The following is a 57,671-nucleotide window of genomic DNA, read 5'->3' as shown; positions in this document are numbered from 1 at the left end:
TACCGCCTCCCCAAATGGCACTATGTAGAGTGTCTGCAATTAAGAATGCATTCTGTTTTGATACAATGCGAGGAGCGCAGTTTACAGCTTGCTCAGTTGGTATGCCTTGTGAAGGCTCTATGTGCTGTGATTGAGCTGCTGCGAGTAAATCAGTGTCAGCAGAGAGCTCATCAGCGTCACAGGCGAGTTGTGGGCGCGCTTGAAATAATACATTTCCTGCCGAATCTTGTATTTCATTTATAAAGTAAGGTGTTATCAAATGGCCGCCGTTGGCAAATGTACTCATGCCTCGAGCTAATTCAAGCGGCGTGATTGCTGCACTTCCTAAGGCGAGTGATTCACTACGATTGATGTCATCATCTTGGAAACCAAATTTCAGTAGGTGATCAGCCGTGCGATGCAGTCCTACTCCACGCAATAAACGAACAGAAATAACGTTCTTTGACTGTGCAAGAGCGCGGCGTATACGAATAGGGCCATTATAAACTGCGGGGCTATTTTTAGGTCGCCAAGCGACTCCTAAGCTTTTGTCCCATTGGTTTATTGGTGCATCGTTAAGGATCGAGGCTAATGTATAGCCATTTTCTAAAGCCGCCGAATAAATAAATGGCTTAATGTTTGAGCCCACTTGGCGCTTAGCTTGCACTGCTCGGTTATACTGGCTTTGCTCAAAACTATAACCACCTACAATCGCTTTAATGCGACCGTCATTAGGGTCAAGAGATACAAGCGCACTGGCGGCTTCAGGAAGTTGACTTAGAATATAGCTGGCATCATCGTTTTTACGTAGCCAAATTTGATCGCCTGCAGTTAAGATATCAGAGGCGGTTTTTGGTGCATAACTTTGACGATAACGAGTTATAAATTTACGTGCCCACTTTAAATTACCCCAAGTAAGCGTAGCCTGCTCGCCATTTTTGAGTAATACCTCTGCGGTTTTCTCATTGACAGCTATTACGACAGCAGCTAATAAAGGGCCAATCTCATTGAGTGGCTTTAATTTTTCAAGAATTTCATTACGATTTAGGGGGGACTGGGTTTCATTGTCCCAAAGCTGCATGTCAGCACCGCGATATCCGTGACGCATGTCGTACGCATGTAAGTTATCAACAAGCGCTTTTTGTGCTGCGGCCTGTACGTCAGATTCTACACTGGTAAATACTTTAAAGCCGGTGTTGTAAGCACGTTCGTAGCCATAACGAGCCACCATTTCTGCACGTACCATTTCAGAAATGTAAGGGGCGTATAAATCTATTTCAGCACCATGAAAGCGTGCAGTAATTGGTTGGCTAGCTGTTTCATTAAATGTTTCTTGCGTGATAAAGCCTTCATCAAGCATTCGGCCTAACACAACATTACGGCGTGCTTTAGCGCGTTCAGGATTACGAATAGGGTTTAATGCAGAAGGAGCTTTAGGCAAACCTGCAATCATTGCCATTTGGGCTAAGTTTAATTCGTTAAGCGGTTTACCATAATAAACTTGTGCGGCTGCACCAATACCAAAAGCACGATTACCCAGTTCAATTTTATTTAAATACAGCTCGAGAATTTCATCTTTAGTGAGTAAGTTTTCTATGTGCAGCGCAATAAAGATCTCTTTTACTTTACGAATATACGCTTTTTCCCGTGTTAAAAAAAAGTTTCTAGCTAGCTGCATGGTAATGGTGCTTGCACCTTGTTTCTTTTCTCCGGTAGAAATTAAAACAATTGCAGAGCGAACAATACCGATTGGGTCTATACCTATATGTTCATAGAATCGGGAATCTTCAGTCGCTAAAAGAGCATCTATAAGCGGTTGAGGAATTTCATCTATACTTGCTGGTATACGGCGTTTTTCGCCAAATTGATTGATAAGTAATCCGTCGCGGGAAAAGACCTGCATAGGAGTTTGTAACTGCACGTCTTTTAAAACTTGCACGCTAGGGATATCAGATTTAACATAGTAATAAAGGCTTACTAAAGTAATTAGCCCCAAAAAGATGCAAATGATAATAAATTGTAAAGTTCGCTTGAATAAAATCACTTATATTTTCCCTAAATGGACTCCCAATTAGAATCGTAGGCTGATAGTATATATTGATTAAAAAATGAATAATATTTTTTCATATAAAAATTATAACTTGTTTATTCTTAAAACAAAGGCCAAGTTGCTCACATGTTAAGCCAATTACTCAATAAATCATCATCGATGATGATAGGGATAGATATCGGTTCGCATGCTATTAAAGCTGTGTTACTGAATGAAACGGAAACTGGCTATCGCCTTGAGGCCTTAGCAATTGAGCCTATGCCTAAAGGCACAATGTCCGAACGAAACATTCAAGATATTGAAGCTATTGGCAATATTATCACTAAATTGAAACGTAAATTACCTAAATCAGCAAAGTCTGCTGCAGTTGCTGTCTCTGGCCAAACAGTAATAACCAAAGTTATATTTATGGATGTGACGCTTTCAGATGCAGAGCTTGAGTCACAAATTGAAATTGAAGCCGATAGCCTAATTCCTTACCCACTTGATGAAGTAAGTCTAGATTTTGAAAAGCTAGGAACAAATGAAGCTGATCCGACAAAAATGAATGTGTTGCTTTCGGCTGCGCGAACAGAAAGTGTTGAAGCTCGAGTCGGGGCGTTAGAAAGCGCAGGCTTAACAGCTAAGGTGGTTGATGTAGAAAGCTATGCACTTAGCCGCGCTATGGATGTGTACTATCAACAACTTCCTAGTGATGCCTTTAATAAATGTGTTGCCATGATAGATATTGGTGCAGTGCTCATGCTGGTTAGTGTTGTTCTTGGTGGTGAAACCATTTATACCCGAGATCAAGTGTTCGGTGGAGATCAATACACCAATAGCATTGTGTCGTACTATAATAAAGGTTTTGATGAAGCTGAGATTGGCAAAACAACAGGGGATTTACCTCCCAATTATACCTTTGAAGTATTAGCGCCTTTTCAAACGTCTTTATTACAGCAGGTTCGTCGTGCAGTGCAAATGTTTTTAACCACAAGCGGTAAAGAGCACATAGACTACATTATACTAACTGGCGGAACCGCAATGATTGATGGTTTAGACAGGCTATTAGTTGAAGAGCTTGGTATTCATACTATAGTAGCTCAGCCATTTGAAAATATGGATGTTTCACCAAGAGTTGATCGAAATGTGATGCAGCGTCACCGTACTCAATTCGCGATTGCAACCGGATTGGCATTAAGGAGCTTTTCATCATGCCACATATAAATCTCCTGCCATGGCGTGAGCAACAGCGTAAACAATCGCAAAATAAGTTTGCGACCATTTTATTTTTAGTCGTGTTAGTTAGTTTTTTGAGCATGTACATGCTAAGCGCTTATTATGGCGGCTTACGTGACGGACAGAATATAAAAAATAACTTTTTAAACGCTGAAATTGCCCAGTTGGATATGAAAATTCGAGAAATACGCGAGCTTGATAGAAAGAAAGAAAGCTTACAGCAGCGTATGAGACTCATTGAAGACTTACAAAGTAGCCGTAACTTAGGCACGCAGATAATGGATGAAGTTGCTAAAATTGTACCCGGTGGTGTTTATTTAACTAAGTTAGAACGCCGCGGTAGTGCGATTCAAGTGATTGGACGAAGTGAGTCAAATAACCGATTATCGAGTATGCTTAGGCAGGTTCAAAACTCATACCTATTAGAAAAACCAAGCATGCAAGGTATTGTCGCAGGAGAAAGTTCATCACGTTTACTTAGCGACTTTAACATGGAGTTTTATGTTAAACCCTTTGATAAAATAGGCGAAAACAAATAATGAACCTAGATATTAAAGCGTTAACAGAGATCGATTGGAATGAGATAGAGCTTGAGAATATAGGTGACTGGCCTGTTGCAGTTAAGGTTATATGTGGCGCGTTTGTTGCGGCACTCGTATTATTTTTTAGCTACAGCCTTTTAGTTTCAGCTGAAATTGATAGTTACCATAATGCAGTCGCAAAAGAGGTTGAATTACGTAATACCTATCGTACTAAATATGCGATTGCCAGTAATCTTGATATTTATCGCAGCCAAATGACTGATATGGAAGATAAGTTTTCTCAACTTTTACGCCGCTTACCGACTTCTAATGAAACACCAGGCTTATTAGACGATTTAACGTATGTGGGTACCACGAGTGGCTTAACATTTTTAAAAATTGGTTGGCTGCCAGAGATCGAAAAAGAATTTTATACTGAGTTACCAATCAAGATTGAAGTAGTGGGAAGCTATCATGAATTTGGAGATTTTGTAGGAAAGGTGGCTCAGTTACCACGAATTGTAAGTTTGCATGATTTTTCGATAACAAGTACAAGTGCAGGAAAGCTTACATTTAGCGTGGTTGCAAAGACATACAGATATGAAGGTGATACTAAGAAAGGGGCGAAAAAATGAAAAAAATAGCCCTGACTTTACTGATTGCAGTTGCCTTAACGGGATGTAATGATGATACTGCTAAGCAGCAAGAATTTATCGATCAGGTAAAAGCCAGCACAACACCAAAAGTTGAAGAAATACCGCAATTAACAAAATTTGAGCACTTTGAGTACAATGCTGGGCAATTACGCAGTCCGTTTGTTGCACCGCAGCCTGAAATTATTCAAAATAACTTAGTGCAAATTAAAAACTGCCTTCACCCTGATCCTGACAGGACACGTGAACCTCTAGAGAAATACCCGCTTGATAACCTAGCGATGAAAGGTACTTTAGGTTCTCAAGGGGACATGTGGGCGCTCATTAAAGCTGCGGACGAAACTTTACACCGTGTTACTGTTGGCTATCATCTAGGCTTATATCATGGTGAAGTAAAAGATGTTCAAAACGATTATATTGAATTGTTAGAGTTAATACCCGATGGTTCTGGTTGTTGGAAAGAACGCCTAACTAAGCTTGAAATGTTAGAGGCGACGACTGATGACGCAAGTTAAAAATAATAAAGGTAAAATTATAATGCGTAAGGGAGTATCTTGGCGTAATAGGGTTCATCAAGCATTGCTTGTCGCTGTTACACTGCTAGTCACACACTCTGCTTTTGCAGAACCATTGCTTTATGATATTCGTTATAACCCGCTGCTCGAAGGAGAGACGGAGTTACAGCTAGTATTTGATGAAGAAATAAAGCAACAACCCAATATTCAAGTTTTTAACAGTCCTGCGCGTATCGAAATGCGATTCACTGACACTAGTGTAGAAAAAGAGCTAGAAGAAGTGGTCATTAACCAAGCGGGTATTGAAAAGGTTTCAAGCCAAGCTAAAGACGGCACGCTAACTGTTACTGTGCATATGGATAGCTTGAAAATTTACCAAACGAAAGTTAAGAATAATCTCGTGTCTTTGCATGTATCAGATAACATGCTCAAAAGTGTTAGCAGTGAAGATGAAAATGGTTTAGCACAGAATGTTAGTAATTATATTAACACTATCCAATCACTAGACTTTCGACGAGGTGAGAAAGGTGAAGCGCGCGTATTAGTTTTTTTACAAGATACGCAGGCAGCAGTTGATGTACATGAAAGTGGCGGTAAGATTATTGCTGAATTTCATCACACCGATATTCTAGATGAGTTGCTTTATGAGCTTGATGTGCTTGATTTTGGCACCGTTGTAAGTTCAATCGAAACTTTTAAAGAAGATAATAAAAGCCGTGTTGTTATCGAGCCAAATACAGCGTTTAAGTATACGTTTCAGCAAATCGAGAATGTATTTTCATTGACCGTTGAAAAAGATGCGTCTCAGCGCTCATTTTTAGATGGCGGTAAAGAGTATCTTGGCCGACCAATGACACTCAACTTCCAAGATATTTCTGTTAGGGCCGTGCTACAGATTATCGCAGGCTATAATGATTTTAATCTGGTAACGAGTGACTCAGTTACGGGCAATATTACCTTACGCCTCAATGGTGTGCCATGGGATCAAGCGCTTGATGTGGTTTTACGTGTAAAAGGGCTTGATAAGCGAATGGATGGTTCAATCTTAATGGTTGCACCGTCAGAAGAGTTGGCTGCAAGAGAAGCTAAAGATTTAAAAGCCAAGCAGCAAGTTGAAGACTTAGAGCCATTATATAGCGAATACATTCGTTTAAATTATGCTAAAGCTGAAAACTTTGCTGACTTATTAAAAACAGATACCAATAGCATCATTACGCCCAGAGGCAGTGTTTCAGTTGATCAACGTACAAACACTTTGCTTATAAAAGACACGGTAAAAAGTATTGAGAGCGTTCGTCGAATGGTCGAAACACTTGATATACCGGTTAGACAAGTCGTTATTGAGTCGCGTATGGTTACAGTGCGTGATAACGTTAAAGAAGACTTGGGTGTACGCTGGGGGTTCAGTGACCAACAAGGGACTGATGGTGTTTCAGGTACGCTGCAAGGTGCAAATACTATTTCTAATGGTACTATTCCAAGTATTTCTGATCGATTGAACGTTAACTTACCTATAACAGGTGCTGCCGGTAGTATAGGTATGCATGTGGCTAAGTTAGCAAATGGTACACTGCTTGATTTAGAATTGACTGCATTAGAAGAGGAAAATCGTGGTGAGATAATCGCAAGCCCACGTATTACCACAGCTAATCAGCAAAAAGCACGTATCGAGCAAGGTACAGAAATTCCTTACGTAGAGTCGGCGTCAAGTGGTGCAACAACCGTTACGTTTAAGAAGGCAGTACTAAGTCTTGAAGTAACGCCACACATAACGCCTGATAATAAAGTAATATTGGATTTAGTTATTACGCAAGATACGCGAGGTGATACCGTACAAACGCCAACTGGTTCAGCTGTTTCAATTGATACGCAAGAGATTCAAACTCAAGTGTTGGTTGAGAATGGTCAAACCGTGGTACTTGGTGGTATATTCCAGCAGCAAATTATAAACTCGGTGAAAAAAGTACCTTTACTTGGTGATATTCCATACTTAGGGACGCTATTTAAAAGTACGAGTGAGTTTAATGAAAAGAAAGAATTGTTAATTTTCGTTACCCCAAAAATTCAAATAGACTAAAACAAGTCGAGTTTCTTTAACATAACGAGCAATTTTTGACTTTAATTGCTCGTTAATTGTCTTTTTGTTCTATTTGACTTGAAATACCCAATCAATTACTGAGATAATCCCCTCCTTAATTTTGGGGCCAGGTCGTTAGGCGGGGTTTTATTTCAAATTTTAGAGTTCGTTTGTACTAAAAGATATGGCTGAAAAACGTAATATATTTCTAGTTGGCCCTATGGGGGCTGGCAAAAGCACAATTGGTCGCCACATTGCGGATCAATTACATCTTGAATTTGTCGATTCTGATCAAGAAATCGAACGCCGTACTGGTGCTGATATAGCATGGGTGTTTGATCTTGAGGGTGAAGAAGGCTTTCGACTTCGTGAAGAAGGCGTCATTGGCGACCTAACGGAAATGCAAGGTATTGTACTTGCAACCGGTGGTGGTTCAGTGATGAGTAAAGAAGTTCGAAACAAGCTTTCGGCTCGTGGTATCGTTGTGTACCTAGAGACACCAATCGAAAAGCAAGTTGCACGTACGCAGCGCGACAAGCGTCGCCCATTACTGCAAACAGAAGAAGCACCTCGTGACGTATTAGAGCGTCTAGCTGAAGAACGCGAGCCGCTATATAAAGAAGTTGCTGATTTTACTGTACGCACTGATGAGCAAAGCGCTAAGGTTGTTGCTAATCAAATCATTGAGAAATTAGATTTTTAAAAACCAATAATAAAGGATACTAGCGATGCTTGAATTAACTGTTAATTTAGACGAGCGTAGTTATCCTATATATATTGGCAAATCTGCACTTCATAACACAGACAGGTTACGTCAACACTTAGGTGATTGTCGTCCTATCTTCATCACTAATGACACCATTGCACCTTTGTATTTAAATGATGCAATGGCGTTATTAGCTGATTTAAATCCACTTCATTTTGTCATCCCTGACGGCGAACAGTTCAAGTCATTAGAATGGTTTGAAAAGATATCAGCATTTTTGCTGGAAAATAATTGTGGTCGAGATACCTGCTTAATTGCCCTTGGCGGTGGTGTAGTTGGTGATCTAACAGGCTTTGTTGCTGCCTGTTATCAACGCGGGATTCCTTTTATTCAAGTACCAACGACTTTGTTATCGCAAGTTGACTCGTCAGTTGGTGGCAAAACGGCCGTTAACCATCCTTTAGGTAAAAATATGATTGGGGCATTTTATCAGCCTCAAGCTGTATTTATTGATACGCAGTCGCTGCATACGTTACCTGAGCGAGAGTTTGCTGCTGGTATGGCAGAAGTGATTAAATATGGTCTTATCTACGATACAGAGCTATTTAGCTTTTTAGAAGATAACATTCCTCAGTTACAGGCTCTTGACGAAGAAACCCTTCAACATGTTATTTCACGTTGCTGTGAAATCAAGGCATTGATTGTTGCACAAGATGAAAAAGAAGCTGGCTTACGCGCGTTATTAAATTTAGGCCATACCTTCGCTCATGCTATAGAAGCACAAATGGGTTATGGCAAATGGTTACATGGTGAAGCCGTTGCAACGGGCATGGTATTGGCGGCTAAGTTAGCGCACACTCGTGGCGACTTGACTGCGACAGAAGTTGCAAGAGTAACATCTTTAATTACAGCGTATAATTTACCAAGTGAAATACCTGCTGATATGACTAGCGAGCATTTTTTGCATCACATGCGCAAAGATAAAAAGAATAAAAAAGGGACTATTCGTTTTATTCTGCCCACCGAGTTTGGCCGATGTGCACTCGTTGATAATGTCTCAGATCAACAGGTCCGTGATTTAATAGGGCGCTAATGCAGTCACAAATCTTACCAAGCCGATCGGCCTTGGTTGATCGCATTGCCATGCAGTTTGAGTATGGGCAAAACTTAATTACTCTTCTGGGGCCTTCAGGACTTGGCAAAAGTTATCTATTAGAAACATTTATTACTGATAAATACAGCGACTTTAATAAAGCGTTTGTACAAGTCAGTGCTCGTATGACTGACGCTCAGTTTATGAGTGAATTATTAGAGCAAAGCTTTCGTTCCCCGTTAATAGATCACACTTTATCGTTGAGTGATAATTTCTTTCAGTTAGCAAAAAGTCAAAACTGCGGACCTTGTTTGTGGGTACTAGATGGCGGCCGTCATATATCTGATGAAATGGCAGCTGACTTAGCAGTATTAGCCAAAAAAAGCCCAACCACGTTATATATTTTGATTGCATCCCAGCCTATAGGTCAGTTTAAGAATGCCGTTGAAATCCACCTAGAAGCATTGTCTATTGCTGAAAGTAAGCAATTAATGGGTTGGTACTTTAAAGATTTACCTTTAGATGAAGATCCTATTTTTCAGACATTTTTAAAAGAGTCTCATGGTAATCCAAGCCTTTTATTAGCATGGCAGCCAGAAGAGCACACTGCTGAGGTTAAAGTTGCCGATAAAGTATCTTGGCGATTACACTTAATCACTTTAATGCTGATTATAATGTTACTTATCATAGGTTTTTTGTATAAATCAGACATGACTAAATGGTGGCAAGATGTATATCAACAAGAAACGGTTGAGCAGGTACCAACAGCCATAGCGATTGATGATTTCAAACAGCAAAAAGTCACCATGGAGCCCATCGAGACTCCACCTCAGAAGCAAATAGTGCAAGAAAGCACCGATGAACCACCTGTGCTGCCAGCATTGAAGCAGGCTAATAAGCTAGAGAATGAAAATAATGTGGCCGCTATTCTTGGTAGCCTTGCTGCTGAGCCTAAAGTGCTTGAAGGTGATGCCACAGATCAAACACAGTTAGTTGAATCCAAGCCACAGGCGACAACAGAGAGTGTAACAGCAGATGCAATACAGTCATTACCTGTTGATAACGCGTGGTTCACTGAGCAAAATGATAATAATGTGGTTATTCAATTGCTGGCAGTGACTAAGCAGGCAATCGCTGAGCAGTTTGTTATTGAGCAGCAGTTGGGGGATTTTGCAAAGGTATATCAAACACGCAGAAATAATAAGTTATGGTGGGTTGTTACCTATGGTAATTACAACAGTTTAAATGCAGCACGAGATGTAACACCAACCTTACCTAAGGCCGTGCTTAACAATCAGCCATTTTATAAAAAAATCAGTAAAATAAAACAAGAAATCGCGTTACTAGATCAGTAAAAGCATACTGTTTAGTGTAAAATCGCGGCCATATCAGTTTGAAGTAAAGAGCCAATGCAAACAAAGACCAGAGCTTTCCTTAAATGGGCCGGCGGAAAATACAGCTTAGTTGAAGATATCAGCGCACGTTTAGATGTTGCGAGTAAGCATGCTGACACCTTAGTTGAACCGTTTGTAGGCGCTGGCTCAGTATTTTTAAATACGCATTTTAAGCATTATATTCTAAATGATATCAATGCTGATCTTATAAACCTTTACAACGAATTGAAAAATTCACCTGATGAATTTATCAGTGACGCCAAAAAATTGTTTGTAGATATAAATAATCACCCCGATGCTTATTACGATTACCGCGTGCAGTTTAATCAAAGTAATGATATTTATGAGCGCGCGATATTATTTTTATACATGAATCGGCATGGCTATAATGGCCTATGTCGCTACAATTTGAAGGGCATTTTTAATGTGCCGTTTGGCAAGTATAAACGCCCTTACTTTCCTGAAAAAGAAATGCACTTTTTTGCTAATAAAGCACAGCAAGCAACGTTTACCTGCTTAGGCTATGATGATGTATTTAAGCTTGTTCCAGACAATGCGGTAATTTACTGCGATCCACCGTATGTACCCTTAAGTAAAACAGCCTCATTTACCTCCTATGCAAAAGGAGGCTTTAACTTAGATGACCAAGCTAATTTAGCAAATCTTGCTGAACAAGCCGCTTTTGAAAATAGTACGCCAGTGCTTATTTCTAACCACGATACTGTATGGACGCGTAAAATTTATAGTCAGGCATCACTCGATAAGATTCAGGTTAAACGGACTATTAGCCCTAAGGGGGGTTCGCGCAATAAAGTAGATGAATTGATGGCTATGTACTTAAAACCCAAGCGACAACAGCGTAGATAGTTGCAATAAATATAAAAAAAAGTGTGATAGCGATGGCAATAATAGACGAGATTGAGTGTTGCTTGAAATCTGACTGGCGTTTACCTTCAGACTGAACACCAAAAAAAGCAGCAACTACACTTTGCAGTGCACTTAACAGACGAAACACTTGTTTAATGCCTAAAATCGCGGGCTAAGTGAACGGGCTTTTTGTGGTTCATCAGCACGGGTAAGCAGCTCAAGAAGATCCAAGTAATGAAACTGTGCACTGCGGCTATCGCCCGTTATCCAAGATACCCAACTTGATTCTTGTTCGGCATTCATACAATGAACTGCATTTTTTACCAAGTGCTCTGAGCTACATTGACAGTCTTTCGCTGCAATAAGTGTGTCATCACTGTTAGATAAAAAGCTTAAGGTACTGATAGTTAAAGCAGTCGCAGTTAAGATCCCGATTTTAAAAGCTTGCATTTTACTAATCCATTATGGTGTTACTAACCTAAGCATACATAATAATTGTTTAAATAACAAACTTAATTTAACCTTAATAAATATAAAAACTAGTATTATTATGAGGTTAAAGTAAAAATCATGTTTATAAAAAGTTGCTTATAAAATGATCTTTGCATAAATGCGGATAGAGTAAAGGCTTTATTCTCGTCAAGCCTAGGTTAACAGACCCTAATGTTGGGATATTATTTTGCCGTATTAGGGTTATTTGTTACATTAAGCGCCACTTATGCGCATTCTGAAACACATTAAGGATTACCAATGTTAGAAACAATGCAAAAATATCTTATTGCACCTTCTATTTTATCTGCTGACTTTGCACGTTTGGGTGACGATGTTGATAACGTCATTAATGCGGGGGCAGATATAGTCCATTTTGATGTGATGGATAATCACTATGTGCCAAACTTAACAATTGGGCCTATGGTATGTAAAGCGCTACGAGATTACGGTGTGACTGCACCGATTGATGTTCATTTGATGGTCAAGCCCGTTGATAGTTTGATTCCTCAGTTTGCAGAGGCTGGCGCATCAATTATTACTTTCCACCCAGAAGCCAGTGAACATATTGATCGTACCTTACAATTGATTAAAGATCATGGCTGCCAAGCAGGGCTGGTGTTTAACCCAGCGACAAGCTTGAGTTACTTAGAGCATGTTATTGATAAAATAGACGTAGTTTTACTGATGTCAGTAAACCCTGGCTTTGGTGGACAGAGCTTCATTCCTCATACTTTAGAGAAACTGCGTCAGGCTCGTAAAATTATCGATGATTCTGGACGCTCAATTCGCTTAGAAGTAGATGGTGGTATAAAGGTTGATAACATAGCTGAGGCTGCACAAGCAGGTGCCGATATGTTTGTTGCAGGGTCTGCCATTTTTAATCAGCCTGATTATAAAACCGTGATTGACCAAATGCGAGAGCAATTACAGGGTGTAAAATAATGAAGTACGAAGCGGCTTTATTTGATTTAGACGGCACTTTAGTCGACAGCGTGTATGATTTATACATAGCGATGAATTTGACGCTATCAGAGCTTGCGTATCCCATTGTTAGCCAGCGCTTAGTGGAGAGCTGGGTCGGTAATGGCATTGAAATGCTGGTTAAACGCGGTTTAAGCGGTGATATGCAAGTAAGTGACCTGTTAAATGAACAACTTGCGAGCAAGGCCATCGAGATTTTTAATGGGCATTACGCGCAACAAGTTGGTGAATACAGTGTATTGTATCAACATGTTGAAACCGCTCTTGCAGCCTTACGTAATACGCCAAAGGCACTAGTGACCAATAAAGCGCGTCGATTTACGGAAAAGTTACTTGATAAACTCTCCTTATCTGAACACTTTGATGTGATCGTATGTGGCGATGATATGGCTAAAAAGCCATCTGCTGAACCGCTTTTGTTTGCGTGTAAACAATTAAACGTGCCAGTTAGCCAAGCAATAATGATTGGTGATTCGAAAAGCGATATTTTAGCGGCGCAGGCTGCAAACATTGATGTAATTGCTCTTAGTTATGGCTATAACCAAGGTGAAAACCTGAGTGATTACAATCCACAGTACCTCTGTGATACATTCTTAGATATAATACCCGTTCTTACCCAAAGGTAAGTTCGTTTTTAATTTACGTGTTTTTAACCACAGTATTTTTTATTTTAGTAATATAAAGGAACATCATGAGTAAACCAGTAGTGTTAAGTGGCATTCAGCCAACCGGTGGTATGACAATAGGCAACTATGTTGGCGCTATCAACCAGTGGCTTAAGCTACAGGAAGACCACGAAAGTTACTTTATGTTGGTTGATTTGCACGCCATCACTATTCGCCAAGAGCCAGAAGTATTACGTTCACGAGTACTAGACGGTGTTGCTTTGTATGCTGCTTGCGGTATTGACCCAGAAAAAGCGGCTTTATTTGTTCAATCTCAAGTACCTGAGCATGCTCAGTTAGCATGGGTATTAAATTGCTACGCCCAAATGGGTGAGCTAAACCGCATGACACAATTTAAAGACAAGTCTTCTAAGCATGCCAACAATGTAAACGTGGGTCTATTTTCGTACCCAGTATTGCAAGCGGCTGATATTTTATTGTATCAAGCAGATCAAGTACCTGTGGGTGAAGACCAAAAGCAACATCTTGAGCTAACCCGAGACATTGCTAATCGTTTTAACAATTTATATGGCGATGTATTTAAAGTACCTCAACCGTATATCCCAGAGCTGGGTGCACGTGTAATGAGTCTGCAAGATCCACTCAAGAAAATGTCTAAATCTGATGACAATCCAAATGGTTATATCATGTTACTCGATGAACCAAAAAAGATTGAGAAAAAACTGAAAAAAGCAGTAACAGATTCAGATGAACAAGCGCGTATCTACTTTGATCGTACTGAAAAGCCAGGTGTATCTAACTTATTAACGCTAATGTCTGTTGCCACTAAGCGTTCAGTTGAAGAGCTTGTGCCAGAGTATGAAGACAAAATGTATGGTCATCTAAAAAAAGACACTGCAGATGCGGTCGTAAGTATGATTGAGCCAATTCAGGCTCGTTTTAAAGAGATTCGCGAAGACCAAACATTACTTAATAATATTATGAAGTCAGGCGCAGAGAAAGCCAGTGTTCGTGCTGAGAAGACGCTTAAATCGGTATACGATGCACTTGGATTTATTCCACGCGGGTAAGTTTGTTTAAATAAAAAATGCCGCTTATTAGCGGCATTTTTTATATAGCACATATCAGCATAATTGAGCCAAACATGAACAGGAGCGATACAGCAAGCTTGTCGGTTTTGTCCATCACTCAGCGCCTTTCACAGTAACATCTATTGCACCATCAACATTAACCAAAGCAACGTTGTAGCCTTTATTCTCAAGTAGCGTAAGTAAACTATCTTGGCCTGCAAGATGCGCGACTCCAACAAGTACAAACTCACTTTTGTTGTTATTAAACATCGCTTCTACCTTTGGTAGCCAGTCATTATTTCTGTCGGCAATAAGTTGTTTATAACTAGTTGGATCATTTTGCTGCATATCTTCAAGTGCCACTTTGTTTAGCGTGTCGGTATCACCTTGGCGCCATGCCGTTAAAAGTTCTTCAAACATGTCACCATAGTTATGAAGTTCGGATAAGTTACGTTTAATAAAGTCATTCTCATTACCTTGACCCATTGTTTTAAATAGCTCTAACTGAAACTCCATAGTCTCTAAGTAATTTTTTGTTTTGTTATCCTTAGTGGCTTTGTTTGTAAAGTAAGCATCAACTCCTTCTCCCATTAAGTTTTGTTTTTGTAGTTCCATCGACATCAAAACGATACTCACCATCGCAGGGCGAAAACCATCTAACTTGGCTAGATTAGCGCCAAATTCATTAAGCTTATTTTCAAGTGAAACTTTAACTTGGGGTTCTAGTTTCTGACTTAATGTTTCGTTATTTGTATATGATAGCGCGCCTAGCATCTGCATTTGAGCATTAGTATCTGCCGGGTCTGGTAATGGCGCTTCTAAAATGATCGTATCAGCTTGTTCATAAGCATGATTAAACTCAGCAGGTAGTGGCATTTCTGCTTGAGGTAAAATATGTACAGTACCGCCTATGAATAACGAGTCATTCCCTTTGCTTACTTGCCATACTGAACTTTGAGCATGTGCTGTATTTGCTACTAAGCTACAACCAAGTAAAACGCTGGCAGACATTAATTTTTTTGTAAAATTTTTCATGATGATTCCTTAATGTAATTTTTAAATTTATTGTTTTTAGTTAGATAAAACATTGCTGAAATAAGCAGTAATTGACGATGTTACTTTTGAAAGTTTTTTATCTATCTGCGAGTTTATTTTGTTCATAGAAGAGTCAAGCTCAGCTGATATTTTTCTATCTATTGAGGAAAGTAATGTTTGCGTATCAGCATTGCTTTTTAACAAATCAGCCGTATCTGCTTTATTAGTTTTATTCAGCTTTTTAATAATTGGTTTTGTCGTTTCTATATGCTCACCAACCATGCACTGCTCAAAGTTCATTTCAGTAGTATGGTTTTTTGTATCAGCTGCGATAACTGAAGTCGTTGTAAAAGCAGTTGCTAGTAGTAGAACTGGTAGTGCTTTTTTCATTGTGCTTTTCATAATTAAACCTTTTATATTTTTAATTGCAGCTAATTTAGAATCACAAATGATTGTTACTAAGCTGCTCGTTGATGACGGTTTAAAGAATATCGCTGAATTTATTAAGAGTCGCTTACCTAGTTATGAGCAATTAATAGATAAGGTTTTATGATTAGTTATTTGTTTAAATTTAATGGGTTATCTTTAAACCTTATATTGCCAATATAAGGTTTAAAATGCTTTTTCTACAAAATAATCTGTAGATGTGGTACGGTTTACAAAAATAAAAATACGTAAAGACTATGAATTATCAAATCGGACCTTGGCAATTTATTAGTAATCGCTGTGTGATTACTTCAAATGACTTAGAAAGGGAATTAGATCCACTTTTAGTTAAGTTACTACTGCATTTTATAGATAAGCCTCAGCAAATAGTTTCTCGTCAAACGCTAATTGAGAGCGTGTGGCAGCAAAGCTTTGTTGATGATAATGCGATTAACCGAGCAATTTCAGAGTTAAGAAAGCAGCTCGCCCACCCAACTGAAAAAGCACCTCTTTTAAAAACACATTACCGAAAAGGTTATAGCTTAACAGTAATACCAAAGAACATAGAGCAAGCTAGTGAGATTGAAAAACCAGCAAATTCGTTGCCTGATCCAACGGTTATAAATACCGTAAATGAAAATGTTGGCAATACAATTGTTTCGCAGCCGCTTAAAAATAAGACTATTAAAAAGTTCTGGGTTTATTCAATATTAGTTGCCGTATGCCTTTGCTTGTTAGTGTGGTTTGGGTTGTTTTTTATTAACACTCCTTCTGTAGAAAAGATTAAAAAGATCACGGTGAATAAGGTAGCAAGCACGTGGAATATAGGCAGTGAAGTTCATCCTGAAATATCCTCGGATAAACAATTTTTAGCATATACCAATGTTGCACCAGAAGGGGACTTTAATCGCGCCTTTGTTAAGCGCCTTTCCGATCAGCGAGAAGTAGAGATCACATATCCTGGTTTTCAGGTATCCATTTTATCGTGGCAGTTAAATCAACACGCAGTGCTATTACAAGCAACAAACTTAAAGCAGCAGCAATGTGAAATGGTGTTAGTTGATTTAAGCCAGTTTCCAATTATTGGTGATGCTCAACGCATTAAAAAATGTGATCTCAGGTACACAGGTTATGCACAATTAGACGAAAGCGGAGAGTCTGTTTATTACACCGAGTATAAAAATGAACAGGATGGCTCTGGCTTATATAAATTTAATTTAGAGCGACAAAAGGAGTCCGTTATTATTCCACCACCAGGTGTAATGTATGGTGTAATAATGCCGCGCTTATCCCATTCGGGTAATAAAATAGCGTATATATTAAGCCAAAAAGGACAGCCTTTTTCTGTATTTAGTTACGACTTCACTACGCGTGAAACTAAGCGGTTATTTAAAGCAAAGAGAAGATCAATAAGCTTCGCGTTTGACTGGCTGCCAAACGATAAAGGCGTGATAGTGTTTGAAGATTCTGATCTTTCAAGCATAGTATTTGATAAAAATAATATTGTTAAACGAACATTAACGGTTGCTCCTGCAATTTCACCTTATTATATTGCGGTTCAATCTGCTAATAGTCTGTTTTATTCAGCCAATAAAACACAAGCATATTCGCTAATAAAAGCGACCAATATTTTTAGTGATAACCCTGGATATGAGCCACTTTATAAAAGTGATAAAGATGACTACAACATCGTTGAGGTTATTAATAAAGCGGGGCCAGCACACGTTTTTGTATCTGAGCGCTCCGGTAGCAGCCAACTATGGATTGCTCAAAATGGACTTACAAAACAACTGAGTTTATTTAAATATGATGGCCCATCGACTGACTATAAGCTAGGAGGATTAAAAGTATCTCCTAATAAGCAGCGTATACTGCTAGTAAAAAATAAACGCTATGCTTTTTTTGATGTAAATGCGCAAAAACTCTATCCTCTAGACGAATTTAACGGGCGTAAAATAGTCAGTTATATTTGGTCAAAAAATAACGAAAGCATTATTTATATTGAGCAGATTGATTCAAAAAATAAAGTCGCTGAGCTTAATTTACTAACTCGTGATACCCACGTAATAGAGGGAGTGAATGCCAATAAACTCATTTCAGATAGTGAAGGCAACGCGTATGCAGTCAGTCATAATCAGTTAATTCGACTTGCAGATAAACAAAGCTGGGAATTACCTAAAAATGCTCGAAAAGCAAATGTATATGGAATTAGCAAAGACTATTTCTATTATTCAGATTCTATTTCTCGAATCGCTAGACTAAATTTACACGATGAAACCGTGCAAGATACACATGTAGATTTTCGACCTATTGCTTTTGAAGTGAGTTCAGATAACGAAATTTTATTTACGGGTGCTAAATACAAAGATATGCAAATTATGCAAATCAGTTGGGATGAGTAGGCTATCTCAACTGATTTAGCACGCTATTTTGCAACGAGAGGTACAAAATACGTTGCAAAGGGAGCTGCACTTAGTGGAGCTATTGATTAGCTCAATTAGTGCTGCTCCTATTCAACATAGGTTTAAATGCGGGTGACTCACAGGCTTTAACTATAAATTTGTAGCTGTAAGGCATCGTATTATCGGGTGTGATTTCAACAATCTCATAGTCATTGAGCTCTACCACTTTACTACCTTCGGCTTTGTTACACCTTGAATGAGTATTACCTTCAAAGTTGAAGGCAAACTCAGCGATTAGCCATTTGCTCAATTTAAAATAACCCTTAGCTTCAATTGATGTATTTACTTCTTTTATTGGTTGTGAGTCACCCTCTTCTCTGTCTAATTGAGCGATGAATTTAGCATTGACTCCTGAGTTTGTTTTGGGGAGCAGTTTTTGGTTTTTAGTTAATGTCGAAGCCGTTTCAGCTGACCTGTCAAAACCAAGGTTGTGAATCTTCTCTATGAGTGCATCAGTACTGATACCTTCAGCTAAAGCAGCTAAATTTATAAATACGAGGATTGTTAAACAAAATCGAACTACTGCGGTTAACAAAGGGGAATAGCTTTGACTGATAAACTTAACTTGCTTAGAACCAAATGGTTTGATTAATAGCAATGCAATGATATAAAAAGGTAAAAGTAATTGTAATAGTAGCAAGGTTATTATCGTAATTAATAACGCCGAAGGAGGTAAATAAAGTAAAGTGGCAAAGTTGTGAGTGTAATTAAAATCTGTAGCGGAAACTAATGTCACTTCATTTACGATACCACTCGCGCTAGCCAGTACGAAGTTAGCGATCGTCGCATAAAAAATAAGAATTAAAGCTTTACCAGCCAAAGAGTGCCAAAGCTTATTAAACTTTGGCCAAAACTCAATGACTAAGGCGGTCATTGTAAACAGCGCACATAGAGACCCTGATTGAAATAAAATTAAGGCTATAAGTGCACTTAAATAAAGTTTTTGTGCGGTACTAAGCTTAAACCATACTGACTTTATGTGTATATTTATAGACGCCTTGTGTGTCTGCACTTGCGCTAAAAGCTTATTGAACCTTTTATCAGTACGCCATTTAGCAATTTTGTAATACCTTAACACCGACTTTCCTTATCATAGTGGTGGGGGCACCCCCCATTTAATTTAGTAGCTGTTTTAAATAATGCCCGGTATGTGAACGCTCACACTCTGCAACTTCTTCAGGTGTGCCTGCAATAAGAATTTCACCACCTCCGGCGCCTCCTTCAGGGCCTAAGTCGACAATCCAGTCAGCGGTCTTAATCACATCAAGGTTGTGCTCAATCACTACTATGGTATTGCCATGATCTCGCAAGCGATGCAGTACAACTAATAACTGTTCTATATCAGCAAAGTGCAAGCCGGTCGTTGGCTCATCAAGAATGTATAAGGTTTTACCGGTATCACGTTTAGAAAGCTCGCGAGCAAGCTTGACGCGTTGTGCTTCACCACCAGAGAGTGTTGTAGCGGCTTGACCCAAACGAATATAAGATAAACCAACATCCATTAAGGTTTTTAGTTTACGTGCAATTGCCGGGATTTTGTCAAAGTAGTCGTGCGCATCTTCAACAGTCATTTCAAGGACTTGGTGGATATTTTTACCTTTGTATTGTACTTCTAAGGTTTCGCGGTTATAACGTTGGCCTTTACATACATCACACGGTACATACACGTCAGGTAAAAAGTGCATTTCTACTTTGATAACGCCATCACCTTGGCAAGCTTCACAGCGTCCGCCCTTTACGTTAAAGCTAAAGCGACCCACTTTATAACCACGCGAGCGTGACTCTTGTGTACCTGCAAATAATTCACGAATACCCGTAAATATACCAGTGTAAGTCGCTGGGTTTGAGCGCGGTGTACGACCTATTGGGCTTTGATCAATATCGATTACTTTATCGAAGTGCTCAAGTCCTTTAATCTCTTTATAAGGCGCAGCCTCTGCCGTGGTCGCACCATTTAACTCAGTATGAGCAAGCTTAAATAATGTGTCGTTGATCAGGGTTGATTTACCCGAGCCAGACACACCAGTAATACAGGTCATTAAGCCAAATGGAATGTGCAAATCAACGTTTTTAAGGTTGTTACCCGTTGCGCCAAATAACTCAAGCCATTTATCATTGGTTGGATGACGTTGCGCTGGGACTTCGATTTTACGTTTACCAGATAAAAATTGACCAGTAACAGACTTCTCACTGGCTAAAATATCATCGCGGGTTCCCTCTGCAATTACATACCCACCGTGTACACCGGCACCAGGACCAATATCAATAATGTGGTCGGCCGCACGGATCGCATCTTCATCGTGTTCTACTACAATTACTGTATTGCCTAAATCGCGTAGATGAATCAGTGTTTGTAATAGGCGATCATTATCCCGTTGGTGTAAGCCAATAGACGGTTCATCAAGTACATACATGACGCCAACTAAACCTGCGCCAATTTGACTTGCAAGGCGAATACGCTGCGCTTCACCACCAGAGAGTGTATCTGCGCTGCGTTCAAGCGATAAATAGTTCAATCCAACATTAATTAAGAACGATAGGCGATCACGGATCTCTTTTAAGATCTTCTCTGCTATTTGGCCACGCTGACCCGTTAAAGTCAGGGTTTGGAAAAAATCCATAGCCTCACCGATACTCATCGAGGTGATATCAGGTAAGTTGGTTTGCCCTATAAATACACTGCGTGCTTCTTGACGTAGTCTTGAGCCTTTACAGCTTGGGCACGCTTGGCTTGTTTGGTATTTGGCTAGTTCTTCGCGCACTGAGTTTGATTCAGTTTCGCGGTAGCGGCGGTTCATATTATTTAACACGCCTTCAAATTCATGATTACGTGTTATTAAATCGCCACGATCATTGCGATAATTGAACGCAATTTTAGTGCTGCCAGAACCCTCTAGAATAACTTTTTGGTTCTCTTTACTGAGCTCTTGAAAAGGCACTTCTAGATCAAATTTATAATGCTCGGCAACAGCTTGTAACATTTGAAAATAATAAAAACTGCGTTTGTCCCATCCTTTTATCGCACCGCCCGACAAGCTTAGCTCAGGGTTTTGAATCACGCGATTTGGGTCAAAATACTGCCTTACCCCTAAACCATCACAACTTTGACATGCACCCGCTGGGTTATTAAACGAAAATAATCGAGGTTCAAGTTCGGTCATTGCATAGCCACATGTCGGGCATGCAAAATTCGCTGAGAGCAGCAACTCTTCGCTATTACTGTCGTCCATCGAAGCAATTATCGCAACACCTGAGGAAAGCTCTAAGGCGGTTTCGAATGATTCAGCTAAGCGTTGTTGCAGGCCATCTTTCACTTTAAAACGGTCAACGACTACTTCAATGGTGTGTTTTTTGTGTAGCTCTAGAGTAGGGGGATCGGATAAATCACACACTTCACCATCTATACGTGCGCGAATGTACCCCTGACTTGCTAATTGTTCTAATAATTTAACATGCTCACCTTTGCGCTCTTTAACTACAGGCGCTAACAGCATGAGTTTACTGCCTTCTTCAAAGGCTAAAACAGTATCTACCATTTGACTCACTGTTTGTGCAGCAAGCGGTAAATCATGAGTTGGACAGCGTGGTTCACCGACACGGGCAAACATTAAACGAAGGTAATCGTAAATTTCGGTAATAGTACCTACCGTTGAGCGTGGGTTATGTGATGTTGATTTTTGCTCAATCGAGATTGCAGGAGAAAGGCCTTCAATGTGATCAACGTCAGGCTTTTCCATTAATGATAAAAATTGTCTAGCGTAAGCAGATAAAGATTCTACATACCGACGTTGCCCTTCTGCATATAATGTATCAAATGCTAAAGACGATTTACCAGAACCAGATAGACCAGTGATAACAATTAACTTATCACGGGGAATGGTTAGGCTGATGTCTTTTAAATTGTGCGTGCGGGCGCCTCGGACTTCAATGTTTTCCATGCTATCTCGTTTCATTACCAAATGTATTTGTTGAGTATCTCATAATACGCGGGAAGATTAATCCTTGATCAATGAAAAATCATCGCTTTGAGGCGATTATTTATTCTTAAGCTTGTGATAGAATCCCCCCCTCGAATTCTAATAGACAGCAAGAACACGCGAATCATGACAGCTTCTTCACTCAACTCACGAGAAAAACGTGCCGCAGTTTCCCTAGCGAGCGTGTTTGCTTTTCGTATGCTTGGCCTCTTTATGCTGATGCCAGTACTGGCTATTTATGGTCAGCAGCTTTCAGGTTTTTCTCCGCTATGGATTGGTATTGCTATTGGTGCATACGGGCTCACACAAGCCGTGTTGCAAATACCTATGGGCTGGTTATCAGATAAAATCGGCCGCAAAAAAGTGATTATCGGTGGTTTAAGTGTGTTTGCATTAGGTTCTGTTATCGCTGCAACGGCTGATTCAATGCAAATGGTAACAGTGGGGCGTGCGTTACAAGGTATGGGCGCTATTGCCAGTTCACTATTAGCATTTGCATCTGATTTGAGCCGTGATGAGCAACGACCAAAAGTAATGGCCGTAATTGGCATGAGCATAGGTATGAGTTTTGCGTTTGCGATGTTACTAGGCCCAATGGTCGCGGCTTCTTGGGGCATTGCAGGGGTATTTTGGTTAACGGCAATATTAGCGGTTTTAGGTATATTTATAGTGCTTTTTCTAGTGCCCAAAGCGGTAAGTAAAGCACCCAAAGGTGATACTTTAGCTAGTTTTTCTGACATAAAAAAATTGGTTAAGCATTCACAGCTCGCTCGTTTAGATTTTGGCGTGATGCTACTGCATTTAACTTTAACAGCTATTTTTGTTGCGCTACCGGGACAATTAATTGTCAAAGGTTTAGCGGCTGAAGCACATTGGCAAGTATATATTCCAGTGTTGATTTTAGCATTCTTGCTAATGGCGCCTGTGATGATTATTGCCATTCGCAAAGAAAAGGAAAAACAGGCATTTTTAGGGTCTATCATTGTATTGGTATTGAGCATGGTAGCTTTAGCTGCGGGTGTTGATTCAGTTGTAGGTATGGCGTTATGTATGCTTGCTTATTTTATCGCTTTTAACTTTTTAGAGGCAACAATGCCTGCGCTGGTTTCGCGCTTAGCGCCTGCAAATCAAAAAGGCTCTGCCATGGGTGTGTTTTCCTCAGGGCAATTTTTTGGTGCATTTTTAGGTGGTATTTTAGGGGGTTACGTAGCGCAATTAGCAAGCCCGCAAGCAGTGTTTGCCGCGGCCGCACTTGTTGGGGTAATATGGCTTATCCTTGCTTGGCAAATGCAAGTCCCACCTAGAAGTAAAATGATTAGCTTAATGACAGAATTAAGTTCAGAGCAGCAAGCACAAACGCTTGCCTCTAAATTGGTTGCTTTACCAGGGGTAATTGAAGCAACGGTTGTATGCGAAGAAAATCGCAGCTACCTAAAGATTAATGATAAAGAATTTGACCTAGACCATGCCCGGAAAGTGGCAGGTTTAAGCTAACGTAAATAGGAGAAAGGTCCATGGCACGCGGTGTTAATAAAGTAATCTTGGTTGGTAATTTAGGCCAAGATCCAGAAGTACGTTATATGCCTAATGGTAATGGCGTAGCAAACATTACTTTAGCTACTTCAGATAGCTACAAAGATAAAAACACCGGCCAAATGGTCGATAAAACTGAATGGCATCGTGTGGTGTTTTTCGGCAAGTTAGCTGAAATCGTGGGTGAATACTGCCGTAAAGGTTCACAAATTTACGTTGAAGGTAAACTTCAAACACGTAAATGGACTGATCAACAAGGTCAAGAAAAATACACCACAGAAATCGTTGTAGATGGCTTTACTGGTCAAATGCAAATGCTAGGTGCACGTGGTGGTGATCAGCAAGGTGGTGGTTACCAAGGTGGCCAGTCTCAAGGTGGTCAATCACAAGGCGGTTACAACCAGCAGCAAAGCGCACCTCAACAAGGTGGCGGTTATGGTCAGCAACAAAGTGCACCACAACAAGGTGGTGGTTACGGGCAGCAACAAAGTGCGCCACAGCAACAAGCACCAGCAGCGCGCCAGCAACCTGCAGCTGCACCACAGCAGAATAACCAATACCAATCAGGCGGTGGTTATAACCAGCAACAAAGCAGCAATGCCAATGCACCGCAGCAAGGTGGTTTTGCACCTAAGCCGCAAAACGCACCACAAGGCGGCGCATCAAACCCAATGGAACCACCAATTGACTTTGATGACGACATTCCGTTCTGATCAAAGACAAATTTAAAAATGTAGAAAAGCCCTGTAATAACAGGGCTTTTCTGTGTTTATAGCTATAAAAAATGATTTTCTCTAATAAGAGTTAGAACTTACTTACCTCAAATGGGTGAGTTACACAGTTATAGTCCACAATATTAATTTTCGCTTGTTTCATGATAAGGACCTAGTTAAAAATTTAAGTTACCTTCTTACCTTCTTACCTTGTTAGCTCACAGTAATAGAAGAGCATGTAACCAATACCGCAGTTATTATCAGTTAGGTAATTATAAATTCAAAAGTTTTATAACTTGAGTACCTTGATAACATTTAAAATCGGCTCCAAGCCTTGTGTTTATGGGGATCTTGAACAACACTTGATCTATTCCTTTATCATTCTGTGCGAACCATGGCAATTAAATTGAAAAAGCTACGAGTAAATATGCTCAGTATTTATATTGCTGTTTGCTTGGTATTTATTTGTGCATTTAACCTCTTGTTGGGTGACGTTTTGCATCAGAAGGTGCATGTTACAGGAGTTAAACTTGCCCAGCAGGTTTATGACTTAAAGCTAGATGTGATTGTAAATAAAGAGATCATTGCAGCATTAGTAAATGCGCATGGTTTTATGCTTGAGCCCGAGGGTAATTCACCGCCGTTTTATTTTTCTGCCTTGATGGGTGAGAAAAGTGACATATTTAATTATAAAAATATTAGTTTAAAGCTCTATCACAGACCTCCTTGGGTGGTTGAAAGCTATATATTTATATTACTTAACTTGGTTATCATTGGTGCAATAATGTGGGGATACCGCTGGTGGCGTATTCTTTATAAACGTTATGAAAGTAACCTTGCACAGACAACTCAGGCTTCCTCCGAACGTTTACCAAGTAGCATTAGTGTTAGTAGTAATCAAAGTCACGCAGAGGTAACAAGTAGCGTACCTAAGACAATAAAAGACGATGAAATTGAAAAGTTGTATTATATACAGCAGGGTAATTACCATTTTTTTGCACTGTTTTATTGGGGTTACCCTTTTCCAGAGAATGTCGACTTAGAAAGCCATTTTAAATTGGTTATTGCTAAAGGGTTTAGTGAGCTCCCTAAGGTTTCAGTTAAACTGCTTAAATCAGGTGGGCTGGCAATTACATTGCAGGGGGTACCGCAAGCAAAGTTAGACAGTTATACACATAGGCTTCATCAAGTGATATATCAGGCTTCATTATGTTACCGCCAAGATTTGTCGCGAAAAAATATTAAAATAGGGGTTTGCAATTATAGATTAGGTGCAGATCAATCTGTCGTTTATCAACTCACTAAATCCGCTTTAGAGCAAGCTAAGCAGAGCCCATGGCGCCATACAGTGCGGATACCTTTTAGTCATACTCATTTTGAAGTATTAAAAAGTAGCAGTAAAGATTTACCAGAATACATAGCAAAGAAAAAATTCACGCTATTTTTTCAGCCCCTTTTTGATTTGAACACAGGAGAGATGCTCCAGCATGAGGCTCTGATAAGGATCAGGCATAAATCGTTAGGTTTATTATCTGCTAGGCAGTTTATTCCTCATTTAAAAACGGATGCTTCAATCATGCAGTTGGATATTACGGTTATTGAACACGTGATATCTATCCTCAACAAAGAGCCTTCACAGTTGGTTGTAAGTATTAACTTACATTCACAAAATTGGTTGAACCGCCGATTTTGGAAGCAGTTTGCACAGGCTGTCAGTACATTTAAAGATGCGGATAAACTACAGTTTGAGATTTCAGCAGAGGACTTTAATCAGTTTAGAGCTGAACTCACTCCTGCCTTTGAGCAGATTGCAGCAATAAATGCATCGATTGTTATTGATAATATTCTAACCATTGATGAACTTGCATCTTTAACCTCGTTTGAGCTACTCAAAGGGTTTAAACTGGGTTATGAACTCATGCATAATATTGATAAGCATCTAAAGCAGCAGCGTATTGTTAAAGACATTGTTGCTAAAGGTGATCAGCTTAATCTTGGTGTTTATGGTGTGGGTGTAGAAACACAACAAGAACTTAATACGTTGAAAAGCCTAGGTGTACGAGCCGCGCAAGGTTTTTATTTTACGGAACCATTGCAAGAGTTCACTCAAGTAACACTATACTAACCTGAACTCTGGATAATAAATTTATCTCCAGCGGCTACTTTAAGCGCTAACTGCGTTGAATTTACTTGCAATAGGCCAGCTATTGACGCATAAATTCGCCTTGTTACCCCTGAAAGTCTCCGGCTGGAGACTTATAAAAAAATTATTATTTAACATCAGTATATTAGTACATCTCTTAACCAGAGTTCAGGTTATACTAAAATCATGTTTAGATGAGTTGTCGATATCGCAATCCATCTAACCCTTGGAGGCCGCCGGTGTGGATTGCGACAATTTTACTCCCTGATGGGAAATAACCTTGCTCAATTAGCTGCCATAACGCGTACATCATTTTTCCTGAGTAGATAGGCTCAAGCGGAAGTAGGTTAGCGGTGCGCATTGACTCACAAAACTGCCATAAGTGCTGACTAAACTTTCCGTATCCGCCACCATGGTAATCACACAGTAACTGCCAATTCGTTTGGCTATTCGCTTTTTTGCTCAATGCTTTTATCTCGTTAATTAAATACTCAGCTTGCTTTAAAACAGCGATACCCATTACATGCGTATGTGGGGGCGCTCCTTCTATCAATCCAGCGAGCGTGCCACCACTTCCCGTTGGGCAAATAATATAATCACTGTGTGGTAATGATTCTGCCAGCTCTTTACACCCTAATAAGGCGGCCTCATTTGTGCCTCCCTCAGGAAGTAAGTAGGCATTTGGAAATCGTGCTTGTAATGCGGCTAAATAATCGTGTTTGTGACGTTCGCGGTATGCTAAACGTGTAACTGGGTGTAATTGCATACCTGCTTGTTGAGCAAATTGTAGGGTTGGGTTGTTTAAATCCAGTTCAGGACCACGAATGATACCGTGTGTTTTAAAATTAAATTCTTTTCCGGCGGCAGCACAGGCATGAATATGATTTGAGAAGGCCCCTCCAAAAGTAACTAATTCGCTTTTCCCTTGAGTGCGCATAGTAATTAAATTGTATTTTAATTTTCGCCACTTGTTACCACTGATCAGCGGGTGCAGCAGATCATCACGCTTTATGTGCAGGGTAAGGTTTTGCTTTGTCAGTATTGGGCTTGTTATCTGTTGTAGTGGGGACTCGGAAATTGAATACACGGTTTTATCTTTGAATAAATCGATGCATAAGGCTAGCAAAATAATTATCTATAAGAAAATGATTCATGAAAGGAGTGCAAAAATGATGGTTTTCATTAAATGAAACGGTTATTTACTGGCGTGATGGATGGTAATAGTTGTAAACTCAGATAATTTTTGAACAAAGCTTGTGTTTTGCCTTGCAAGTACATAGCATAAGAGTTTAATTATAAAAAATAAATAATGACCAAATAATTGCCGCTTTTTGGGAATGGAATATATGCGAATTGCTCCTTTATCTCTGTTAATTTCAGCAAGTTTGTTTGCATCGTGTGCATTTGCGCAAGATACAGCAACTGTTTCTGGAATTGAATCTGAGATCAGTATTAAACAAGCTGAATACGATAACTCTACACAAATACTTGAAAAACACTTAAAAGAAGAAAGTCAGTTACAAAGCCAACTTGATTTATTACGTGCTCGCTCAGCTGAGTTAGACAAAGAGAAAAACCAAGCGCTTGATGCGATGAATGAAATGTATCGTCGTTTGATTGACGATCCTACTATTGATATTAGTACTGCTCAGGCGCGTTACCAGCAAGCCGTTGTCGATCATAAACAAAATAAAGATGACATCGCGATGCAGTTAGCGGCAATTGCATCACATCGTAAAGATATTGAGCAAATTCGTGTAGCCAAACATACCCAGTTAAACACCCTTGAAAGCTTGAAAGAGCAATTAACAACCGCACGTGTTGAACGATTAAGAAATGAGTTCACTCGTGAAGGTACGCTTGAGGTTGATCATACAATTAACTGTAAGCGCACTGAAACACTGGCAGCCTGTGAACAGCGCGGCCAACAAATGGGCTTACAAAAAGCCACAAAACGCTTCATTGATCAAATTTTTGCTAACCTGACAGAAGAGCGTTTAGTTGAACCTAAACGCAATATGGCTGGTGCTCAGGTACAAATTATCAGTAGTCATGTTGTAAACAGCGCATTTAGTGGCCAAGGTAACTACAACGTTAACCTGAGTGTGACTATGCGTGGCGATGTGAACAGCAGCCGTTTATGTAACTTATTGAGTGTTGATAACCGTTATTGCTCAGAATATGGCACTCCATTAAGTACAGCTTACCAAGCAAGCTACGGAACAGGGTTTTACGATAGTCAGTTAACATTCAGTGATACTCAGGATAATAACGTTTCTGTATCACGCATGAACCAACAGCCTGTTAGAGATTACGCTGTTAAGCCAGCAACTAATGCAAACCCGCTTGTTGTGGATAATACAAAGAACAAAATGGTCGAGCTGACATTGCGTTCAAATGTGTACGATGACGAAGTGTTTATTAATGGGGTGAGTTTTGGCTCGACTCGGTTAGCAACTTCGCTCCCGCGCGGGCTTCATGATATTGAAGTACGCAAGCAAGGGTATAAACCTTATCGCGTTAGAATTGATTTACGAAAGGCGCACACGATAAACGCCAAGTTAGTAAAAAAGCCTGAGTCGATTGCTGCACCGACCTTCACCAGAGAGCAAAGCAATAAATCGATAAATAGCACGTCGAGCGCAGCTGTTGTTGTTATCCCTGCTGGTACGTTCAAAATGGGCGATATTAACGGAAATGGTTTAGCAAACGAGCGCCCCGTGGTCGAAAAAACGATTGAAAACTCTTTTGCTATGCAAAGCAAAGAAGTGACAGTGGGTGAGTACCAAAAGTTTGTATCGAGCACAGGTTATAAAACTGAGGCTGAACTTAATCGTGGCTGCGCTTATTACCTTAATGGTGAACCTGTATGGGAAGTCAGTTTAAACTGGCGTAATCCAGGCTTTGAGCAAGAAAGTAATTTTCCGGCAGTCTGTTTAACATACAACGATGCTAAAGCCTACGCTAATTGGTTATCGGGTGAAACGGGGCAGCAATATCGTTTACCTAGTGAAGTGGAGTGGGAATATGCTGCTCGCTCAGGTACAACAACAGAGTACCCTTGGGGTAATGAAATTGGTAAAAATCTAGCTAATTGTGGTTGGTGTGGCAGTGAATGGTCAAACCGCAGTGCAGCGCCTGTTGGTTCGTTTTCGCCCAACGCGTTTGGCTTGTACGATACTGTAGGAAATGTATGGGAATGGACTCATAAATCATCGGGTCAATCAGACGTAACAGTGCGCGGTGGTGCATGGAATTTTGCTCCAAGCCTTGCCAGAGCTGCAACACGTTTGATTTTAGCGCCTGATTTTCGTGCAAATTACATTGGTTTTCGTTTAGTACGAGAGCGATAAATATTTTTGAAAGGAAGCAATGCTTCCTTTTTGCTATTTTACCTAGCTAAGAGATGCTTTTGATTGCTGAACTAACTCAGCGTGTTAAAGTGATTAATAGCTAATATAAGAACGTTTTTCAAAGGTCATCCAGCCTCATGTTTAAGAAACTCCGTGGTATTTTTTCAAACGATCTATCGATCGACTTGGGTACAGCCAATACCCTTATTTATGTCAAAGATGAAGGCATAGTCCTTAATGAACCATCTGTTGTCGCTATTCGTCAAGAGCGTGCTGGTGGGCCTAAAAGTGTTGCCTCAGTTGGTACTGAAGCGAAGCAGATGCTAGGCCGTACGCCGGGTAACATTAAAGCTATTCGTCCAATGAAAGATGGTGTGATCGCCGACTTTTATGTGACTGAAAAAATGCTTCAGCACTTTATCAAGCAAGTCCATAATAATAACTTTATGCGTCCAAGCCCGCGCGTACTAATTTGTGTGCCATGCGGCGCCACTCAAGTTGAAAAGCGAGCAATTCGTGAATCAGCAATGGGTGCCGGTGCCCGTGAAGTTTATTTAATTGAAGAACCAATGGCCGCAGCAATAGGTGCAGGTTTACCAGTATCAGAAGCTACCGGTTCAATGGTGGTTGATATCGGTGGTGGTACCACTGAAGTTGCTATTATCTCATTGAATGGTGTGGTTTATTCATCATCTGTACGTATTGGTGGTGACAAATTTGATGAAGCAATCATTAATTATGTGCGTCGTAACTTTGGCAGCTTAATTGGTGAGGCTACCGCTGAAAATATTAAGCATCAAATTGGCTCAGCTTTTAAAACAGATGAACCTGTTGAGATTGAAGTGCGTGGTCGTAACCTTGCTGAAGGTGTACCGCGTTCGTTTACGCTTAATTCACATGAAATCTTAGAAGCATTACAAGAACCGTTAATGGGTATTGTAAGTGCTGTAATGGTAGCTCTTGAGCAGTCGCCTCCAGAGCTTGCATCAGATATCTCTGCAAAGGGTATGGTATTAACGGGCGGCGGCGCGTTACTAAAAGATTTAGATCGCTTATTAATGGAAGAAACCGGTATTCCTGTGGTTGTTGCTGATGACCCACTTACGTGCGTTGCTCGTGGTGGTGGTAAAGCACTTGAAATGATTGATATGCACGGTGGTGACGTATTTAGTTACGACTAATGAAGTTAATGTTTGGACGTACGGTTTCATTGCAACTGCGACTCTTTGTCGCAGTGCTTTTGAGTATCGTGTTGATTGTTGGCGATAAATATACCCAAGGTAGTACAACAGTACGTACTAGTTTAAATACGCTTGTCAGCCCATTAATTTATCTTGCCAACTTACCTTATGAAGTATTTAGTTTTGGTGCTAAAAGTTTACAAACCCGTGAGCAGCTACTAAGCGAAAATGAAGCGCTTAAACAAAAGCAGTTGCTGCAAAGTGAGCAGTTACAGCAATACCAATTTTTAACTAAAGAAAACCAGAAACTAAGAGCACTACTGGGCTCTTCAGCAAAGCAAGCCAACCGAAAAATTATCGCCCAAATTCTATCTGTGCATTCAAACCCATATAGCCATCAAGTGGTTATTAACCGAGGCGCGATTGATGGTTTAAGTGAAGGCCAAGCGGTTATTGATGAAATGGGGGTTGTTGGCCAATTAACTAAGGTTGGGTCAACAACGTCTCGTGTGTTGTTGATGACGGACACGACTCATGCAACACCCGTGCGTATTTTACGTAATGAAGTACGAACTGTCGTCGAAGGTATGGGCAAAATAAATCAAGTTAAACTGTCACATGTCCCCCACAGTTTAGATGTTCGTATAGGTGATGTATTGGTGACATCAGGGTTAGGTGGCACATTTCCAGAAGGCTACCCTGTTGCTATCGTTACAGAAATAAACCGTGATGAAGGCAGTCCTTTCGCTCAAGTATACGCTGAGCCTGTAGCTCAACTGGATCGCATACGATTACTGGTTGTTTTATGGCGTCAGCAGCAGGAGATTATTAGCAGTGAATAGCCGTCATAGCTTTTTGATCGGAGTGAGTATTTTCTTTGCTTTGATCATGTCGCTAATGCCTCTGCCTTTTACATTTGAGCCGTTTCGTCCTGATTGGGTGTTGTTGGTTTTAATGTATTGGTCATTGGCTGTTCCTCATCGATTAAATATTGGCACCGCATGGGTTGTTGGTTTATTGATTGATTTAGCATCGGGTTCGCCATTAGGTGTCAATTCACTCACCTTCTCTATTTGTATTTTTGTTACAGCCAGTAACTTTCAAAAAATTCGCAATTTTTCAATTTGGCAGCAAGCTATTTTAGTGGGCTTATTTTTAATGTTTTACCATCTCATGCAGTTTTGGCTAAATCATTTTTTAATGGACGTTTATTTTAACCCGCAGTATTTATGGCCTGTCGTTACAGGGATGCTAAGTTGGCCCTGGATTTTCTTATTATTACGCAAATATCGTCGCCATTTCAGGATTAGATAATGCAAAGTGCAATTTATTTAGCGTCGGCTTCCCCGCGGCGTAAAGAGCTGTTAACGCAGCTTGGTTATGAGTTTTCACAATTTAGTGTAGATGCAGATGAAAGCCAATTAGTTAACGAGCCTGCAGTCGACTATGTTGAACGTTTAGCATGTCTTAAAGCGCAAACTGGTGTTGCAATGGGTTATACTGATCGTCCTGTTCTTGGCAGCGATACAGTAGTCGTTATTGATGGGCAAGCGCTTGGCAAGCCGATTGATAAAGCTGATTTTATAACTACGATGCAGCGCCTATCTAATCGAACACACCAGGTGTTAACAGCCATTGCTTTTGCCACTCCAAACGATGTTATAAGCCAAGTTGTCACCACCGAAGTCACTTTTAAATCATTAAGTAATGATGAGCTAGAAAGTTATTGGCAAAGTGGCGAGCCAAAGGATAAAGCTGGCGGGTACGGTATTCAGGGGCTAGGAGGACGTTTTGTAACACATATTTCAGGTAGCTATTTTGCCGTAGTGGGCTTACCTTTATATGAGTGCGATAAATTATTAAGTGAATTTTTAAGTAGGTAACATGAGTATAGAATTACTAATTAACGTCACCCCAAGTGAAAGTCGTGTTGCCCTCATTGAGAACGGCGTACTGCAAGAAATTCAACTCGAGCGTATTGGCAATTTAGGCATCGTTGGTAATATTTACCTTGGTAAAATAAGTCGCGTACTGCCGGGTATGCAAGCTGCATTTGTCGATATAGGCCTTGAAAAAGCGGCATTTTTACATGCTTCAGATATTGTTAATAGCGCTTCAATCATTGAAGGTGTGGATGAGCAGCCAGTTAAAAAAGTCCAAGATATTCGCGAACTAGTGCGCCAAGGGCAATATATTATGGTGCAAGTGGTTAAAGATCCGTTAGGAACAAAAGGCGCACGCTTAACCACCGATATCACCATTCCATCACGCTACTTAGTGTTTATGCCAGACGCTACACATGTTGGGGTAAGCCAGCGCATTGAAACAGAAGAAGAACGCAGCCGGCTAAAAAATATTGTTGCAGACTATTCTGACGATGATGGAAGCTTTATTGTTCGCACAGCTGCTGAAGGTGCTAATGAGGCCGAGTTACGCCATGATGCTGCATTTTTAAAAAAGCTGTGGGAAAAAATAGTCACCAAGCGTAAAAAAACCAGTAAAGAGAGTATCCTGCACGAAGATCTAACGTTAGCGTTTCGTACTCTAAGAGATTACGTTGGTGAAGACATGGAGCGTATTCGGGTTGATTCTAAATTGACATACCATGAGCTCAAAGCATTCACAGAAGAGTTTGTGCCTATTCTGGCGGGCGCACTTGAATACTACCCAGGTGAACGACCTATTTTTGACTTGTTTGATGTTGAAAATGAAATTCAAAAAGCACTGCATAGAAAGGTTGAGCTCAAGTCAGGTGGTTATTTAATTATTGACCAAACAGAGGCAATGACGACTGTCGACGTTAACACGGGGGCATTTGTTGGTCACCGTAACCTTGAAGAAACTATTTTTAACACCAATGTTGAAGCAACATCAGCCATTGCGCGCCAGCTTAGGCTGCGAAACTTAGGCGGCATAATCATTATCGATTTTATTGATATGATCAGTGAAGAGCACAAGCGCAGAGTTTTACACTCCCTTGAATCTGCGCTTGGCAAAGATCGTGCTAAATCAAATATAAATGGTTTATCAGCACTGGGGTTAGTGGAAATGACCCGTAAGCGCACCCGTGAGAGCCTAGAGCATATACTATGTGATGTATGTCCTGCTTGTTCAGGGCGTGGCTCGCAAAAAACGGTTGAAACGGTTTGTTACGAGATCTTGCGAGAAATCGTGCGTGTTAACCGTGCTTATGCAGCCGATAAATTTATGGTTTATGCCGCTCCAGCGGTAAGTGAAGCATTGATAAACGACGAATATCATAACCTTGCTGAACTTGAGTTATTTATTGGTAAGCAAGTGAGCATTCAAACTGAGAGCCTCTACAGTCAAGAGCAGTTCGATGTGGTTATGATGTAATGAAAGCAAAAACGGTTTGTTTTTATTGTATTAGAAAGTTATGGCAAGTATTTGCTGTAACTCTAGTACTGCTGGCCGTTATTGTATCCGTTTTAAAATACACGCTTCCTTATGCGAACGATTATAAAGGTGACTTAGAGGGTTACCTTTATGAAAAGTTTGCAGTTAACTTATCTATTGGTGCAATTTCAGCAAGTTGGCAGGGTAAAGGCCCTGCCATTGTAATGGAAGAGATATCTTTTGAAGATAACACCACTTCACCTATAGCGCTGACAATAGCGAAAGCCAGCCTAGAGCTTAACCTGTGGGAAAGCATTAAAACTCAGCAATTAAAGTCTAATTACTTTGTCATCAATGGCTTTCATGCCAATGTAAACCTCCCTTCGCTGCTAGACTCAGGTGAAGGCGATGTTGCGTTTGAGCAAAAGGAGCTCATTGAGGGCTTGTTTTTAGGTGATACGGGTCATTTTGCAGTTGAAAATAGTAGCATCAACTTTTTAATGGGTGATGGTAAAGAACGTCGTTTAATTCTTGAAAATATAGTTTGGCAAAACAAACCGAAACAACATAGTGGTAGCGGTACATTAGCACTACCAGGTATCTCTGTCGGCACTTTTGACGCTCGAATTGCGCTAACAGGAAAAACGTTAGAAGCAATGGCAGGCGATATTTACGTCCAAGCAAGTCAAGTTGATATTTCCAAATGGGTGGCACAATACAGCAATAAAGACAAACATGAGTTGAAGTCAAACCTTAACCTAGAATCCTGGATGAGTATTGAAAAAGGCTTAATCACGGATGTTAAAGTTAAATGGCTACCTAGTTTTATAAATTGGCAGCAGGGCAATGAAGCAAAGCCTCATCAGTTAAGCATTAGTGAAGGCGGTTTTCATTTATTTCCATGGCAACAAGGCTGGCGATTAAAAAGTACAGGGTTAGCTGTGAATAGTTTGCAGCATAGCTGGCCGAACGTGAAGTTTGAAGCGCAGCTTGGCAAGCAAAAACAATTTTGGTTACAAGAGTTTGACCTTGATTTAGCCACTAAGTTAGCTCAGCTAAGTAACTTTTCAGTGTTAGACCCATTAATCACACGTGAGCCGAGTGGCGTAATAGATAAAGCCTATGCATTATTTAACTCTTCTGCAGATTGGCAGCTTTGGTTTGCGGCAGAGAATATCGGCTGGCTTTCTAATCAGGGAATCCCCGGGGCGAATGCACTGCGTATCGAAGGTAACCTAAATCAATCTCGTGGTCGGGTCAGCCTATTTGGCGAAAACAATGTACTTTTAACAGGCGATACATTTTCGCAGCCCATAAAGTACACTCAGCTCAATGTAGATATTGATGCATTTAATACTGCTCAAGGGTGGCATATAAGCAGTGATAACATATGGCTAGACAATGAAGAACTTACCCTAGCAGCAGAAATGAAGATTAGTATGGGTGAGCAGCCTAGGCTAGATTTGTACGCAGAGTTTTATGCTCCTGATGCAAGTATTGCTGGGCATTACTTTCCATTACCAGTAATGAGTGAAAACTTAGTCAGTTATTTAAATGGTGCGATAAAGCAAGGTGAACTAACTCAGGCGCAAGTACTGTTTTCAGGACCGCTGTCGGGCTTTCCATTTACGGACAAGTCAGGGCAATTTGAAGTATTGGCACAAATTGATAATGCAACTTATCAATTTACCCCTGATTGGCCTAGCGTAACGCAAGCAAGTGCAAAGCTTCATTTTGAAAACGAACGAATGGATATCTATACTCAGCAAGGTCAGTTGATTAATTTAGCGGTTGATAATAGCGTTCATGTAAGTATTGCTGACTTAATGAATGCTGACACCTTATCAGTTAAAATTAAAAAGCGTGCTGATGCACAATCTTTGTTACCTTTTTTCAAAGCGACTCCACTTGAGCAACCACTGGCCAATGTATTTTCAGTGATTCAAGGGCAAGGAAGTGCAAATGCTGATATAGAATTGACTGTTGATTTAAATGAGTTGGATGTTAATGCCAAAGGCGTTGTAACACTTAAAGATATGCCAATTTATCTGGCTCAGCCGGGTATACAATTATCAGCTGTGAACGGTAGGTTATACTTTAATGATGATCATGTTGCTTTAAAAAGCGCATCTGCAAACTGGCTAGGCATGCCTATTAAATTTGATTTTGATGGCAAAAACATCGGTGAAACCTACCGTGGTGAAATTAATATTGTTGCACAAATTGATGCAGACACTTTAATCGCAGAAGCGCAGGGTTTGTTTCAAGGTTACTTAAAGGGTGAAAGCGAACTTGCGATTGATGTCACATTAAACTTCTTGCCAACGGGTTTCAATTACCTCGCTGAAGTAAACTCACAACTCGTTGGCCTGACAAGTGAATTACCTGCACCTTATACTAAAAATGCTGAGCAACCATGGGAACTCAAGGCACAGGTCCAGGGTGATGATATATCTAATTTGATCACTGCAAATGTGAATGATCAGATTTACTTTAACGCTATTTTAGCCAATGCCAGCGCTAAGATGACGAATGCGCACCTAATTTTGGGGGAGCAGGACTTAGGGTTGAATAGAGAAGATTTTACTGTTTCTATAAATTTAGAGGAAACCCCACTACTGTCTTGGGTTACGCTGATTGATCAAATCATTGCTGTAAGCCAAGTTGAAACACAAAGTGAAGGCGTGCTCCCCCCATTAAAAGAGGTGGTGGGGCAAATAAACCGTTTAACAATTGCTGACATTGTTTTTAATGATTTTGAAATGCGGTTAAAACCTAAGTTAGATGAGCTTAATTTAAGGCTTAATGCAAAAGAGCTTCGCTCACAAATCAGTATTCCAATTAATCAAACTAGTCGCCCGATTCAAGTGAACAGTGATTATTTACGGTTAAACTTTCTTTCTAAACCAGATGAAGAGCCCACAGAGCAAGTTAACACAACTTCGGTTGAGGATTTAGCTTGGTTAAATAACATTCCTGCAATTGAGTTTAATTGTTTAGATTGTAAAGTAGATAGCTATCAACTGGATAATGTAAGTGCTTCCTTATTTGGCGATGGTACTCAGTTACTGATCCCAGAGCTTGTTATTGATAAAGGGGAGCATATTCTGCGTGCTAAAGGGCAGTGGAAAAATGGTCAAACACGCCTTAATGGTAATATGCAAAGTGATGACATAGGTGAGCTTTTTGATGAGTTTGATATTACCACCACGGTGAAGGACTCTGATGCCGACATTAACTTTGATTTAGCATGGCAAGGCGCACCGTATCAATTTGATATACCCACACTATCGGGTGATTTAGCATGGAACTTAGAGGATGGTCACCTTGCTGAAATAAGTGATGGCGGGGCACGTGTTTTTTCATTATTGAGTTTAGATTCGTTGGTTCGAAAACTTAAGCTCGATTTTAGAGACGTATTTTCTAAAGGCTTTTTCTACAACAGCTTTAAAGGAACAATGCAGTTAGATAAAGGGGTTGCTTATACCCAAGACACCAAAATGGATGGTGTTCCAGCTGATTTGACCATTAAAGGGCACACCAATTTAAATACCATGGAAATCAATTATGATTTAGCCGTTGCGCCACAGGTGACGTCAAGTATTCCGGTTATTGTTGCATGGATGGTAAACCCAGTGACGGGATTAGCGGCGTTAGCAATTGATAAGGTGATTCACTCTGCGCGTGTAATATCTGAGATCAACTTTAAAGTAACGGGCAGTATGAGCGACCCTGTTGTACAAGAGGTCGATAGGAAAAGTCGTGAAGTTGAACTTCCACAAGCCGCACAAAATCAACCTCAAAATGGCCCGCAAACACGTCAATTAAAACTTAAAGATGCAGCGGTAACGGCAACACAATGAATCATACATCCTCTTCACCGGGTCATATCATTGCGCTACAAATGTGTTCAGGCATTAATGCTCAGAATAACCTTGCCCAATTAGAGCAGCAGCTTTGTAGTTTACCCAGCACTCGCCCGTTGTTAGTGTGTTTACCTGAAAGCTTTTTAGTTTTTGCCAAATCCGGCGATGATACTCTTGCTGTAGCCCAACAAAGTGAAGCATATCAGGCACAATTGAGCCAGCTTTGTTGTAAGTACGATATTTGGCTAGCGGCAGGCACACTGCCTATCGAGACTGATAACGCTAAGTATTATGCTGCATCTTTACTATTTAATAGCCAAGGTGAAGTGATTGCACGCTACAATAAAATTCACTTATTTGATGTCGATGTGTCAGATGGTACCGGCGCTTATCGCGAATCAACCTTTACGCAAGCGGGTAATGATGTAGTGGTGGTTGATACGCCATTTGGCAAAATAGGCTTAGCAGTATGTTATGATCTACGCTTTAGTGGACTGTTTAGTGCATTACAGCGTGCAGGAGCAGAAATCATATTAGTGCCCAGTGCGTTTACAACAGTAACGGGGGCTGCTCATTGGCAGCCACTTTTAACAGCGCGAGCGATAGAAACGCAAAGTTATGTTATTGCTGCAGCACAAACTGGGCAGCATGAAAATGGTCGCGCTACTTACGGTCATAGTTTAATTATTTCTCCTTGGGGTGACGTCCTCAGTGAGCTTAAAAATGGCACGGGATATATTGGTTGCCAACCCAACTTATCCCAACTACATGCCATTAGACGAGATATGCCTGTGCAATCTCACCAACGATTTAGAGAGCATTTATTATGAACACGGTTGAACAGCATTTATTACACGACAGCCAGCTAAATCGAGAAGAACTCGAGAAAACGCTTAGCTTTATTCATCAACACAACGTTGATTACGCCGATTTATATTTTCAGTCAAGCCACCATGAGTCATGGGTATTAGAAGATGGCTTAGTTAAAGAAGGCTCTTACAATGTTGAGCGTGGTGTAGGTGTGCGAGCAGTAAGCGGCGAGAAAACAGGCTTTTCATACTCAGATGCAATAAATTTAGAAGCGCTAAATAAAGCAGCAACTGCGGCACGTAGTATTGCCGATGCAGGCGAAAATAAAGCCATTCAAGTATTTAGTGATGTTGCTGCAAAAGAGCAGTTCGCGCCACATCAACCTATTCAAAGTATGAGTGACAACGATAAAGTAAGCTTATTACGCGAACTTGAAAACTATATTCGTGAACTTGCACCTGATGCACAGCAAGTGATTAGCTCGATGTCGGCAGTATATGAAGAAGTATTAATTGCTGCCAGTGATGGTACATTTGCCACAGATATCCGCCCGCTGATCCGTTTAAATTGTTCTGTATTACTAGAGAAAAACGGCCGCCGTGAACGTGGCGGTGCTGGTGGCGGTGCACGTTTAGATTATGGTTATTTTAAAGAACTAGAAGATGGTAAGCCCCGTTGGATGGGCTTTGCAGAAGAAGCGGTACGCCAAGCTAAAGTAAACCTAGAAGCTATTGACGCTCCAGCAGGTACAATGGAAGTGGTACTTGGTGCAGGTTGGCCGGGTGTATTACTGCATGAAGCAGTAGGTCATGGCTTAGAAGGCGACTTTAACCGTAAAGGTGCCTCTGCGTTTAGTGGTAAAGTTGGCGAAAAGGTAGCGTCTGAGCTTTGTACTGTGGTTGATGATGGCACTATTGCCGATCGCCGTGGATCATTGAATGTAGATGATGAAGGTACACCTGCGGCTTATAATGTACTTATCGAAAACGGTATTTTAAAAGGCTATATGCAAGATAAGATGAACGCGCGTTTGATGGGCGTAAACCCAACAGGTAACGCCCGTCGTGAATCATACGCGCATTTACCTATGCCTCGCATGACTAACACTTACATGTTAGGCGGCGAGCACAGCCAAGCTGATATTATCAGCACGGTTAAAAAAGGTATTTTTGCGCCAAACTTTGGTGGCGGCCAAGTAGATATTACCTCAGGTAAGTTTGTATTTAGTGCCTCAGAGGCTTACTTAATTGAGAACGGTAAAATCACCCAGCCAATTAAAGGTGCAACATTAATTGGTAATGGCCCTGAGGTTATGCAACAAATTTCTATGGTAGGTAATGATTTAGCCCTTGATAAAGGCGTAGGTGTTTGTGGTAAAGACGGTCAAAGTGTACCAGTGGGTGTTGGCCAACCAAGCCTGAAAATAGATAACCTAACAGTAGGTGGCACTGCTTAACAGTATTCTGTTTGATAAAAACCTTGAGAGCTCGTGCTTTCAAGGTTTTATTTTGTCGGCTGTTTATTGTTTTGAGGTTAAATTTGCTGCTGAAAAAAATCCATAAATGCGACAACTTGGCGTGGCTGAAATTGCCTCGATGGGTAAAGAAACTGCAAGCCAATCTGTTGTTTATCTTTATTACTAAAACCGAGAATATAGTCATCAAGTAGCGTCACTAAATTACCCTTAGTTAGATCATCACTAATATCTACCATTGATTTTAGAGCAACCCCAGCACCATCAATTGCCCACTGTCTGATCACCGCACCATCACTGCTACTCATAGCCACAGGTACGCGAATTACCTGATCTTTAAAATGCCAATCATTCATCGATTGACCAAATCGCTCCATAACTAAGCAGCGATGATTTAATAAATCGCTTGGTTGCAAAGGTTGGCCATGTATTTTTAAATATTCAGCTGAGGCGCATAACACGCGTTTATTGGCTTTGATCATTCGGCTAATCAAATTGCTATCGGGTAAGTTTCCAAAGCGAATAGCAATATCAATACCTTCTTCAACTAAATTAACTAAGCCATCGGTTAAATGCAGGTGTGGTTTAACTTGTGGGTTTTGTGCTAAAAATTTAGCTATTGCAGGGGCAACAAACTGTTTACCAAAGTCAGAGGGTGCGGTTATTTTGAGACTACCCGAAAGGGTGTTTTTACTAAGCTGAATACTTTGCTCTGTGGCATCAATTTCAGCAATTACTCTTAAACAGCCTTGATAAAATTGTTCTCCAGCCTCGGTCAATTTAATACTGCGAGTATTACGTATTAAGAGTCGGGTTTGATAGTGATTTTCAAGCTGGTTGATACGTGCCGTCATACTCGCTGGCGATAAACCAATTTTTCGCCCAGCTGCAGCAAGCCCGCCAGAGCGCACCACATGAACAAAAAGCTGCATATCATCAATCTTAGCCATCGTTCCTCACTCTTTATAATTCAGTATTAATGAATAGTGTTTTTGATATTAACTCAATTATAAAATTTAAGTAAATAGTTAAACTGGTTGTACTCATTATCAACAGAGAAAGTTTATGCGTTTAGATCATGTATTAATTTCTAGTTGTGATTACCAGGCGATGCGACAGTTCTTTATTAATTCAGTTGGGCTAAGTGAAGGGTATCGTCCGCCTTTTCCTTTCGAGGGGGCATGGTTATACGGTAGCGATAACGTTGCTTTGATTCATCTGGTTAATGCCGCGGGCAATAAAGCGCAACAGGGTTACTTATCAGCATTAAACAGCAAAATCCAAGGCCAAGGAGTGGTAGATCACATTGCCATTCGTAGCATAGGTTATCAAGGATTGAAAAGTCGCTTAGCGCAAACCGGGATAAGTTATTTCGAGCGAACCGTGCCAGAGCTACTAGAGCACCAAGTATTTATCCAAGGGCCTGAAGAGATGAAGGTCGAAATGCTATTTAGCAGTGATGAAGTTTAATTTAAATCCAGATAAACATTATTTATAAGAGAGTTAGTTATGTCTATAGAATCCTTATTTGAAGCTAAAACCCTCGGTGGCATGGTCACTCAAAATAGAATTGTGATGGCACCTATGACCCGTTCGCGAACTGCGCAACCGGGTGATATTCCCACTGAACTGATGGCCACTTATTATGCGCAGCGTGCAACTGCGGGGCTGATTATTTCTGAAGCAACACAAATTTCTGCTCAGGGCAAAGGTTACTCATTTACGCCAGGTATTTACACGCAAGAACAAATTGAAGGTTGGAAGCAAGTAACACAGGCCGTGCACAAAGAAGGCGGTAAAATATTTTTACAACTTTGGCACGTTGGCAGAATGTCGCACTCTTCATTTCATCATGATGGAACGCCAGTTGCCCCATCTGCACTTGCTCCAGATGCACAAGTTTGGGTGGTAGGCGATGATGGAGAAGGACGGATGCTTGACTGCCCAACCCCACGAGCCCTAAGTGTTAAAGAAATTAAAGAAATAGTAAATGATTATAAGCAAGCGGCAATTAACGCGATTGAGGCTGGTTTTGATGGCGTTGAAATACATGGAGGTAACGGGTATTTAATTGATCAGTTTTTAAGACGTTCAGCAAATAAACGCACAGATGAATATGGCGGTAGCCAAGAAAACCGTATTCGTTTTGCCTGTGAAATTATTAGCGCAATTAGTAATGCCATTGGAGCTCATAAAGTGGGTGTTAGATTAGCGCCTTTTATCACTCAGCGTGGTATGGATGACAGTGAAGCAATTGACACTATTTTATTAGCTGCAAAGCAATTTGAGCAAACTGGTATTGCGTATATTCATCTTGCCGAAGCGGACTGGGACGATGCACCTAGTGTAACACCAGAGTTTAGAGCCGCACTTCGTCAGTATTTTAGTGGCGCGATTATTGTTGCCGGTAATTATACCGAGCATTCAGGTGCGCAGCTTATTGAACAAGGCCTTGTTGATTATATTGCATTTGGCCGTCGTTTTATTGCCAACCCAGACTTACCGTATCGTATTCAAGAGCAACTGCCACTAAATACCATTAGCGATGGTAGTACATTGTTTGGCGGTACAGCCAAAGGTTATACCGATTACCCTGCTTATCAAAAGTAGTTTTTTTTAACTGAGAATATAAGGATTAAAAATGGTTAATTTTTCAAAGTCAGCATTTACATTACTGATCAGCGGGCTGTTTAGTAGTGCAAGTTTTGCGGCTGAATTTAGTTTATCGAGTCCTGACTTACAGCCAGGGAAAGCAATAAAAAGTGAGCAATATTGGAACAGCTTTGGTTGTCAGGGAAGTAATATTAGGCCACGACTTAAATGGCAAAATGCGCCTAAGAAAACCAAAAGCTTTGCCGTGACAATGTATGATAATAACGCACCAACGGGCAGTGGTTTTTGGCATTGGCTGGTACATGATATTCCTCTGACTAGTAACTCACTATCTTCAACGTTTTTGCCCGAAGAAGCCATTGAAGGTAATACAGATATGGGTAAGCCCGGATACTTTGGACCATGTCCACCGGAAGGGCGCAAGCATAGTTACACTTTCAAAGTATATGCCCTAGATGTCGAGGAATTAGCTGTTCCGAAGGGGGCAACAAGTGCACTGACAGGGTTTTTCTTACACCAGCACTCTTTACAAACAGCCGAGATCACAGTAACGGCTGGACCGCGTTAGGAGATAAAAATGAAGGCTTTACCTTTACTCATTCTTTTAATGGCACTGTGCAGCAGTAGGCTGTTAAGTGCGGCCCCCTTATCTGAGAAATCAGATTATTGGCCTGATGATGCACAACTAGTGATTTCTATTTCAATGCAATTTGAAGCAACGGCACAAGGTAGCTCTGATGCAGGGCCGTTTCCTCAAATAGAGCAGGGTTATCACGATACGATTTCGCCTACTTGGTATCAGTATGGGATGAATGAAGGGATTCCGCGATTACTTGACCTATGGGATAAACATAATATTAAAGTTACCTCTCATATGGTGGGCAGGGCTGTGGAATTAAATCCAGCACTTGCTAAAGAAGTGGTTTCACGAGGGCATGAAGCATCGGGGCACGGCCAAACATGGACACCACAATATTCGATGACTGTTGAACAAGAGCGCGCTTCATATATTAAAAGTGCAGATATTATCGAAAAAGTGACAGGCATGCGGCCGGTTGGCTTTAATGCATTTTGGATGAGGCACTCAAAAAATACACTTACACTTTTGCAAGAACTAGGGTTTATTTATCATATTGATGACCTCTCGCGTGATGAGCCTTCGTTTATGCCAGTAAATAACGAGCCTTTTATGGTTGTACCTTATACATTTCGTAATAACGACATTGTGCGCTATTCAGGAAGCACAGCCATGACGGCTCGAGCGTACTTGCAAGAATTAAAGGATGAGTTTGATGTGTTATACGCAGAGGGAAAACACAGAAGACGGATGATGTCGATTAGTGCTCATGACCGTATTGCAGGCACACCAGCACGGGTAAAAGCGCTTGATGATTTTATCCAGTATGCAAAACAGCATGCAGGTGTTAAGTTCATGCGAAAAGACAACATAGCCCGTTGGATAATGAAGAAAAATAATGCGCCAACTAACCCAGCACGCATATTTAAATAGAGGAGCCTAGTATATGGTTGTTTATTAAACGCCATAAATATGTGGCTGGTTGTTTGTTTTTGAGTCTATTGTGCGCTATTAGTATCTATTTGCAGGGTGGTTATATTGATAAGAATAGCATGTTAGTAGAAGCGTTTTCTTAATACTATTATTTTGGCTTTTCTTTGTGTTGTCAGTAATTATCTTTTTAATCATGAAGTTGCAATGTCAAAGTGCGATGATTGAAAAATTTAATATCTAGTTACACTTTCACTGTTTTCTTTGCCTGAATGGTAATACAAAATGGGAACGTACTTAACCCATGATATCTTAGGAAATTAAATGTCTTATCGCTTTTTATTTTTGTTGTTTTTCATATCGCTATCAGGGTGTACTTCTTTGTCGCAAGATGAATGCTTGCAAGCGAATTGGCAGCAGCTAGGTTATAACCATGGTATGCAAGGGTACAGTTTAGAAAAAGGCCAAGAGATAGTATCTTCTTGTCGTGAATTTGGTGTAACCCCTCAATTCAATGAATACCAAGTAAGCTACCAACAAGGGCTCGCTGTGTATTGCGAACCTGAAAATGGTTTTACATTGGGAATACGCGGCGAATCATATAATGGTGTTTGTAATAACACCCAGTTTAGAAAAGCATGGCAAGAGGGTAATGATCGTTATCAGCTTGAGGAAAGAAAAGCTGAAATAGAACAGCGACTTGATGAAATAGATTGGCGACTTAATACCATTAGGGATGAATTGGGTGCCGAAACTGTTGGCAGTAATGAACGTAAAGAGCTGCATCGGGAACGAAAAATGTTAGATGATGAGCGTAATGACTTAATAAGAGAAAGAACACTACTACCATTACTTAACAAGCTTCCCTCATTTCATATTGAGTATGAATTATAATTTACTAAATTAACTTTATTGGAGTTGCTATGAAATTTTTATCAGTGTTGACTGTGTTTTTACTCTTAGCAGGGTGTGCATCACAAGAAGTAAAAGATGGCTATGAGAATGGGGTTTATGCAGAGCATGAGTGTCTAGGTGGTGAAGTTGAGACTGACTACAACTATACAATCTTTAGTTCTGACGAAGATGAAATTAATAAAAGCACGGTTCAATCAACTTGTCAGCCAGTAAAAACTGAAACTGAGTTTGAGCGAGATCTTAGAACAGGCGGTTAGCATTCAAAGCTTTACTCACTTTATTTTTAATCAAGTGAGTAAAGCTATACCTGTATACCCAAACCACCTCAAGATGCGAGTTTCAGTTGGAATTAAAAGCGATTTAGGCAAGGCATTGATTGCAAATAATAGTGGTTCTATTGTTAAAATTAATAACGCAGTATAAATCGCTTTTAAACCAACCCGTTGGGCGTTTCACAGGAACTTACTCTCAGCGTTGTTACTTCTTAAAAGGGATGGCCATTCTTGCAAAGTAACGCCTTGATATTAAGCCCCTGTGAAACGCTGAATTCTGCATCTTGAGGTGGCTTGGGTATATAACGGCAAGGTTTAACTTATTGGCTTAAGTAATTGTGTTATTTGGGGAGTTACTACTTTCTTGCTTTGCGGCTTCACTGTACCAAAGCTCCATAAAAAAGGCTGTAAGCTTATGCTCTATTTCTAGTGCTTTTTCAGTTGGGCAAAAAAGTGTAAAACTCGCCTTAAATTCACCTAATTCTGTGGTGCTAAAATGTATTTCTGGCTCCGGGCCTGAAATTTTAGCATCTAATTTCCTTTCAATTATTGAGTTGTAACGCCCTGCCACATCCTCAAATTCCTCACAATACTCTTTTGCCTTCTCAGTTAAAGTGGCATAGATAGGATACGGGTTAAAACTCTCCTTACGCACAATATTAAAATGATGTGTAGTAAAGCGTTTTACAAAGTTTAAGTTTTTAATCGGGTTAGTAATTAGTTTATTATTCGGAATATAAATGGTTTTGCGAGAAAACTGATAAGTATGCATGTCAATTTCATGCATAGTAGTTTTTATCCAATCAGTTTCAGCAATTTCACCATAATACTCACCAACCTGCACCCAATCGCCAACCCGAAAAGGGCGAGTCGTCACTAAGTAAAAAAAGCCAATTACACACTGAATAAACTCTCTTGTTGCCAGCACAATAGCAACGGCAAATGCGGCAATTGATAGCGCAAAGTTTTGAATTTATGTTGACCACACGAATAATAACAGCAACACCATTACTAAGTTTATAAAGTGTTTTATATTATGTGAGATATAGCGAATATCTTTTTCTTTTTTTTGCGCTTTATGGCGCGCAAATCTGTCGACTAGCGCTTTAAGACTAAACGCAATAGTGATTATTGCCAATGAAATAAGTACCGGATGGAGCAGAATATCAGTGTTCATAAATTCCTAATTGATGAAGGCAGCGTTAATAAAAATAACACACCAGAATATTAGCTAAATTTTGCAGATTTAACTACGCTAGAACAGTAATAAAGTGGCTAAATCGTTATATGTTTATCAACTAATTAGCATCCAAATACCCGCAGCTATCATAAATAAATTCTCACTAAGGGAAATAAAGCCCAGCGGCACATTACTGTCACCGCCAACGCACACACATTTCAGCTCACGTTTATCGATATACACAGCTTTAAATACTGACACCGCACCAATACCACCAATAAATAACGAGAACGGCGCCACCGCTAAGGCCGGAAGTTTGGCTACCATAGCGATGGCAACATAGGCTTCGATAAAAGGATAAACATAAGCATAAGGCAAAACGCGCATGGCAAGTAAGTCATAGGTAATAAATGAGTTTGAGAAGCTGTATAAGTCTTGCAGCTTTTGAATGGCTAAAACTGCCATCGATAGTGCAATGAACAGCATTAAGTTTTGCATAGACAATAAAGCGTCGCCACTGGTATAGCTAAACCCGCAGCTGAGTAATAGTGTGACCGCAAAAATAGCTAACACTGGGGTGTAAGTTGTCCCTTGTTGACCCGCTTTGGGCAGATTGAAAAAGTCGCGTAAATCATCGTACCCACCTATACGTTTATCATCAATAAAAGTTTGCGGCGTGGTTTTTACATCATGCTGATGTTTGAAATCATCGGTTTGTGTGCGGTTAGTAAGGTGGCGATCATCAACATCGTAGCCATTACGCGCTAACAAATCTTTTGATTTCAAACCAAACGGGCAAATATGCTCATCGGTTACCATGCGATATAAAATTGCAGACTTAGACATAGTGCCTCCTTGTAAAATGTAAAGCTGACTACGTAATCATTACCTAATTACGCAGTAAACATAAACAAAATGTGCTTGTTATTCAGTGTTACTAAGTGAAAACAAGGTTTGTGCCAGCTCACTTTTTACTTAGTTATAGTTAGTAAGGGATTCATCAAGGATCTATCTATACCAGCAAAGAAGTATTTCGCAGAAAGTGATACTTACAATCAATTGCTAAAACCAATTAATTTTGATTTCTTTATTTATTTTAAACTAGTATTGAATATCAACTCTTATGTTATGGATTGTTATGAATAATAACTGCCTCAAGGAAGTTCGCTCCGTAGCCGATGCTATTTATTTGGCTAAAAAAGAGAAAAGCTATAATTCAAGAAATTGGTGGTTTAGAGGCCAGCCAAATAGTTCATACAAACTGACGCCCAGCTTATTTCGTCCAGTAGATGGTAAATTCTATGATGAAAACAAGCTAATCGATCAGTTCTTAAGAGTACATCCTGAGGCACGTGATAAGCACCTTGATAAGCTAGAGTTACTTACCTATGCTCAACACTATGGCTTACCTACTCGCTTACTGGATTGGACTGAGAATATATTGGTTGCACTTTATTTTGCTTGTGTGGAAGAAGAGTCATCTGATGGTAAGCTTTTCTTCTTGCCTGATTATATTGAGGAACTATATGACAGTGATTATTACACTTATGGCTTTTTAAGAAAGTTAACTGAGCGCCTCATTAGCTTTAATGATCCAGACGATTTTCCTTTTTTCTTTCGTAGTGTTTTAGATGAGATGCCGCAACACTCAAAGGATGTATTAAAAAAAGAAGTATTTATAAATGAGTTGAACATAAAAGATACTCTATACTCAGCCACAAATGAAGTTAACTCTCTTCCTGATGTCGATATTCTTTTCAATGGTAGTAGTGATAAAGCAAAATATGCAGGCTTTATGTATAGCCCTAAGCACATAAATAAACGATTGATAGCCCAAAGGGGCTGTTTTACATGCCATATAGGTAAAGTTTTCTATGGTTCTCAATATATCAAAATCAACAATTGCTTTGATTCTTATGCAAGAGCTTTTATTATTCCAAGTAGTGATAAATCTAAAATACTAGATGAGCTTAGGTATTGCGGTATCTACGAAGCGACGCTGTTCCCTGAGTTAGAGTATCAAACTAAACATATTAAATCTTATGCTCTCTTCAAGAGTTAGAAATATTAATAGTCTAGATATAAAACTCAGGTTTTTGATTTTAATTTTTTGGTGATTGAATTGAAAGAACAAATTATTTTATTCCTGAAAGACAACCTAGAACTCATTGAAAGAGATTTCGGTGGAGGAAGTAACAAGAGCCTACCTGCTTTTGATTTGACACCACGTGACTTTGTCGCATTTGCAGAAAAAGATCTGGCCGTTGGTGAACTTAGTACTCATATGCTTGTAAATGTAACTTCTAATTTAAAAAGGGCTGTCGACTGCCAACTTGATTTTTTACTAAGCTTTTTAAATCTCGATAAGTTATATAGACATAAAAGGTTAGGGGTCGATAGAAAGCTAGGTTTTCTCAAAATGGCGGGAGTTTTTAATGCAAGATCAATGGAGAAATTGAACCGGTTTAGAAATCGACTGGAGCACCATTATGAATTACCAGCCTTTGAGGATGTTGATGTCTATTTTGATGTGGTAACTGCTTTCGTTTCAATTGGTGAGAGCTTAATTTCAATTTTAATGAGCAGCTCTGAAGTTAGCTATTATTATGAGCATGGAAAAAATGGAAAAGCGATCGAATCAGTAATCGATTACACGAATCCTAGTATTAAATTAGAGCTAGGCAATTCCGAAGATAAGTTAAGTTTTGAGGTTAATTTAAATAAGGAAAATAACCCTTCCGTTGAAGATATTGAAGATTTTGCTTTCATTTTGAAAACTCATATTTTACTCATACATTTATTTAATGGAGCAATTACTAATACAAGATTGATTAGTGATTTAGAGCCTTAGGAATATTATGGATTAACTTAATAATTATTTAAAAATAATAAAATTAGGATTGGAAATTTAATATTAATATGCCTATTTCTAGATAATAAACTATTTATATTTCTAAAAAACCTTGCAGCGTTAACTGCAAGGTTTTTACATATTTGCTCGAAGCTCGAAGCTCGAAGCTCGAAGCTCGAAGCTTACCTCATAGTAACAAACTCTTCTGAGCCTGTTGGGTGCAGGGCAACCGTTGAATCAAAGTCAGCTTTAGTAGCACCCATTTTCATGGCAACAGCAAAACCTTGGATCATTTCATCAACTGTAAAACCAATACCATGTAAGCCAACTACTTTTTCTTCAGGGCCTGCGCAAACTAGCATCATATTACATGCTTGGCGATGCTGAGTAACGGCAGTGTACATAGCGGCAAAGCTTGATTTATATACTTTTACGTTCTCTGCGCCGTATTGCGAAATAGCTTCTTGTTCAGTTACACCAATAGTGCCAATTGGCGGGTGGCTAAATACCACGGTAGGAACTAGGTTATAATCCATTTTCAAATCATCAGGGAGATCTTTGTTAAATAAACGCTCTGATAAAGTGCGGCCTGCTTTGATGGCAACTGGTGTGAGTTCTATACCGTTTTCGATAATATCACCCACCGCATAGACGTTTTCGGCTGTTGTGTTTTGGTATTCATCAACCTTTACATAGCCACTTTCGTTTACCTCAACACCCGCAGCGGCAAGATTAATTTTATCGGTTGTTGGCGTGCGGCCAATAGCCCAAATAACTTCGTCAACGTTTTGGCTGTAACCATTTTCAAAATGAATGGTTAAGCTGCCATCGCTTTCTTTGACTACTTCTTTTGGTGAGCACTCAGTGTGTAGCGTTGGACCTTCTTTTTCCATGATATCGACAAGCGTGTCGATAATATATGGGTCGAATGAACGCAGTGGTTTGTTTTTACGCACGAATAAATGAGTTTCTGTACCAAGGCTATGTAATACACCTGCAATCTCAACTGCTATGTAACCGGCGCCAACAACAGCAACGCGTTTAGGTTGCTCATTGAGCTCAAAAAAGCCATTTGAATCGATACCGTGCTCAGCACCTGGGATGTTAGGAATAGTCGGACGACCACCTACAGCAATCAAAATATGATCAGCTGTGTAAAGCTCGCCGTTTACTTCAACGGTTTTATTATCAACAAATTTAGCAAAGCCGTTGACGACTGTTACACCATTACTGGCTAAGTATTTATTATAACCTTGGTGAATACGGCCAATGTAGGCTTCGCGGCTTTCGACCAATTTAGCCCAGCTAAAACCTTTAAGCTCGACATCAAAGCCATAATCTGGGGCGTAGGTGTTAATAGCTTCGGCAATTTGTGCACCATGCCACATTACTTTTTTAGGCACGCAACCTACGTTTACACATGTGCCGCCCATGTGCTGTGCTTCAATTAGTGCTACTTTAGCGCCACGCATAGCTGCACGGTTAGCTGAGCCAATTCCGCCGCTTCCGCCGCCGATTGCAATGTAATCAAAATGCTGAGCCATTTTTTGTCCTCAAGTTTATATAAAACGTATTTAATCCGATAATAACACATGGAAGACCCGTTAAAAGCCCCTTGTATTTCAAGCGCTGTGCCCCAACTTAAAAATCATATTCGAAACGATTTGAGAGCTAACATGAGCGATTTACAAAATAACCCACTAATAGGCCTTGAAGGCTTGCCACCGTTTTCAAAAATTAAGCCTGAGCATGTTGTCCCAGCACTTAAAGCGGGTATTGATGAATGTCGTGCAAAGATAGATGAAGTGTTGGCGAATAAGTCGTTCACTTGGCAAGATCTCGTGTTACCGCTTGAAGAAGTTGACGATAAACTTTCACGTATGTTTTCGCCGGTTTCGCATATGAACTCAGTAGTGAACTCTGATGAACTACGTGAAGCATATGAGCAATGCTTACCTCTTATCTCAGAGTACTCAACGTTTGTTGGTCAACACCAAGGCTTGTACGACGCCTACAACGCACTGCGTAATAGTGAAGAATTTAACACCCTATCCACAGCGCAACAAAAATCAATTACCAATGCCCTGCGTGATTTTGAGTTGTCGGGTATTGCCCTTGAGCCTGCGCAGCAAAAGCGTTACGGCGAAATCAGCGCGCGTTTATCTGAGCTTGCGGCTAAGTTTGGTAATAACGTGATGGATGCAACCCTTGCGTGGCAAAAACACATTACTGACGAAAGTGAGCTTGCCGGTTTGCCTGAATCGGCCTTGGCTCTTGCGGCAGAGACAGCAAAAAGCAAAGACTTAGATGGTTGGTTATTTACTTTAGACTTCCCATCATACTTACCCGTAATGACGTATGCAGATAACCGCGAATTACGTGAAGAAACGTATACGGCATTTGTTACTCGCGCATCAGACAAAGGCCCAAATGCTGGAGAGTTTGATAATTCAGCAATTATGAGTGAAGAGCTAGCGCTACGTCACGAAATTGCGCAATTATTGGGTTTTGAAAGTTATGCCGAAAAATCATTGGCGACTAAAATGGCCGAAACACCAGAACAAGTCTTTTCATTTTTAGAAGATTTAGCTGCTAAGTCAAAGCCACAAGCGGAGCAAGAGTTGGCAGAGCTGCAAGCTTACGCTAAAGACAAGCATGGTATCGATGAACTCGCTGCATGGGACTATGGTTACTACGGTGAAAAGCTTAAACAAGAAAAGTACGCGATATCAGATGAGGTATTAAGACCTTACTTTCCAGCAGATAAAGTCCTGAGTGGCTTATTTGAAACCGTAAACCGCCTGTTTGGTATTACAGTAAAAGAAGTAGCTGATGTAGATACTTATCACAAAGATGTACGTTTTTTTGAGATTTACGATAGCAGCAATACCCTACGAGGTCGTTTTTATTTAGATTTATACGCACGCGATCACAAGCGTGGTGGCGCCTGGATGGACGATTGCATGGGCAGAAAGGTGCGTGCGAGTGGTGAGCTGCAAACACCCGTTGCTTATTTAGTGTGTAACTTTAATAAAGCGGTTGGCGATAAACCTGCATTGTTCACCCACAACGAAGTGACTACTTTATTTCATGAGTTTGGCCATGGTATCCACCATATGCTAACTCAAGTTGAAGCCGCGCCTGTTGCGGGTATTAACGGTGTTGCATGGGATGCTGTAGAGCTACCGAGTCAGTTTTTAGAAAATTGGTGTTATGAAGAAGAGGCACTTAACTTTATCTCAGGCCATTATGAAACGGGCGAACCACTACCTAAAGAGCTACTTGATAAACTATTAGCCGCTAAAAACTATAATTCGGGCATGCAAATGCTACGTCAAATTGAGTTTTCACTGTTCGACTTTAGAATCCACAATGATTATAAAGTGGGTGAAGAGTGCCAAATTCAAGCGCGTTTAGATCAAGTGCGAAACCATACATCGGTTGTTAAGCCGCCTGAGTTTAACCGATTCCAACATGGCTTTAGTCATATCTTTGCGGGTGGCTACAGCGCGGGCTATTACTCGTATAAGTGGGCTGAAGTGCTCTCGGCTGATGCCTTTTCACGCTTTGAAGAAGAAGGTATTTTTAATGCAGCAACAGGCCAAGCATTCCTAAATAACATTTTGGAAAAAGGCGGTAGCGAAGAGCCAATGGAATTATTTAAAGCGTTTCGTGGGCGCGAGCCTAATGTAGATGCACTTTTACGTCATAGTGGTATCGCCTCTTAAGCATAATTAAACACTAAAAGCGCCGAACTGGCGCTTTTTTTGTTTTAACGCAGAAAAAACAAATAAATTATCGCAAAATCAGTGCTCCGTACTATGCTTTTTAAGTGAGTGACAATAATGGAGCAAGGTATGTCAAAACTGGTTTTAGCAATTGATGATGATAAATACGTACACCGTGTTATAGAAGAGTCTTTAGCGGGGTTTTGTAAAATCATACATGCTAAAAACGGTGATGAAGGACTCAGACAAGCAAAAAAATATAATCCCGATATTATTTTACTTGATGTCGAAATGCCCGGAAAAACAGGTTACGAAGTTTGTAGAGAGCTCAAATCGCTTGAGCAAACAAAAGAAACACCAATTATGTTTTTATCTGGCCGAAGTGCACTCCCAGAACGCGTTAAAGGCTACAACTCGGGCGCTGCTGATTATATTGTTAAGCCGTTTAATGCAGAAGAGCTTATTGCGCGGATCCGAGTGTTGTATGAGTATCGGCAGCATTCTATAAAGTTAAAAAGTGATATTGAGCGCGCGCAAATAACCGCCGAAATTGCAATGACAGACTCTGGCGATATGGGTCGAATAATGCGCTATGTTGGGCAAACTTACCATGCACATGATATAGATACCTTATCAGGTTATTTTTTTGATTTTTTCAAACCCTTAAACTTAGATGTCGTTGCTGCATTTTGGTACGAAGAGCTTGGAGTATTTTATAGTGATAAAGGTGCTGTGTGCCCACTTGAGCAAGAGTTATTAGAAAAACACCGTTATGCAAATCGTTTTGTCGATTTTAGCAGTCGTACTATCGTTAACTACCCTAAAGTGTCTATTCTCATTAAAAATATGCCACTGGATGATGCCGCTTTATATGGCCGTTTTAAAGATTTATTCCCGCATATTTTAGAAGTAACAAACGCCAAAATACAAGATATGGAAGTCAATGAAAAAGCGCTCTCGCAAGCCCATACCATTGGCAATGCATTCAGTGAGCTTTCGTCACAGATGTACAAAAATAGTGATGCACGGGATGTTGAAACCGCAAAGCTTGCGACTCAATTAAAGCAAATGCGTGAAATGATAGAGCAGGACCCTTCGTTAAGCGATAATCAAGCACTGCTTACACAACTTGGGGAACTAGCACAAACTCAAGAGTCCTTCGCAGTACTAAACGAAGATCTAACTTATATTAAGTATCAACTGAATCATATTATTGAGTCTCGTAATGAGTTAATTTTAAGCCTGAGTAAAATAGCAGAGCCAGAGCACACAGAGGACATTACCTCACAAACAGATATTGAGCTATTTTAGTGCTATAGGCAGTGGCAATTGATATACTTCGCACGCTATTCACGGTCGGAGTTTATTTTGGTTATACAGTGTTCTTTTAAAGAAATGCGCACATATCTTAACGAGTTAGAGCAACGCTTTGGGCTGGATAGCTGGGCGGCTCAACAAACTGGATTTGCGCTGCGTTACGATGAAAAAGGGTTGAGCTTATATAAAACCGATGAACCAAAGCTTGGGGCGATATCCGTCGATTTTGTTACTGGAGCGGCGGCTCATCGACGTAAATTTGGGGGTGGTAAAGGGCAATCAATCGCAAAGGCGGTGGGCTTAAACAAAGGGGCAACCCCTGTTGTTTTAGATGCTACTGCAGGTTTAGGTCGAGATGGATTTGTTTTAGCCTCTTTGGGTTGTAAAGTGATTTTGCACGAACGCCATCCTGTTGTGGCTGCGTTACTCTATGATGGTTTGCAGCGAGCTTATGATGACATTGAAATAGGCCCTTGGATGCAGCAAAGCATGAGCTTGGTATTTGGTTCAAGCCATACTTTACTTGCACAATGTGAGAGCGTTCCAGATGTTGTTTATCTTGACCCTATGTTTCCTCACCGTGAGAAATCAGCGCTAGTAAAAAAAGAGATGCGCGTATTTCAAGATCTGGTTGGCGCCGATACCGATGCTGATAACTTATTAGATTTTGCTTACCCTCTAGCGAGTAAACGGGTTGTGGTAAAACGCCCTGATTATGCGCCATTTCTAAATGACAAAGCACCCAGTATGCAAATCAAAACCAAGAAGAATCGCTTTGATGTTTATGTTAAAGCGGCCATGGTCTAATCGTTTTATAGGATTAATGTAGCTTATTCATTCATGTCACTGACACCATACTTTGACATAGATTGAGCGGTGAAAATAAGTCACTGTAACGAGACACTACACTGAGAGAATCATACTTTCTGCGCTTTTCTGTACTGACTTGGCGTTAAGTCATTAAATTTTTTGAACGCTTTGTAAAAAGAAGAGCGCGAGTTAAACCCGGTCGCCATCGCGATATCAAGTACCGATTGATTGGTATTTGTAAGCATGTGGTTGGCACTCTCTATTCTTGCATCATTGATAAAATCAAAAAATGTTGTACCCAAATGCTGTGATAATGTTTGTGATATATATTGCGAGGGCTCTTTTGCTATTGCAGAGAGTTTTGCCAGCGTTAACTCAGGATCAAGGTGTGCCTTATCATCATTTATAGCACGGGTTAGTTTTTCTGAAATCACTGATAAGTCATGGTTAGTTAATGCTGAGCGTTCGTATGCTTTTGTTGGTTGTTGTTGGCTTTTAACGTCTGTTGGTGGTGGGTTGTCTTCAAAGCCTGGGCGTTGTTGTAACCCATTGGCACACATTACCCAGACAATGGTGACAAGCATTACCAATGCGCCGTTCTCAGACACGCCGATAAACTGTAACCGATTATCAAGCAGCAATACTGCTAGCGCATATACCCAGGAAAAGGCGATAAGTAAGGAAACACCACTAAACCAGCTTAGGCTCTTCCCTTGATCATTTGAAAATACATTCTTCAACTTATTTCTGTATTTGACCGTTCGCTTTAGCATCATGACAACGTAGCACCAGCTGAGCACGCACCAAAATATCACCGTGGCAAAAAATGCACCGGAAAGTAGATGAATATAAGTGTCGTCATGGCTCTGCTCTGAGAAAAACATGGCGTTAAAGGATGGTTTTGGTAAAAGGAAAAGAGCCCCCCCCAGAGCGCCTGCGAATAGCAGCGGGAAAAGATGCTTCCACATAGCTGGCGTCCACTGCCATTGATGCTCTGCTATCAATGCTTCGTGATAAAACCACAGACTGGGCAATAATAAGAAGAACAACAAAGGCAACATACTGATGTACAGCTGAGTAAGCCAAGGCAAAAAAGCAAAAATAATAGGGCCAGTAGAAAGCAGCCCTAAACATAACAGTATAAGGATCAACGGTTTTTTTGATGGTGAAGGCGTTTGCATCGGCATTAATATCAGCGTAAAACTTGCGACCGCCATTGCCATTGTTGATAAGAAAATTTCAGTCATTCAATCAATTCCTATTTTTTATTGCTCAACGTCGCCGTATTTTGTCTTCGCCACATGTGCGAATACCCAACTCACTTCATCACTAATTGTTGTAATGCATTCGGACAGTATTATAAGCGCGTTAGCAGCAAAAAATGTCCGAGTTATGTAGGAAAGACGATTGAAGACACTTTACTCGTTAGTATGGACGCATTAATTACACAGTTTAATATTAAGGAACCGTTTATCATGAATCACAACATAAGTGATCAAAAGACCTCGAACCATATACACATGCGGTGGGGCGCGAGCGCTTTTTTTGCCATGCCGATGTGCTACATCGTTATGTTTTTAATTTATGGCGTTGCGCTTTCAATTCCTCAAACTGCGTCTGTAAGTGATAAAATTGCGTATATTGAATCACAACAACCCTTACTTAGTCTCGCGAATATTTTTGGTTATCTCGTATTCGGAGGTTTCTTATTTATTGCAGTACAGGCAACGCATGCACGTCTCAACGTATTATCATCTCATCTTCTAAACGCCGCAAGCGCATTTGGCTTTATTTGGGTCGTGTTTATGTTCGGCTCAGGTATGGTTGCACTCGTTGGTATGAACACGATGGTTTCGTTGTTTGCTAAAGGGAGCTCACATGCGGATACCTTGTTTTATATTTATAC

At 40.3% G+C, this 57,671-nt stretch carries 49 protein-coding genes and 1 pseudogene (2 of these 50 cut by a window edge); 37 read left to right on the top strand and 13 right to left on the bottom strand.

Going from position 1 to position 57,671, the window contains the following annotated elements; all coding sequences use genetic code 11:
* Positions 1 to 2,023, bottom strand: the 5' portion of a protein-coding gene (locus ACHUE3_RS13165; RefSeq protein WP_394192860.1) for a penicillin-binding protein 1A. Its footprint begins 494 nt before the window's first position; 2,023 of the gene's 2,517 nt are visible here — the first part of the coding sequence; the start codon lies at positions 2,021 to 2,023; its stop codon lies beyond the left edge, outside the window.
* A 132-nt stretch (positions 2,024 to 2,155) separates the two neighbouring features.
* Here ACHUE3_RS13165 and ACHUE3_RS13160 point away from each other — a divergent pair, with 132 nt between their 5' ends.
* The 9 genes from ACHUE3_RS13160 (at position 2,156) to ACHUE3_RS13120 (ending at position 11,073) form a co-directional block, all read left to right on the top strand.
* A complete protein-coding gene (locus ACHUE3_RS13160) occupies positions 2,156 to 3,235 on the top strand; it encodes a pilus assembly protein PilM (protein ID WP_394192859.1) in 1,080 nt (359 codons plus the stop codon).
* On the top strand, positions 3,223 to 3,786 hold the full coding sequence (locus tag ACHUE3_RS13155; protein WP_394192858.1) for a PilN domain-containing protein: 564 nt from the start codon (positions 3,223 to 3,225) through the stop codon (positions 3,784 to 3,786). Before ACHUE3_RS13160 ends, ACHUE3_RS13155 begins: the two co-directional genes overlap by 13 nt.
* Positions 3,786 to 4,403 carry a type IV pilus inner membrane component PilO gene (locus ACHUE3_RS13150; protein WP_394192857.1) on the top strand — a complete coding sequence of 206 codons (618 nt, stop codon included), beginning with the start codon at positions 3,786 to 3,788 and terminating at the stop codon, positions 4,401 to 4,403. Before ACHUE3_RS13155 ends, ACHUE3_RS13150 begins: the two co-directional genes overlap by 1 nt.
* Positions 4,400 to 4,936 (top strand): pilus assembly protein PilP, encoded by a 537-nt coding sequence (locus ACHUE3_RS13145; RefSeq protein WP_394192856.1) that lies wholly within the window; start codon positions 4,400 to 4,402, stop codon positions 4,934 to 4,936. The genes ACHUE3_RS13150 and ACHUE3_RS13145 overlap by 4 nt, the downstream gene beginning before the upstream one ends.
* A complete protein-coding gene (locus ACHUE3_RS13140; protein ID WP_394192855.1) occupies positions 4,923 to 7,013 on the top strand; it encodes a type IV pilus secretin PilQ in 2,091 nt (696 codons plus the stop codon). The genes ACHUE3_RS13145 and ACHUE3_RS13140 overlap by 14 nt, the downstream gene beginning before the upstream one ends.
* A 184-nt stretch (positions 7,014 to 7,197) precedes the next feature.
* The gene (aroK, locus tag ACHUE3_RS13135; RefSeq protein ID WP_054204874.1) at positions 7,198 to 7,716 is read left to right on the top strand and encodes a shikimate kinase AroK; all 519 of its coding nucleotides are present in this window, start codon (positions 7,198 to 7,200) and stop codon (positions 7,714 to 7,716) included.
* Positions 7,717 to 7,741: 25 nt separating this feature from the next.
* Positions 7,742 to 8,812, top strand: a complete 1,071-nt coding sequence (gene aroB, locus ACHUE3_RS13130) for a 3-dehydroquinate synthase (protein ID WP_394192854.1) — start codon at positions 7,742 to 7,744, stop codon at positions 8,810 to 8,812.
* Positions 8,812 to 10,167 carry an AAA family ATPase gene (locus ACHUE3_RS13125; protein WP_394192853.1) on the top strand — a complete coding sequence of 452 codons (1,356 nt, stop codon included), beginning with the start codon at positions 8,812 to 8,814 and terminating at the stop codon, positions 10,165 to 10,167. The genes aroB and ACHUE3_RS13125 overlap by 1 nt, the downstream gene beginning before the upstream one ends.
* A gap of 54 nt (positions 10,168 to 10,221) precedes the next feature.
* Positions 10,222 to 11,073 carry a Dam family site-specific DNA-(adenine-N6)-methyltransferase gene (locus ACHUE3_RS13120; RefSeq protein ID WP_099295358.1) on the top strand — a complete coding sequence of 284 codons (852 nt, stop codon included), beginning with the start codon at positions 10,222 to 10,224 and terminating at the stop codon, positions 11,071 to 11,073.
* Here ACHUE3_RS13120 and ACHUE3_RS13115 read toward each other — a convergent pair.
* Complete coding sequence (locus tag ACHUE3_RS13115; protein ID WP_394192852.1) at positions 11,036 to 11,221, bottom strand: DUF2970 domain-containing protein; 186 nt, start codon at positions 11,219 to 11,221, stop codon at positions 11,036 to 11,038. The two genes, ACHUE3_RS13120 and ACHUE3_RS13115, sit on opposite strands and share 38 nt — an antisense overlap.
* A gap of 11 nt (positions 11,222 to 11,232) precedes the next feature.
* Positions 11,233 to 11,523: a hypothetical protein gene (locus ACHUE3_RS13110; protein WP_394192851.1), complete on the bottom strand. Its 291-nt coding sequence runs from the start codon at positions 11,521 to 11,523 to the stop codon at positions 11,233 to 11,235.
* A gap of 300 nt (positions 11,524 to 11,823) precedes the next feature.
* Between ACHUE3_RS13110 and rpe the strand changes: the two genes are divergently transcribed.
* The 3 genes from rpe (at position 11,824) to trpS (ending at position 14,242) form a co-directional block, all read left to right on the top strand.
* Positions 11,824 to 12,507, top strand: a complete 684-nt coding sequence (gene rpe, locus ACHUE3_RS13105) for a ribulose-phosphate 3-epimerase (RefSeq protein WP_394192850.1) — start codon at positions 11,824 to 11,826, stop codon at positions 12,505 to 12,507.
* Complete coding sequence (locus ACHUE3_RS13100) at positions 12,507 to 13,172, top strand: phosphoglycolate phosphatase (RefSeq protein ID WP_394192849.1); 666 nt, start codon at positions 12,507 to 12,509, stop codon at positions 13,170 to 13,172. Before rpe ends, ACHUE3_RS13100 begins: the two co-directional genes overlap by 1 nt.
* A 65-nt stretch (positions 13,173 to 13,237) precedes the next feature.
* Positions 13,238 to 14,242, top strand: a complete 1,005-nt coding sequence (gene trpS, locus ACHUE3_RS13095; RefSeq protein ID WP_394192848.1) for a tryptophan--tRNA ligase — start codon at positions 13,238 to 13,240, stop codon at positions 14,240 to 14,242.
* A gap of 114 nt (positions 14,243 to 14,356) precedes the next feature.
* Here trpS and ACHUE3_RS13090 read toward each other — a convergent pair whose 3' ends face one another.
* On the bottom strand, positions 14,357 to 15,277 hold the full coding sequence (locus ACHUE3_RS13090; protein WP_394192847.1) for a TraB/GumN family protein: 921 nt from the start codon (positions 15,275 to 15,277) through the stop codon (positions 14,357 to 14,359).
* A 36-nt stretch (positions 15,278 to 15,313) separates the two neighbouring features.
* Positions 15,314 to 15,679 (bottom strand): hypothetical protein, encoded by a 366-nt coding sequence (locus ACHUE3_RS13085; RefSeq protein WP_394192846.1) that lies wholly within the window; start codon positions 15,677 to 15,679, stop codon positions 15,314 to 15,316.
* A gap of 281 nt (positions 15,680 to 15,960) precedes the next feature.
* Between ACHUE3_RS13085 and ACHUE3_RS13080 the strand changes: the two genes are divergently transcribed.
* Positions 15,961 to 18,105: a transcriptional regulator gene (locus ACHUE3_RS13080; protein WP_394192845.1), complete on the top strand. Its 2,145-nt coding sequence runs from the start codon at positions 15,961 to 15,963 to the stop codon at positions 18,103 to 18,105.
* 91 nt (positions 18,106 to 18,196) lie between these two features.
* On the opposite strand, the gene ACHUE3_RS13075 is transcribed toward ACHUE3_RS13080, so the two are convergent.
* The gene (locus tag ACHUE3_RS13075; protein ID WP_394192844.1) at positions 18,197 to 19,039 is read right to left on the bottom strand and encodes a hypothetical protein; all 843 of its coding nucleotides are present in this window, start codon (positions 19,037 to 19,039) and stop codon (positions 18,197 to 18,199) included.
* A gap of 241 nt (positions 19,040 to 19,280) precedes the next feature.
* On the bottom strand, positions 19,281 to 22,103 hold the full coding sequence (uvrA, locus tag ACHUE3_RS13070) for an excinuclease ABC subunit UvrA (RefSeq protein WP_394192843.1): 2,823 nt from the start codon (positions 22,101 to 22,103) through the stop codon (positions 19,281 to 19,283).
* 165 nt (positions 22,104 to 22,268) lie between these two features.
* Here uvrA and ACHUE3_RS13065 point away from each other — a divergent pair, with 165 nt between their 5' ends.
* The 3 genes from ACHUE3_RS13065 to ACHUE3_RS13055 all read left to right on the top strand — a co-directional run bounded on the left by ACHUE3_RS13065 (position 22,269) and on the right by ACHUE3_RS13055 (position 26,513).
* Positions 22,269 to 23,636: an MFS transporter gene (locus ACHUE3_RS13065; protein ID WP_394192842.1), complete on the top strand. Its 1,368-nt coding sequence runs from the start codon at positions 22,269 to 22,271 to the stop codon at positions 23,634 to 23,636.
* A gap of 20 nt (positions 23,637 to 23,656) precedes the next feature.
* Positions 23,657 to 24,388 carry a single-stranded DNA-binding protein gene (gene ssb, locus ACHUE3_RS13060; protein WP_135475083.1) on the top strand — a complete coding sequence of 244 codons (732 nt, stop codon included), beginning with the start codon at positions 23,657 to 23,659 and terminating at the stop codon, positions 24,386 to 24,388.
* Between the two features lie 406 nt (positions 24,389 to 24,794).
* Positions 24,795 to 26,513 (top strand): EAL domain-containing protein, encoded by a 1,719-nt coding sequence (locus ACHUE3_RS13055; RefSeq protein ID WP_394192841.1) that lies wholly within the window; start codon positions 24,795 to 24,797, stop codon positions 26,511 to 26,513.
* Positions 26,514 to 26,721: 208 nt separating this feature from the next.
* Here ACHUE3_RS13055 and ACHUE3_RS13050 read toward each other — a convergent pair whose 3' ends face one another.
* Positions 26,722 to 27,609, bottom strand: coding sequence for a 1-aminocyclopropane-1-carboxylate deaminase/D-cysteine desulfhydrase (locus ACHUE3_RS13050; protein WP_394192987.1), 888 nt, complete (start codon positions 27,607 to 27,609; stop codon positions 26,722 to 26,724).
* A 268-nt stretch (positions 27,610 to 27,877) separates the two neighbouring features.
* Between ACHUE3_RS13050 and ACHUE3_RS13045 the strand changes: the two genes are divergently transcribed.
* The 9 genes from ACHUE3_RS13045 to tldD all read left to right on the top strand — a co-directional run bounded on the left by ACHUE3_RS13045 (position 27,878) and on the right by tldD (position 40,554).
* The gene (locus tag ACHUE3_RS13045; protein ID WP_394192840.1) at positions 27,878 to 29,884 is read left to right on the top strand and encodes an SUMF1/EgtB/PvdO family nonheme iron enzyme; all 2,007 of its coding nucleotides are present in this window, start codon (positions 27,878 to 27,880) and stop codon (positions 29,882 to 29,884) included.
* A gap of 137 nt (positions 29,885 to 30,021) precedes the next feature.
* The gene (locus ACHUE3_RS13040; RefSeq protein WP_058560919.1) at positions 30,022 to 31,065 is read left to right on the top strand and encodes a rod shape-determining protein; all 1,044 of its coding nucleotides are present in this window, start codon (positions 30,022 to 30,024) and stop codon (positions 31,063 to 31,065) included.
* The gene (gene mreC, locus ACHUE3_RS13035) at positions 31,065 to 31,907 is read left to right on the top strand and encodes a rod shape-determining protein MreC (RefSeq protein ID WP_394192839.1); all 843 of its coding nucleotides are present in this window, start codon (positions 31,065 to 31,067) and stop codon (positions 31,905 to 31,907) included. The genes ACHUE3_RS13040 and mreC overlap by 1 nt, the downstream gene beginning before the upstream one ends.
* Positions 31,900 to 32,379, top strand: a complete 480-nt coding sequence (gene mreD, locus ACHUE3_RS13030; protein WP_394192838.1) for a rod shape-determining protein MreD — start codon at positions 31,900 to 31,902, stop codon at positions 32,377 to 32,379. The genes mreC and mreD overlap by 8 nt, the downstream gene beginning before the upstream one ends.
* Positions 32,379 to 32,948, top strand: coding sequence for a Maf family protein (locus ACHUE3_RS13025; protein ID WP_394192837.1), 570 nt, complete (start codon positions 32,379 to 32,381; stop codon positions 32,946 to 32,948). The genes mreD and ACHUE3_RS13025 overlap by 1 nt, the downstream gene beginning before the upstream one ends.
* Position 32,949: 1 nt before the next feature.
* Entirely contained in the window at positions 32,950 to 34,422 is a 1,473-nt protein-coding gene (gene rng, locus ACHUE3_RS13020) for a ribonuclease G (RefSeq protein ID WP_394192836.1), read from the top strand.
* Entirely contained in the window at positions 34,422 to 38,285 is a 3,864-nt protein-coding gene (locus ACHUE3_RS13015; RefSeq protein WP_394192835.1) for a YhdP family protein, read from the top strand. Before rng ends, ACHUE3_RS13015 begins: the two co-directional genes overlap by 1 nt.
* Positions 38,282 to 39,118, top strand: coding sequence for a carbon-nitrogen hydrolase family protein (locus tag ACHUE3_RS13010; RefSeq protein ID WP_394192834.1), 837 nt, complete (start codon positions 38,282 to 38,284; stop codon positions 39,116 to 39,118). The genes ACHUE3_RS13015 and ACHUE3_RS13010 overlap by 4 nt, the downstream gene beginning before the upstream one ends.
* Positions 39,115 to 40,554 (top strand): metalloprotease TldD, encoded by a 1,440-nt coding sequence (gene tldD, locus ACHUE3_RS13005; RefSeq protein ID WP_394192833.1) that lies wholly within the window; start codon positions 39,115 to 39,117, stop codon positions 40,552 to 40,554. Before ACHUE3_RS13010 ends, tldD begins: the two co-directional genes overlap by 4 nt.
* A gap of 77 nt (positions 40,555 to 40,631) precedes the next feature.
* Here tldD and ACHUE3_RS13000 read toward each other — a convergent pair whose 3' ends face one another.
* Entirely contained in the window at positions 40,632 to 41,522 is an 891-nt protein-coding gene (locus tag ACHUE3_RS13000; protein WP_394192832.1) for a LysR family transcriptional regulator, read from the bottom strand.
* A 115-nt stretch (positions 41,523 to 41,637) separates the two neighbouring features.
* Here ACHUE3_RS13000 and ACHUE3_RS12995 point away from each other — a divergent pair, with 115 nt between their 5' ends.
* The 6 genes from ACHUE3_RS12995 to ACHUE3_RS12970 all read left to right on the top strand — a co-directional run bounded on the left by ACHUE3_RS12995 (position 41,638) and on the right by ACHUE3_RS12970 (position 45,864).
* A complete protein-coding gene (locus tag ACHUE3_RS12995; protein WP_394192831.1) occupies positions 41,638 to 42,042 on the top strand; it encodes a VOC family protein in 405 nt (134 codons plus the stop codon).
* A gap of 39 nt (positions 42,043 to 42,081) precedes the next feature.
* Positions 42,082 to 43,182 carry an alkene reductase gene (locus ACHUE3_RS12990; RefSeq protein ID WP_394192830.1) on the top strand — a complete coding sequence of 367 codons (1,101 nt, stop codon included), beginning with the start codon at positions 42,082 to 42,084 and terminating at the stop codon, positions 43,180 to 43,182.
* A gap of 31 nt (positions 43,183 to 43,213) precedes the next feature.
* Positions 43,214 to 43,753 (top strand): YbhB/YbcL family Raf kinase inhibitor-like protein, encoded by a 540-nt coding sequence (locus tag ACHUE3_RS12985; protein WP_394192829.1) that lies wholly within the window; start codon positions 43,214 to 43,216, stop codon positions 43,751 to 43,753.
* A gap of 39 nt (positions 43,754 to 43,792) precedes the next feature.
* Entirely contained in the window at positions 43,793 to 44,695 is a 903-nt protein-coding gene (locus tag ACHUE3_RS12980) for a polysaccharide deacetylase family protein (protein ID WP_394192986.1), read from the top strand.
* Positions 44,696 to 45,016: 321 nt separating this feature from the next.
* Positions 45,017 to 45,586 carry a DUF2799 domain-containing protein gene (locus ACHUE3_RS12975; RefSeq protein ID WP_394192828.1) on the top strand — a complete coding sequence of 190 codons (570 nt, stop codon included), beginning with the start codon at positions 45,017 to 45,019 and terminating at the stop codon, positions 45,584 to 45,586.
* A 29-nt stretch (positions 45,587 to 45,615) separates the two neighbouring features.
* A complete protein-coding gene (locus ACHUE3_RS12970) occupies positions 45,616 to 45,864 on the top strand; it encodes a hypothetical protein (RefSeq protein WP_394192827.1) in 249 nt (82 codons plus the stop codon).
* A gap of 343 nt (positions 45,865 to 46,207) precedes the next feature.
* Here the strand turns inward: ACHUE3_RS12970 and ACHUE3_RS12965 are convergent.
* Both ACHUE3_RS12965 and ACHUE3_RS12960 read right to left on the bottom strand, forming a co-directional pair.
* A pseudogene (locus ACHUE3_RS12965) lies at positions 46,208 to 47,056 on the bottom strand (mechanosensitive ion channel family protein).
* Between the two features lie 117 nt (positions 47,057 to 47,173).
* Positions 47,174 to 47,905: a MauE/DoxX family redox-associated membrane protein gene (locus ACHUE3_RS12960; protein ID WP_394192826.1), complete on the bottom strand. Its 732-nt coding sequence runs from the start codon at positions 47,903 to 47,905 to the stop codon at positions 47,174 to 47,176.
* Positions 47,906 to 48,197: 292 nt separating this feature from the next.
* Here ACHUE3_RS12960 and ACHUE3_RS12955 point away from each other — a divergent pair, with 292 nt between their 5' ends.
* Both ACHUE3_RS12955 and ACHUE3_RS12950 read left to right on the top strand, forming a co-directional pair.
* Positions 48,198 to 49,121: an FRG domain-containing protein gene (locus ACHUE3_RS12955; protein WP_394192825.1), complete on the top strand. Its 924-nt coding sequence runs from the start codon at positions 48,198 to 48,200 to the stop codon at positions 49,119 to 49,121.
* Between the two features lie 60 nt (positions 49,122 to 49,181).
* Positions 49,182 to 49,910 carry a hypothetical protein gene (locus ACHUE3_RS12950; RefSeq protein WP_394192824.1) on the top strand — a complete coding sequence of 243 codons (729 nt, stop codon included), beginning with the start codon at positions 49,182 to 49,184 and terminating at the stop codon, positions 49,908 to 49,910.
* A 182-nt stretch (positions 49,911 to 50,092) separates the two neighbouring features.
* Here the strand turns inward: ACHUE3_RS12950 and gorA are convergent, their stop codons facing one another.
* Entirely contained in the window at positions 50,093 to 51,454 is a 1,362-nt protein-coding gene (gorA, locus tag ACHUE3_RS12945; RefSeq protein WP_394192823.1) for a glutathione-disulfide reductase, read from the bottom strand.
* Between the two features lie 132 nt (positions 51,455 to 51,586).
* Here gorA and prlC point away from each other — a divergent pair, with 132 nt between their 5' ends.
* The 3 genes from prlC to ACHUE3_RS12930 all read left to right on the top strand — a co-directional run bounded on the left by prlC (position 51,587) and on the right by ACHUE3_RS12930 (position 55,762).
* Entirely contained in the window at positions 51,587 to 53,638 is a 2,052-nt protein-coding gene (gene prlC, locus ACHUE3_RS12940) for an oligopeptidase A (protein WP_394192822.1), read from the top strand.
* Positions 53,639 to 53,767: 129 nt separating this feature from the next.
* Positions 53,768 to 54,949 (top strand): response regulator transcription factor, encoded by a 1,182-nt coding sequence (locus tag ACHUE3_RS12935; protein WP_394192821.1) that lies wholly within the window; start codon positions 53,768 to 53,770, stop codon positions 54,947 to 54,949.
* Positions 54,950 to 55,006: 57 nt separating this feature from the next.
* On the top strand, positions 55,007 to 55,762 hold the full coding sequence (locus ACHUE3_RS12930) for a class I SAM-dependent methyltransferase (protein WP_394192820.1): 756 nt from the start codon (positions 55,007 to 55,009) through the stop codon (positions 55,760 to 55,762).
* Positions 55,763 to 55,872: 110 nt separating this feature from the next.
* Here ACHUE3_RS12930 and ACHUE3_RS12925 read toward each other — a convergent pair whose 3' ends face one another.
* On the bottom strand, positions 55,873 to 57,012 hold the full coding sequence (locus tag ACHUE3_RS12925; RefSeq protein ID WP_394192819.1) for a helix-turn-helix domain-containing protein: 1,140 nt from the start codon (positions 57,010 to 57,012) through the stop codon (positions 55,873 to 55,875).
* A 228-nt stretch (positions 57,013 to 57,240) separates the two neighbouring features.
* Here ACHUE3_RS12925 and ACHUE3_RS12920 point away from each other — a divergent pair, with 228 nt between their 5' ends.
* Positions 57,241 to 57,671 carry the 5' portion of a hypothetical protein gene (locus ACHUE3_RS12920; protein ID WP_394192818.1) on the top strand. It continues 259 nt past the right edge of the window, so 431 of the gene's 690 nt are visible here — the first part of the coding sequence; its start codon is at positions 57,241 to 57,243; the stop codon falls past the right edge of the window.

The organism is Pseudoalteromonas atlantica (assembly GCF_043641955.1).
GTDB classification, from domain to species: Bacteria; Pseudomonadota; Gammaproteobacteria; order Enterobacterales; family Alteromonadaceae; genus Pseudoalteromonas; species Pseudoalteromonas atlantica_A.
This window is presented reverse-complemented; position numbering and strand designations above follow the sequence as displayed.

Excerpts from the sequence above, each read along its gene's own strand:
- ACHUE3_RS13150 (WP_394192857.1), top strand. The coding sequence starts at position 3,786 with ATGAACCTAGATATTAAAGCGTTAACAGAGATCGATTGGAATGAGATA.
- ACHUE3_RS12990 (WP_394192830.1), top strand. The coding sequence starts at position 42,082 with ATGTCTATAGAATCCTTATTTGAAGCTAAAACCCTCGGTGGCATGGTC.
- ACHUE3_RS13155 (WP_394192858.1), top strand. The coding sequence starts at position 3,223 with ATGCCACATATAAATCTCCTGCCATGGCGTGAGCAACAGCGTAAACAA.
- ACHUE3_RS13080 (WP_394192845.1), top strand. The coding sequence starts at position 15,961 with ATGAATTATCAAATCGGACCTTGGCAATTTATTAGTAATCGCTGTGTG.
- ACHUE3_RS12985 (WP_394192829.1), top strand. The coding sequence starts at position 43,214 with ATGGTTAATTTTTCAAAGTCAGCATTTACATTACTGATCAGCGGGCTG.
- prlC (WP_394192822.1), top strand. The coding sequence starts at position 51,587 with ATGAGCGATTTACAAAATAACCCACTAATAGGCCTTGAAGGCTTGCCA.
- ACHUE3_RS12970 (WP_394192827.1), top strand. The coding sequence starts at position 45,616 with ATGAAATTTTTATCAGTGTTGACTGTGTTTTTACTCTTAGCAGGGTGT.
- ACHUE3_RS13125 (WP_394192853.1), top strand. The coding sequence starts at position 8,812 with ATGCAGTCACAAATCTTACCAAGCCGATCGGCCTTGGTTGATCGCATT.
- ACHUE3_RS12925 (WP_394192819.1), bottom strand. The coding sequence starts at position 57,012 with ATGACTGAAATTTTCTTATCAACAATGGCAATGGCGGTCGCAAGTTTT.
- ACHUE3_RS13160 (WP_394192859.1), top strand. The coding sequence starts at position 2,156 with ATGTTAAGCCAATTACTCAATAAATCATCATCGATGATGATAGGGATA.
- ACHUE3_RS12955 (WP_394192825.1), top strand. The coding sequence starts at position 48,198 with ATGAATAATAACTGCCTCAAGGAAGTTCGCTCCGTAGCCGATGCTATT.
- rng (WP_394192836.1), top strand. The coding sequence starts at position 32,950 with ATGAGTATAGAATTACTAATTAACGTCACCCCAAGTGAAAGTCGTGTT.
- ACHUE3_RS13100 (WP_394192849.1), top strand. The coding sequence starts at position 12,507 with ATGAAGTACGAAGCGGCTTTATTTGATTTAGACGGCACTTTAGTCGAC.
- uvrA (WP_394192843.1), bottom strand. The coding sequence starts at position 22,103 with ATGGAAAACATTGAAGTCCGAGGCGCCCGCACGCACAATTTAAAAGAC.
- ACHUE3_RS12980 (WP_394192986.1), top strand. The coding sequence starts at position 43,793 with ATGGCACTGTGCAGCAGTAGGCTGTTAAGTGCGGCCCCCTTATCTGAG.
- ACHUE3_RS13065 (WP_394192842.1), top strand. The coding sequence starts at position 22,269 with ATGACAGCTTCTTCACTCAACTCACGAGAAAAACGTGCCGCAGTTTCC.
- ACHUE3_RS13140 (WP_394192855.1), top strand. The coding sequence starts at position 4,923 with ATGACGCAAGTTAAAAATAATAAAGGTAAAATTATAATGCGTAAGGGA.
- aroK (WP_054204874.1), top strand. The coding sequence starts at position 7,198 with ATGGCTGAAAAACGTAATATATTTCTAGTTGGCCCTATGGGGGCTGGC.
- ssb (WP_135475083.1), top strand. The coding sequence starts at position 23,657 with ATGGCACGCGGTGTTAATAAAGTAATCTTGGTTGGTAATTTAGGCCAA.
- ACHUE3_RS13025 (WP_394192837.1), top strand. The coding sequence starts at position 32,379 with ATGCAAAGTGCAATTTATTTAGCGTCGGCTTCCCCGCGGCGTAAAGAG.
- rpe (WP_394192850.1), top strand. The coding sequence starts at position 11,824 with ATGTTAGAAACAATGCAAAAATATCTTATTGCACCTTCTATTTTATCT.
- ACHUE3_RS13045 (WP_394192840.1), top strand. The coding sequence starts at position 27,878 with ATGCGAATTGCTCCTTTATCTCTGTTAATTTCAGCAAGTTTGTTTGCA.
- gorA (WP_394192823.1), bottom strand. The coding sequence starts at position 51,454 with ATGGCTCAGCATTTTGATTACATTGCAATCGGCGGCGGAAGCGGCGGA.
- ACHUE3_RS13110 (WP_394192851.1), bottom strand. The coding sequence starts at position 11,523 with ATGCAAGCTTTTAAAATCGGGATCTTAACTGCGACTGCTTTAACTATC.
- mreC (WP_394192839.1), top strand. The coding sequence starts at position 31,065 with ATGAAGTTAATGTTTGGACGTACGGTTTCATTGCAACTGCGACTCTTT.
- tldD (WP_394192833.1), top strand. The coding sequence starts at position 39,115 with ATGAACACGGTTGAACAGCATTTATTACACGACAGCCAGCTAAATCGA.
- trpS (WP_394192848.1), top strand. The coding sequence starts at position 13,238 with ATGAGTAAACCAGTAGTGTTAAGTGGCATTCAGCCAACCGGTGGTATG.
- ACHUE3_RS12975 (WP_394192828.1), top strand. The coding sequence starts at position 45,017 with ATGTCTTATCGCTTTTTATTTTTGTTGTTTTTCATATCGCTATCAGGG.
- ACHUE3_RS12995 (WP_394192831.1), top strand. The coding sequence starts at position 41,638 with ATGCGTTTAGATCATGTATTAATTTCTAGTTGTGATTACCAGGCGATG.
- ACHUE3_RS13040 (WP_058560919.1), top strand. The coding sequence starts at position 30,022 with ATGTTTAAGAAACTCCGTGGTATTTTTTCAAACGATCTATCGATCGAC.
- ACHUE3_RS13120 (WP_099295358.1), top strand. The coding sequence starts at position 10,222 with ATGCAAACAAAGACCAGAGCTTTCCTTAAATGGGCCGGCGGAAAATAC.
- ACHUE3_RS13085 (WP_394192846.1), bottom strand. The coding sequence starts at position 15,679 with ATGAAAAGCACAATGAAAAAAGCACTACCAGTTCTACTACTAGCAACT.
- ACHUE3_RS13145 (WP_394192856.1), top strand. The coding sequence starts at position 4,400 with ATGAAAAAAATAGCCCTGACTTTACTGATTGCAGTTGCCTTAACGGGA.
- ACHUE3_RS13000 (WP_394192832.1), bottom strand. The coding sequence starts at position 41,522 with ATGGCTAAGATTGATGATATGCAGCTTTTTGTTCATGTGGTGCGCTCT.
- ACHUE3_RS13075 (WP_394192844.1), bottom strand. The coding sequence starts at position 19,039 with ATGACCGCCTTAGTCATTGAGTTTTGGCCAAAGTTTAATAAGCTTTGG.
- ACHUE3_RS13090 (WP_394192847.1), bottom strand. The coding sequence starts at position 15,277 with ATGAAAAATTTTACAAAAAAATTAATGTCTGCCAGCGTTTTACTTGGT.
- ACHUE3_RS12935 (WP_394192821.1), top strand. The coding sequence starts at position 53,768 with ATGTCAAAACTGGTTTTAGCAATTGATGATGATAAATACGTACACCGT.
- aroB (WP_394192854.1), top strand. The coding sequence starts at position 7,742 with ATGCTTGAATTAACTGTTAATTTAGACGAGCGTAGTTATCCTATATAT.
- ACHUE3_RS12960 (WP_394192826.1), bottom strand. The coding sequence starts at position 47,905 with ATGTCTAAGTCTGCAATTTTATATCGCATGGTAACCGATGAGCATATT.
- ACHUE3_RS13015 (WP_394192835.1), top strand. The coding sequence starts at position 34,422 with ATGAAAGCAAAAACGGTTTGTTTTTATTGTATTAGAAAGTTATGGCAA.
- ACHUE3_RS13010 (WP_394192834.1), top strand. The coding sequence starts at position 38,282 with ATGAATCATACATCCTCTTCACCGGGTCATATCATTGCGCTACAAATG.